Annotated in this window: 54 protein-coding genes and 1 pseudogene; 18 read left to right on the top strand and 37 right to left on the bottom strand. The window is 71.3% G+C overall.

All coding sequences use genetic code 11. The features are described 5' to 3' along the window. Positions 1-251: 251 nt before the first annotated feature. From ACWGIH_RS40655 to ACWGIH_RS40645, 3 genes are all read right to left on the bottom strand, one after another. On the bottom strand, positions 252-896 hold the full coding sequence (locus tag ACWGIH_RS40655) for a LysE family translocator (RefSeq protein WP_453446606.1): 645 nt from the start codon (positions 894-896) through the stop codon (positions 252-254). 125 nt (positions 897-1,021) lie between these two features. Continuing rightward, positions 1,022-1,867, bottom strand: a complete 846-nt coding sequence (locus tag ACWGIH_RS40650; RefSeq protein WP_453446604.1) for a chitosanase — start codon at positions 1,865-1,867, stop codon at positions 1,022-1,024. A gap of 148 nt (positions 1,868-2,015) precedes the next feature. Continuing rightward, positions 2,016-4,193, bottom strand: coding sequence for an alpha-N-acetylglucosaminidase (locus tag ACWGIH_RS40645; protein WP_453446603.1), 2,178 nt, complete (start codon positions 4,191-4,193; stop codon positions 2,016-2,018). A 171-nt stretch (positions 4,194-4,364) separates the two neighbouring features. On the opposite strand from ACWGIH_RS40645, the gene ACWGIH_RS40640 reads away from it, so the two are divergent. Beyond that, entirely contained in the window at positions 4,365-4,733 is a 369-nt protein-coding gene (locus ACWGIH_RS40640; RefSeq protein WP_453446602.1) for a winged helix-turn-helix transcriptional regulator, read from the top strand. On the opposite strand, the gene ACWGIH_RS40635 is transcribed toward ACWGIH_RS40640, so the two are convergent. Next, on the bottom strand, positions 4,687-5,073 hold the full coding sequence (locus tag ACWGIH_RS40635) for a hypothetical protein (RefSeq protein ID WP_453446600.1): 387 nt from the start codon (positions 5,071-5,073) through the stop codon (positions 4,687-4,689). The two genes, ACWGIH_RS40640 and ACWGIH_RS40635, sit on opposite strands and share 47 nt — an antisense overlap. Positions 5,074-5,418: 345 nt before the next feature. On the opposite strand from ACWGIH_RS40635, the gene ACWGIH_RS40630 reads away from it, so the two are divergent. Continuing rightward, positions 5,419-7,317, top strand: coding sequence for an alpha-L-fucosidase (locus ACWGIH_RS40630; protein ID WP_453446598.1), 1,899 nt, complete (start codon positions 5,419-5,421; stop codon positions 7,315-7,317). Between the two features lie 226 nt (positions 7,318-7,543). Next, complete coding sequence (proP, locus tag ACWGIH_RS40625; protein WP_453446597.1) at positions 7,544-9,016, top strand: glycine betaine/L-proline transporter ProP; 1,473 nt, start codon at positions 7,544-7,546, stop codon at positions 9,014-9,016. Between the two features lie 13 nt (positions 9,017-9,029). Here proP and ACWGIH_RS40620 read toward each other — a convergent pair whose 3' ends face one another. The 13 genes from ACWGIH_RS40620 to ACWGIH_RS40560 form a co-directional block, all read right to left on the bottom strand. Next, positions 9,030-9,155 (bottom strand): hypothetical protein, encoded by a 126-nt coding sequence (locus ACWGIH_RS40620; RefSeq protein ID WP_453446595.1) that lies wholly within the window; start codon positions 9,153-9,155, stop codon positions 9,030-9,032. A gap of 75 nt (positions 9,156-9,230) precedes the next feature. Beyond that, positions 9,231-10,169: a hypothetical protein gene (locus tag ACWGIH_RS40615; protein WP_453446593.1), complete on the bottom strand. Its 939-nt coding sequence runs from the start codon at positions 10,167-10,169 to the stop codon at positions 9,231-9,233. A 190-nt stretch (positions 10,170-10,359) separates the two neighbouring features. Then, positions 10,360-11,172 (bottom strand): SAM-dependent methyltransferase, encoded by an 813-nt coding sequence (locus tag ACWGIH_RS40610; RefSeq protein WP_453446592.1) that lies wholly within the window; start codon positions 11,170-11,172, stop codon positions 10,360-10,362. Between the two features lie 112 nt (positions 11,173-11,284). Continuing rightward, positions 11,285-11,707, bottom strand: coding sequence for an acyl-CoA thioesterase (locus ACWGIH_RS40605; protein WP_453446590.1), 423 nt, complete (start codon positions 11,705-11,707; stop codon positions 11,285-11,287). A gap of 53 nt (positions 11,708-11,760) precedes the next feature. Then, positions 11,761-12,417 carry a hypothetical protein gene (locus tag ACWGIH_RS40600; RefSeq protein WP_453446588.1) on the bottom strand — a complete coding sequence of 219 codons (657 nt, stop codon included), beginning with the start codon at positions 12,415-12,417 and terminating at the stop codon, positions 11,761-11,763. 97 nt (positions 12,418-12,514) lie between these two features. After that, positions 12,515-13,420, bottom strand: a complete 906-nt coding sequence (locus tag ACWGIH_RS40595; protein WP_453446587.1) for a TIGR03619 family F420-dependent LLM class oxidoreductase — start codon at positions 13,418-13,420, stop codon at positions 12,515-12,517. Between the two features lie 120 nt (positions 13,421-13,540). Then, positions 13,541-14,125 carry a TerD family protein gene (locus ACWGIH_RS40590; RefSeq protein WP_453446585.1) on the bottom strand — a complete coding sequence of 195 codons (585 nt, stop codon included), beginning with the start codon at positions 14,123-14,125 and terminating at the stop codon, positions 13,541-13,543. A gap of 53 nt (positions 14,126-14,178) precedes the next feature. After that, positions 14,179-14,772: a histidine phosphatase family protein gene (locus tag ACWGIH_RS40585; RefSeq protein WP_453446583.1), complete on the bottom strand. Its 594-nt coding sequence runs from the start codon at positions 14,770-14,772 to the stop codon at positions 14,179-14,181. Positions 14,773-14,871: 99 nt separating this feature from the next. Beyond that, on the bottom strand, positions 14,872-15,666 hold the full coding sequence (locus ACWGIH_RS40580; protein ID WP_453446581.1) for a hypothetical protein: 795 nt from the start codon (positions 15,664-15,666) through the stop codon (positions 14,872-14,874). Then, positions 15,666-16,985, bottom strand: a complete 1,320-nt coding sequence (locus tag ACWGIH_RS40575; protein ID WP_453446579.1) for a VWA domain-containing protein — start codon at positions 16,983-16,985, stop codon at positions 15,666-15,668. Before ACWGIH_RS40575 ends, ACWGIH_RS40580 begins: the two co-directional genes overlap by 1 nt. An 81-nt stretch (positions 16,986-17,066) precedes the next feature. Then, entirely contained in the window at positions 17,067-18,293 is a 1,227-nt protein-coding gene (locus tag ACWGIH_RS40570) for an FAD-dependent monooxygenase (RefSeq protein ID WP_453446706.1), read from the bottom strand. Between the two features lie 35 nt (positions 18,294-18,328). Then, positions 18,329-18,937 (bottom strand): C39 family peptidase, encoded by a 609-nt coding sequence (locus ACWGIH_RS40565; RefSeq protein WP_453446577.1) that lies wholly within the window; start codon positions 18,935-18,937, stop codon positions 18,329-18,331. Positions 18,938-18,968: 31 nt separating this feature from the next. Further along, on the bottom strand, positions 18,969-20,180 hold the full coding sequence (locus ACWGIH_RS40560; RefSeq protein ID WP_453446576.1) for a pyridoxal phosphate-dependent aminotransferase: 1,212 nt from the start codon (positions 20,178-20,180) through the stop codon (positions 18,969-18,971). 84 nt (positions 20,181-20,264) lie between these two features. Between ACWGIH_RS40560 and ACWGIH_RS40555 the strand changes: the two genes are divergently transcribed. Then, positions 20,265-20,909, top strand: coding sequence for a winged helix-turn-helix transcriptional regulator (locus ACWGIH_RS40555; protein WP_453446574.1), 645 nt, complete (start codon positions 20,265-20,267; stop codon positions 20,907-20,909). A gap of 52 nt (positions 20,910-20,961) precedes the next feature. Further along, positions 20,962-21,867, top strand: a complete 906-nt coding sequence (locus ACWGIH_RS40550) for a HipA family kinase (protein ID WP_453446572.1) — start codon at positions 20,962-20,964, stop codon at positions 21,865-21,867. A 109-nt stretch (positions 21,868-21,976) separates the two neighbouring features. Here the strand turns inward: ACWGIH_RS40550 and aceB are convergent, their stop codons facing one another. Beyond that, on the bottom strand, positions 21,977-23,596 hold the full coding sequence (gene aceB / locus ACWGIH_RS40545) for a malate synthase A (protein ID WP_453446570.1): 1,620 nt from the start codon (positions 23,594-23,596) through the stop codon (positions 21,977-21,979). 226 nt (positions 23,597-23,822) lie between these two features. Further along, a complete protein-coding gene (locus ACWGIH_RS40540) occupies positions 23,823-24,416 on the bottom strand; it encodes a nucleotidyltransferase family protein (protein ID WP_453446568.1) in 594 nt (197 codons plus the stop codon). A gap of 246 nt (positions 24,417-24,662) precedes the next feature. Between ACWGIH_RS40540 and ACWGIH_RS40535 the strand changes: the two genes are divergently transcribed. Continuing rightward, the gene (locus ACWGIH_RS40535; protein WP_453446704.1) at positions 24,663-24,950 is read left to right on the top strand and encodes a DUF5955 family protein; all 288 of its coding nucleotides are present in this window, start codon (positions 24,663-24,665) and stop codon (positions 24,948-24,950) included. Positions 24,951-24,979: 29 nt separating this feature from the next. Here the strand turns inward: ACWGIH_RS40535 and ACWGIH_RS40530 are convergent, their stop codons facing one another. Both ACWGIH_RS40530 and ACWGIH_RS40525 read right to left on the bottom strand, forming a co-directional pair. Then, positions 24,980-25,684 (bottom strand): ABC transporter ATP-binding protein, encoded by a 705-nt coding sequence (locus ACWGIH_RS40530; RefSeq protein WP_453446566.1) that lies wholly within the window; start codon positions 25,682-25,684, stop codon positions 24,980-24,982. Continuing rightward, positions 25,681-26,766 carry an ABC transporter permease gene (locus ACWGIH_RS40525; protein ID WP_453446564.1) on the bottom strand — a complete coding sequence of 362 codons (1,086 nt, stop codon included), beginning with the start codon at positions 26,764-26,766 and terminating at the stop codon, positions 25,681-25,683. Before ACWGIH_RS40525 ends, ACWGIH_RS40530 begins: the two co-directional genes overlap by 4 nt. Positions 26,767-26,931: 165 nt before the next feature. On the opposite strand from ACWGIH_RS40525, the gene ACWGIH_RS40520 reads away from it, so the two are divergent. Then, positions 26,932-28,134 carry a sensor histidine kinase gene (locus tag ACWGIH_RS40520; RefSeq protein WP_453446703.1) on the top strand — a complete coding sequence of 401 codons (1,203 nt, stop codon included), beginning with the start codon at positions 26,932-26,934 and terminating at the stop codon, positions 28,132-28,134. Next, complete coding sequence (locus ACWGIH_RS40515; protein WP_453446562.1) at positions 28,131-28,784, top strand: response regulator; 654 nt, start codon at positions 28,131-28,133, stop codon at positions 28,782-28,784. Before ACWGIH_RS40520 ends, ACWGIH_RS40515 begins: the two co-directional genes overlap by 4 nt. On the opposite strand, the gene ACWGIH_RS40510 is transcribed toward ACWGIH_RS40515, so the two are convergent. After that, entirely contained in the window at positions 28,781-30,061 is a 1,281-nt protein-coding gene (locus ACWGIH_RS40510; RefSeq protein WP_453446560.1) for a low temperature requirement protein A, read from the bottom strand. The two genes, ACWGIH_RS40515 and ACWGIH_RS40510, sit on opposite strands and share 4 nt — an antisense overlap. 90 nt (positions 30,062-30,151) lie before the next feature. Next, on the bottom strand, positions 30,152-30,967 hold the full coding sequence (locus ACWGIH_RS40505; protein WP_363209632.1) for an IclR family transcriptional regulator: 816 nt from the start codon (positions 30,965-30,967) through the stop codon (positions 30,152-30,154). A 395-nt stretch (positions 30,968-31,362) separates the two neighbouring features. On the opposite strand from ACWGIH_RS40505, the gene allB reads away from it, so the two are divergent. After that, positions 31,363-32,697, top strand: coding sequence for an allantoinase AllB (allB, locus tag ACWGIH_RS40500; protein ID WP_453446558.1), 1,335 nt, complete (start codon positions 31,363-31,365; stop codon positions 32,695-32,697). Positions 32,698-32,702: 5 nt separating this feature from the next. Beyond that, positions 32,703-33,821: an allantoicase gene (gene alc / locus ACWGIH_RS40495; RefSeq protein WP_453446556.1), complete on the top strand. Its 1,119-nt coding sequence runs from the start codon at positions 32,703-32,705 to the stop codon at positions 33,819-33,821. Positions 33,822-33,925: 104 nt separating this feature from the next. Here alc and ACWGIH_RS40490 read toward each other — a convergent pair whose 3' ends face one another. Next, positions 33,926-34,666 (bottom strand): SDR family NAD(P)-dependent oxidoreductase, encoded by a 741-nt coding sequence (locus ACWGIH_RS40490; RefSeq protein ID WP_453446554.1) that lies wholly within the window; start codon positions 34,664-34,666, stop codon positions 33,926-33,928. A gap of 191 nt (positions 34,667-34,857) precedes the next feature. Here ACWGIH_RS40490 and ACWGIH_RS40485 point away from each other — a divergent pair, with 191 nt between their 5' ends. The 3 genes from ACWGIH_RS40485 to ACWGIH_RS40475 all read left to right on the top strand — a co-directional run bounded on the left by ACWGIH_RS40485 (position 34,858) and on the right by ACWGIH_RS40475 (position 36,733). After that, positions 34,858-35,775: a DMT family transporter gene (locus tag ACWGIH_RS40485; protein WP_453446701.1), complete on the top strand. Its 918-nt coding sequence runs from the start codon at positions 34,858-34,860 to the stop codon at positions 35,773-35,775. A 32-nt stretch (positions 35,776-35,807) separates the two neighbouring features. Then, positions 35,808-36,221, top strand: a complete 414-nt coding sequence (locus ACWGIH_RS40480; protein ID WP_453446553.1) for a hypothetical protein — start codon at positions 35,808-35,810, stop codon at positions 36,219-36,221. A 92-nt stretch (positions 36,222-36,313) separates the two neighbouring features. Then, entirely contained in the window at positions 36,314-36,733 is a 420-nt protein-coding gene (locus tag ACWGIH_RS40475; RefSeq protein ID WP_453446551.1) for a ribonuclease domain-containing protein, read from the top strand. 24 nt (positions 36,734-36,757) lie between these two features. Here the strand turns inward: ACWGIH_RS40475 and ACWGIH_RS40470 are convergent, their stop codons facing one another. Next, positions 36,758-36,967, bottom strand: a complete 210-nt coding sequence (locus ACWGIH_RS40470; RefSeq protein WP_453446549.1) for a hypothetical protein — start codon at positions 36,965-36,967, stop codon at positions 36,758-36,760. Between the two features lie 158 nt (positions 36,968-37,125). Here ACWGIH_RS40470 and ACWGIH_RS40465 point away from each other — a divergent pair, with 158 nt between their 5' ends. Next, entirely contained in the window at positions 37,126-38,415 is a 1,290-nt protein-coding gene (locus ACWGIH_RS40465) for a sensor histidine kinase (RefSeq protein ID WP_453446547.1), read from the top strand. Here the strand turns inward: ACWGIH_RS40465 and ACWGIH_RS40460 are convergent. From ACWGIH_RS40460 to ACWGIH_RS40415, 10 genes and pseudogenes are all read right to left on the bottom strand, one after another. Further along, positions 38,386-39,177 carry a thioesterase II family protein gene (locus ACWGIH_RS40460; RefSeq protein ID WP_453446545.1) on the bottom strand — a complete coding sequence of 264 codons (792 nt, stop codon included), beginning with the start codon at positions 39,175-39,177 and terminating at the stop codon, positions 38,386-38,388. The two genes, ACWGIH_RS40465 and ACWGIH_RS40460, sit on opposite strands and share 30 nt — an antisense overlap. After that, positions 39,174-39,800, bottom strand: a complete 627-nt coding sequence (locus ACWGIH_RS40455; protein ID WP_453446544.1) for a hypothetical protein — start codon at positions 39,798-39,800, stop codon at positions 39,174-39,176. Before ACWGIH_RS40455 ends, ACWGIH_RS40460 begins: the two co-directional genes overlap by 4 nt. A gap of 74 nt (positions 39,801-39,874) precedes the next feature. Further along, complete coding sequence (locus ACWGIH_RS40450; RefSeq protein WP_453446543.1) at positions 39,875-41,857, bottom strand: ABC transporter ATP-binding protein; 1,983 nt, start codon at positions 41,855-41,857, stop codon at positions 39,875-39,877. A gap of 38 nt (positions 41,858-41,895) precedes the next feature. Further along, on the bottom strand, positions 41,896-42,900 hold the full coding sequence (locus ACWGIH_RS40445; RefSeq protein WP_453446541.1) for an NAD-dependent epimerase/dehydratase family protein: 1,005 nt from the start codon (positions 42,898-42,900) through the stop codon (positions 41,896-41,898). Continuing rightward, the gene (locus ACWGIH_RS40440; protein ID WP_453446539.1) at positions 42,897-43,892 is read right to left on the bottom strand and encodes a phytanoyl-CoA dioxygenase family protein; all 996 of its coding nucleotides are present in this window, start codon (positions 43,890-43,892) and stop codon (positions 42,897-42,899) included. The genes ACWGIH_RS40445 and ACWGIH_RS40440 overlap by 4 nt, the downstream gene beginning before the upstream one ends. A gap of 17 nt (positions 43,893-43,909) precedes the next feature. After that, a complete protein-coding gene (locus tag ACWGIH_RS40435) occupies positions 43,910-44,827 on the bottom strand; it encodes a phytanoyl-CoA dioxygenase family protein (RefSeq protein ID WP_453446537.1) in 918 nt (305 codons plus the stop codon). Continuing rightward, positions 44,824-45,927 (bottom strand): thiopeptide-type bacteriocin biosynthesis protein, encoded by a 1,104-nt coding sequence (locus ACWGIH_RS40430; protein WP_453446700.1) that lies wholly within the window; start codon positions 45,925-45,927, stop codon positions 44,824-44,826. Before ACWGIH_RS40430 ends, ACWGIH_RS40435 begins: the two co-directional genes overlap by 4 nt. A gap of 42 nt (positions 45,928-45,969) precedes the next feature. Beyond that, positions 45,970-48,128: pseudogene (locus ACWGIH_RS40425) on the bottom strand (lantibiotic dehydratase family protein); the annotation flags it as partial. 55 nt (positions 48,129-48,183) lie between these two features. Beyond that, positions 48,184-49,581 (bottom strand): lanthionine synthetase C family protein, encoded by a 1,398-nt coding sequence (locus ACWGIH_RS40420; protein WP_453446535.1) that lies wholly within the window; start codon positions 49,579-49,581, stop codon positions 48,184-48,186. A 130-nt stretch (positions 49,582-49,711) separates the two neighbouring features. Further along, positions 49,712-49,903 (bottom strand): FDLD family class I lanthipeptide, encoded by a 192-nt coding sequence (locus ACWGIH_RS40415; protein ID WP_365818900.1) that lies wholly within the window; start codon positions 49,901-49,903, stop codon positions 49,712-49,714. A gap of 158 nt (positions 49,904-50,061) precedes the next feature. Between ACWGIH_RS40415 and ACWGIH_RS40410 the strand changes: the two genes are divergently transcribed. Together ACWGIH_RS40410 and ACWGIH_RS40405 are read left to right on the top strand one after the other, a co-directional pair. Next, positions 50,062-50,988 carry an LLM class F420-dependent oxidoreductase gene (locus ACWGIH_RS40410; protein WP_453446533.1) on the top strand — a complete coding sequence of 309 codons (927 nt, stop codon included), beginning with the start codon at positions 50,062-50,064 and terminating at the stop codon, positions 50,986-50,988. A gap of 179 nt (positions 50,989-51,167) precedes the next feature. Continuing rightward, positions 51,168-51,620: a hypothetical protein gene (locus ACWGIH_RS40405; protein WP_453446532.1), complete on the top strand. Its 453-nt coding sequence runs from the start codon at positions 51,168-51,170 to the stop codon at positions 51,618-51,620. Positions 51,621-51,716: 96 nt separating this feature from the next. Here the strand turns inward: ACWGIH_RS40405 and ACWGIH_RS40400 are convergent, their stop codons facing one another. Beyond that, positions 51,717-52,451 carry a class I SAM-dependent methyltransferase gene (locus ACWGIH_RS40400; RefSeq protein ID WP_453446530.1) on the bottom strand — a complete coding sequence of 245 codons (735 nt, stop codon included), beginning with the start codon at positions 52,449-52,451 and terminating at the stop codon, positions 51,717-51,719. A gap of 194 nt (positions 52,452-52,645) precedes the next feature. On the opposite strand from ACWGIH_RS40400, the gene ACWGIH_RS40395 reads away from it, so the two are divergent. Further along, entirely contained in the window at positions 52,646-53,317 is a 672-nt protein-coding gene (locus ACWGIH_RS40395) for a response regulator (protein WP_453446528.1), read from the top strand. Positions 53,318-53,348: 31 nt separating this feature from the next. On the opposite strand, the gene ACWGIH_RS40390 is transcribed toward ACWGIH_RS40395, so the two are convergent. Further along, positions 53,349-54,368 (bottom strand): Gfo/Idh/MocA family protein, encoded by a 1,020-nt coding sequence (locus tag ACWGIH_RS40390; RefSeq protein ID WP_453446527.1) that lies wholly within the window; start codon positions 54,366-54,368, stop codon positions 53,349-53,351. A gap of 127 nt (positions 54,369-54,495) precedes the next feature. On the opposite strand from ACWGIH_RS40390, the gene ACWGIH_RS40385 reads away from it, so the two are divergent. Continuing rightward, positions 54,496-55,245: a GntR family transcriptional regulator gene (locus ACWGIH_RS40385; protein WP_453446698.1), complete on the top strand. Its 750-nt coding sequence runs from the start codon at positions 54,496-54,498 to the stop codon at positions 55,243-55,245. Positions 55,246-55,286: the final 41 nt, after the last annotated feature.

The following is a 55,286-nucleotide window of genomic DNA, read 5'->3' as shown; positions in this document are numbered from 1 at the left end:
GGCCGCACCCGGCAGCGAAAGGACGATGGCCCCACGGTCGTGGTCGAGAGTCCCGCCCCTCGGGCCGTCCGGTCGTCTTCCCTCGCGCGGTGGAGGGACGGGTGTCAAGGGTGGAGCGCAGCGGAATCGGCGTAGCCGACGCGACGCAGGAGCGCCCTTTACACCCGGCCCGCAACCGCCAACCTCGGGACAACCGGGCGGCCCCGGCAACAAGTCAAAGCCACCGGACCGGCAAAGCCCCCCCTTGCTCCTCACGCCGCCGCGGCCGGCGCCCGGTCCGTGGCCAGCTTGATCGCCAGGGCGCCGAGCACCGTACCCATCACGTACCGCTGGACCCGCAGCCAGGTCGGCCGGCGGGCCAGGAACACCGCGATGGTGCCCGCCGCCATGACTATGGCCAGGTTCACGATCAGGCTGACGGAGATCTGGATGCCGCCGAGCACGAAGCCCTGCGCGAGGGTGTGGCCCGCCGTCGGGTCGATGAACTGGGGGATGAGCGAGAGGTACATGATGGCGACCTTCGGGTTCAGGAGGTTCGTCAGCACTCCCATGGTGAAGAGGCGCCGGGGGGAGTCCGGGGGCAGCTCCTGGTGGGCGAAGACAGACATGCCGCCCGGCTTGAGTGCCTTCCAGGCCAGCCATGCCAAGTACGCCGCTCCGGCGAGTTTCACGGCCACGTACAGCTGGGGGACGGCCAGGAAGACCAGGGACAGGCCCAGGTTGGCTGCCGTCAGGTAGACGAGGAAGCCCACGGCCACCCCGGCCAGGGAGATCGCTCCAGCCCGTCTGCCCTGGGTGATGGTTCGCGAGACGAGGTACATCATGTTCGGTCCCGGCGTGAGCACCATGCCGAGAGAGACCACCGTGACGCCGAGTACCGCGTTCATTCCGATCATTCAGCAAGGATCGGACCACGGCACCGTCAAGCACCAGCGAAGAATTCTTCACGTATCGCGTAAGCGTTGCTACATCGGCGCGGGGCGTGGAGCCCCGCGCCGACGCCGACGCTGACGCGAACGGCTCAGCCGATGCGGTACGGGTCCCCGTACACCTTCCACTCCAGTGGCGTGTTCAGGTTCAGGTTGCCCTTGTTCAGGAACACCCGCTGGGCCGTGTCGACGCGGCTGGTGTCCTCGTGTGCCTCCTCCTGCCTCATCGCCCAGACGCGTGCGTCGAGGAACGCGTGGAGGTAGGCCGTCTCGTCGCCGCCCCGGGCCGGCGGCTCGGCCGACCGGAGGGCGCGCTCGCGGATGTTGCGGAAACTGGTGTGGTCGCCGCCGTTCCCGTGCATGACGATCGCGTCGTAGTACGCGAACTGTCCGAGGATGCCGATGCCGTCCGCCTTGCCCTGTCCGACCGCCGGGTCGAAGTAGACGCGGTCGCGCTCGTCGTTCTGCGCCCTCTGGAAGGCGGGGTCCTCGGCCGCCCGCTCCCAGTCGCCCTTGTACGTGGGGTCGAGGCCCTCGTGGGAGTCGGTGCCGTCCACCTCGCGCAGGGCGGGGAGGTACTTGGCGAGGATGTTGCCCGGCTTGCGCCGGGTGTAGAGCTCCACGAGGTCGAGCATGTCGCCGGTGCCCGAGCAGAAGCCGATGATCCCGGCGGTGTAGCCGCGGCCGTCACCGATGTCCTCGCAGTAGCGGTAGTGCTCCTTCCAGTTGAGGCTCGAGTTCTCCGCGCTGCACACGATCTTCATGGCGATCTCCTTCTTCGCCGGGTCGTCGAGTCCGCCCGCTGTGGCGGTGGGGGTGGCGCCTGCCGTCCGGGAGGCGATCACGGGGCCTGCGACGAGCGAGGCGCCGAGGGCCGCGAGCAGGGTGCGGCGCGAGGTGTGTATGCGGGGCGCCGGGGCGCGGTGGGGGGTGGGCACGGGACCTCCAAGGTGGGGGAGTTCGTCGATCCGACGGTTCTTGGCTCTTCCGCGTACTGTTAGGAAGGTTTACTACCAGAGAACGAGGGTGACGTATACCCGTCAAGGAGAGGTGAGTTGGTGATCTTGTGCCGGGCGCGGTGCTCGGTCAGCGGGCCCGGGTCAGGCGGGAGTGCACCTGAACAGCGACTTCGTACGTGTCGCCGGTGGGGCGGGTGGCCAGGCGCCCGGGGTCGCGGATCCAGCCGTCCTCGATGGCGAACCAGTCGACGGCTTTGGGGTCGCGGTCTTCGGCGAGTGCGGTGCGCAGCTCCTTGAAGTACGTCTCCCAGCGCAGGCGGTAGAGGCCGCCGACCAGGCCGGCCCACTCCCGGTTGGCGTAGTCGCGCAGGCCCGCGTCCGCCCCGGACCGCGTGCCCCAGACGGTGAGGAGTGACAGCTGGTCGTAGGCGAGGTGCTCTCGCTCCGTCGCGTCCGCGCCCCACGAGCGGGCGTCGGCGACCCAGCGGCCCAGGAGGTGGCGGGAGTCAGTGGCCATCAGTCTGTCAAGGAGGGTCATGAGGTCGAGCCAGGTCCGGGTCAGGCTGTCGAAGAGGGGCCTGTCCTTGCCGTCGTACGCCTGCTTGATCTGGGGGAGGAGCACCCGGCTGCGGTTGGAGAGCGCCTGGCGTGCCACGTCCAGGATGTCCTGGCGGTAGGCGGAAGAGGTCCGCAACTCCCTTCGTACCGCGAGGAGTTCGGTGAGCGCGGGTTCGAGGTCCGCCGGGTCGTAGCGCATGGCCTTGGGTGACCAGGCCGCCGCCGACCTCGCGGTCAGGGTGGGGCGGGCGCCGAAGAGGCCGTCCGCGCCCTCGGCCCACTCGTCGGCGCGGGTCGTGCCGTACGCGGTGCGGCGCAGGATGTCCCAGGCGGCTGCCGCGTGCGGGTCGGCGGCGCCGTAGCGGGACACCGACCAGTCGGCGAACCAGGTGGTGAGGTCCAGGTCGCCCGTGCGCCAGGCCAGTTCCGAGAAGAGCTCGAAGGCTGCCGGGTTGTTGTCCGCCGCCTCCGGCATCAGGGAGATGCCGCGCAGGGTGCTGCCCTTCCTGGTGCGCCATTTCTCGTAGAGGGCGGCCCAGTCGGGGGTGTTGGCGCCGAGTGTGGTGTGGCCGCCGAAGTTCCAGATCGAGCCGAAGGTGTAGGGGGTGTCGTTCCAGTCGGACTCGCGGTCGGTGATCTTCGAGAAGCGGTCGGAGAGACCGTCGACCACCAGCATGAGCGACTTGTCCACGGCGTCGACGATGGCCTTGGGCGGGTTGTTCTGCCAGCCGAGAATCACCCAGGTGGCGCCGGGGTGAGCGGCCTGGAGTGCCTTCTCGACGGCCTTCGCCGCGGCCGGGACCGGGACGTCGCCCGGCTTTCCGCCCTCGTGGAGGAGGTCCATCTTGTACATCGTCGACGCGCCGAACAGCTCGTCCTGTGCGCGGTAGAAGGCCGCGGCCACCCGGGCGAAGTGCTCGGTGCGCGGGTCGAGCCAGTCAGGTCGCGTGAAGCCGACCCAGTCGCCCTGGGGCACGGTGCGCGCGCCGGGATTCTTCGCGGTGAAGCCGGGCGGGACCGTCCCGAAGTAACCGGGGAACACCGGGGTCATGCCGAGCTCACGCAGCCGGTCGGCGATGCGGCGGCCCAATGCGGCGCGTCGGGCGAGGAGTTGGCCCGAGACGGGGTGCGGGAACGACGACATGTTCTGGAGCAGCCACCACGGCTGGTGGGCGGGGGCCGGGATCCACTCGCGCAGCTCCTGGTCGGAGTAGCCGAACTCCTGGAACACGCGGTGGTAGAGCGCGTCGGCGCCGACGTACACGAGAACCTCGTTGTAGCCGTGCAGTGCGAGCACGTCGATCTCGCGCTCCCAGTACGACCAGTCGTGGTACGCCCCCGTGTAGCCGTCGTTCGTGTCGTTCAGGACGAAGCGATGAGAGGTGTTGGCGCTGCCCGTCATGGGCTTGGCGAGCCCGGGGAGGCGGTCGGGCAGGTTCAGCTGATTGCCCGCCCAGGTGATGTTCGCGTGAGTCTTGTGCTTCAAGTAGTGCTGCAGGCCTTTGAGTTGGACCGCGGGGGTCGAGCCTGAGACGGTGATCCGGCCGTCTTCTCCTGATACGCGGAAGGTGTCGGCGGGGCCCGCGGTCACGAACGTCAGCTGCTTCCAGTGTCCGGGCAGCAGCCGCCGGGCGGCCTTGAGCGCGGGGGACTCGGAGGGCGGGGCGCCGTCGGCGGTGGAGCAGGCGACGGCGGCGCCGGTCGTTCCGGCGAGGGCGGTGAGGAAGGTGCGGCGGGCCAGGGGCATGACGTAGGGATACCCTCCCGGGATCGGCGGTGCTCGGCATCAGCGGGGCGTGTCGACGGCGCACCACGATGAACCGGCCGCGAATCATGGTCAAGGACGCGCAAGAGCCTCGCCCGTGCCGGGCTCAAGGACTCCGCTTCGATAGTCGAAACCCGGTGTTACCGTCGGCGGATGACCGCACCGCTGCCCGGCCGGCCCACCCCCGCCTCCACCACCGGCCGCCCCCTGATGGCCGCGCTCGACCTGTTCGGGCGGCGCTGGAGCCTGCGGGTCGTGTGGGAGCTGCGGGCCGGGCCGATGGGGTTCCGCGCGCTGCGGCAGCAGTGCGACGCCATGTCGTCCAGCGTGCTCCGTCAGCGTCTGACCGAGCTTCTCGAAGCCCGGCTAGTGCATCAACTGCCGGATGCCTCCTATGCGTTGACCGCGCTTGGGCGAGAGGCCCATCAGGCGTTGCTGCCCCTGGACGGCTGGGCCCGGCGCTGGGCGGAAGAGGTCAGCGTGAACTCGGCAGCGGATCAGCCTCAAGGGCCTCACGCATGAGTGACACGGCGATCCGCAGCGTGCTGAGCGGGCGGATCAGCAAGGTGGCCTCCGTGAGCCGGCCCTGTTCGTCGACCTCCTGCACGAACGCGCCGTAGACGGTCTCGTCCCGGACGCTGCCGTGGAACGTCGTCACGCTGTGCCGTCCGCCGTCCTCGGTGAACTCCTGGACCGGGTCGATCCCGCTCAGGCACTGCCCGAGCTTCGGGAACAGGTGCGCCACGTCGTCCCGGCCGCTGTAGTCGGCGACCGGGCTGTGGAACACGACGTCCGGCGCGAGCGGGAGGCCCGCCTTGTCCGGGGTGCCGGGTGCGAGCAGATCACGTACGTCGAGACTCATCGGTGTCGCTCCTCCTGAGCTGAGCTGAGCGGTGCGTGGGCGCGCGGACGGTGGGGTGCGTCGTGGCCGCGTGCTTCGATTTCCGAATCGTACGGGCGTGTGGCCGTCACGGGAAGTCCATGAGGCCGCCCCCGGAAGTCCAGGTGCGCGCAACTCGCCCTGCGCGCGCTCGACTTTGTGGAGGCGTGGCGTAGGGACCGCCAAGAGCGCCATGCGTCAGTCATCGGAGCGATCGCGCCTGATCGCGCCAACATCTGCCATATCAGGGTCTGTTGGGCGCATTGACATCCGATGTATTCGACCCTACGTTCCCGAGCGACCCGTCAACCTCAGGGAGCCGCCCCCATGCGCACACAGCTCAGCCGCACCCGGCGAAGAGTCGCCGGGACCGCCCTGTTCCTCGCCACGGCCCTCGCCGCGACCGCCGTACCCACGGCGGTCGCCGCCCCGACGGAACCCCCCACCGCGACGTCCCCCACGGCCGAGCGGCCCGCGGCCGAGCGGCCCGCGCCCGAGCGGCCTGCGGCCATCGGCCCCGGAACCGACCACGCCACCGACGACCCCTTCACCGCCGACCGCACCAACTGGTGGCGGCAGGACCGCTTCGGCATGTTCATCCACTTCGGCGCCTACTCCAACCTGGAGGGCGAGTACAAGAAGGCCGACGGCTCCGTGTGCCGTGACGCCGAATGGATCCAGCGCCAGTGCGACATCCCGAAGGCGGAGTACGAGCAGCAGGCCGCGACCTTCGACCCCGCCGACTTCGACGCCAAGGCCGTGGTCAAGGCGGCCAAGGACGCCGGAATGCGCTACATCGTCATCACCTCGAAGCACCACGACGGATACGCGATGTGGCCCACGAAGGTCAACGACTGGAACCTGCGCGACCACTCGTCCTTCGACAGGAACCGCGACATCCTCGCGGAGCTGAAGAAGGCCTCCGACGACGCGGGCATCAAGCTCGGCTTCTACTACTCGATCTGGGACTGGCACGACCCCGACTTCCCGGACCCGGCGACCTTCCCCGCGTACGAGAAGCGGATGCGCGCCCAGCTCAAGGAACTGGTCGACACCTACGACCCCGCCCTGCTCTGGTTCGACGGCGAGTGGGACACCGACAAGCCCCACAACCCCTGGACCGCGAAGAACGGCGAGAAGCTGGAGGCCTATCTCCGTGACCTCGACCCGGACCTGATCATCAACAACCGCGTCGGCAAGCGCCGCGTCGTCGACGGCGACTACGGCACCCCCGAGCAGGAGATCCCCGGTGCCCCGGTCGACGGCCAGCTCTGGGAATCCTGCATGACCCTCAACAACCACTGGGGCTTCGCGCGCCACGACACCGACTGGAAGTCGTCCGCGACCCTGGTCAAGAACCTCCTCTCCACGACGTCCCGCAGCGGCAACTACCTCCTGAACGTCGGCCCCGACGCCCGCGGCCGCGTCCCGCAGCCCTCCGTCGACCGCCTGAAGCAGATGGGCGACTGGCTGCGGACGGCGGGCCAGGGCAACGCGGTGTTCGGCGCGCGCTTCGGCGGTCTCGTCGAGGAGCCGTCCTGGGGCTCGGTCAGCCGCAAGGGCGACAAGCTGTACGCGGCGGTCACCCAGTGGCCCGCGTCCGGCGCCGCCCTGCACCTGAAGGCGCGTACGGACTTCGAGGTCACATCGGCGCGGGTGCTCGGCAGCGACCAGAAGGTGACGGTCGCGAGATCCGGTGACGGCTTCGACCTGACGCCGTCCGGCGCCGCGACCAACGACACCGCCACGGTCATCGAGCTGAAGGTGGACCCGGGCCCGACCGCCCGCCCCGGCAAGGGCAAGGGCCTGAAGCAGGAGATCTTCGACAACGCCGAGCTGAGCGGCGCCCCGAAGATCACCCGCACCGACCGCTCGATCAACCACGCCTGGAAGTACGAGGGCTCACCGGCGGCGAGCATTCCCTCCGACAAGTTCGGTGTCCGCTGGACCGGCACGCTGGAGCCGCGCCGCTCGGAGACGTACACGCTGACCACCGTCTCGGACGACATGGCGCGGGTGTGGGTCGACGGCAAGCTCGTCATCGACGCGTGGACGCCGCACGAGCCGAAGATCGACAAGGCGCAGGTCGCCCTCACCGCCGGCAAACGGCACTCGATCAAGGTCGAGTACGCGGAACAGACCGGCGAGGCCCACATGAAGCTGCTGTGGTCCAGCCCCGGACAGGAACAGCAGATCGTGCCGACGGCGCAGCTGTACGCGCACTGAGCCCCCCCACGGGTGCTCGGCTCCCCGCCGAGCGAGCCGGGCCCCAAGTCCCGCGGAGTCAGGACTTGGGGCCCGCAGCCCGAGGACCAACGACAGGCACCTTCCGCTCTCCGAAATAGGCAGTGTGGATCGACGCCCGACTGGGCAGACGACCGTTCGTCGATCTCTGACCTCCCAGGTCAGGCGGTCGATGACAGCCATTGCCGAACAAGAGAGTGACTGCACCGTGAGCGCGCCCGAAGCCCCCGAAATACCGGCACCGCCCGCTCCGGAGGCCCTAGCCCGGCACCGCGCGCTCTTCCGCGCGATCCACCGCCGCAAGAACCCGCGGCTGCGTCAGTCGGACATCACGGTCACCGAAGAGGCCCAGGTCAGGCGGGCGGTGAAGGCCACCGCGCTCGGCAACGCCATGGAGTGGTACGACTTCGGCGTCTACGCCTATCTCGCGGTGATCATCGGAAAGGAGTTCTTCCCCTCCGGCAACGACACCGCGCAGACCCTCTCCTCCCTGGCCACGTTCGCCGCCGCCTTCCTGGTGCGCCCGATCGGCGGCATGGTGTTCGGACCGCTGGGCGACCGCGTGGGCCGCAAGAAGATCCTCGCGCTGACCATGATCATGATGTCGACGGCCACCCTGGCGATCGGCCTGATCCCGTCCTACGCCACCATCGGCGTCTGGGCTCCGGTCCTGCTCGTCCTGTGCCGCATGGTGCAGGGCTTCTCCACGGGCGGCGAGTACGGCGGCGCCGCGACCTTCATCGCCGAGTACGCGCCGGACAAGCGCCGCGGATTCTGGGGCTCCTTCCTGGAGTTCGGCACCCTGATCGGCTACACGGTCGCGGCGGTCCTGGTGACCGCCCTGACCATGGGGCTCAGCGACGACACCATGCAGTCCTGGGGCTGGCGCATCCCGTTCCTGGTGGCGGCGCCCCTCGGGCTCATCGGCCTCTACCTGCGGCTGAAGCTCGACGAGTCGCCCGCCTTCCAGAAGATGGCGGAGGCGGAGAGCGGGCCGGCCGCCGAGCGCCAGAAGAAGTCCCTCAAGGACTCCTTCTTCGGCCAGTGGAGGGCCATGCTGCTCTGCATCGCGCTGGTGGCCGCGTTCAACATCACCGACTACATGCTGCTCTCGTACATGCCGACCTATCTGACGCAGCTCGGCTTCGGCGAGACCGGCGGCCTCATGTCCATCGTGATCGTCATGCTGATCCTGATGGCGCTCATCAACTCCGTGGGCCGCCTCTCCGACCGCATCGGCCGCAAGCCGGTCCTGATGGCGGGCTCGGTGGGCTTCTTCGTCCTTGCCCTGCCGGCCTTCCTCCTCATCAAGCAGGGCGGCACGGTCGCCGTCTTCACGGGCCTGCTCATCCTCGGCCTGGCGCTCGTCTGCTACCTGGGCGCCATGTCTTCCTCGCTCCCGGCCCTGTTCCCGACGGATGTGCGCTACGGCTCTCTCTCCATCGGCTTCAACATCTCGGTCTCGCTCTTCGGCGGTACGACCCCGCTGGTGGTCGCGGCACTGATCGGCGCGACCGGCAACGACCTGATGCCCGCCTTCTACACGATGCTGGCGGGCCTGGTCGGCATCATCGCGGTGGCCGCGATGAAGGAAACGGCCCGCAAGCCCCTGGAGGGCTCCCCGCCGTCGGTCGCGACGGCCGAGGAAGCGCGGGAACTCGTGGCGGCCCAGCGCCTCTGACCGTCACGCACCCTCATCGGCGCCCGTCCTCCAGGGCGCCGATGGCCTCGGTCAGCCACTTCTTCTCCTCCGTGCCGGTGGCGCGCGCGATCCGGAGCATCCCCTGCCGGAAGAGGTCGGGTGTCTCCTCCGCCGCCACCGGCTTTCCGTCTTGCGGGGCTTACGGCTTCACGACGTCCCGTACGACGCGAGCCTCGGTCGGGTGGCGCCGCGGTCAGTCGCAGAGGCGGCGCATGGTGAGGGAGCCGCCCGCGTTCTCGTCGTCCGTGCCGAGGGCCGCGAGGCCGGAGCCGGGGGCGCACTGCAGCGCCTCGATCTTGTGGCCCTCGAACGTGTCCAGGAGCTCGGGCGACTCGGAGACCGACAGCCTCACCTGTCCCGCGGAGGTGACGGTCAGCCTGCCCGCGTCGCTCACGGCGGAGTCGAACGGACCGTCGTCACCGGCGTCGGACGCCGAACTGACGAGAAGACGCCCCGACTTGGTCACCTCGATGTCCGAGGCGTGGCGCACGTCCCCCTTCGGGTACGGCGCACGGAGCGTCGCCTTCTGCACCTCGCCGAACTCCGACGCACCGGTGGAGCTGATCGAGAACGGGGCCGCGTACAGCGTCGCGGGGCGGTCCGCGCCCTCACCCCGGTCCGCCCAGACCGCTGCCATCTTCCCGTTCCGCGCGGTCAGGGTGAAGCTCTCGAAATTGTCGCCCGCGCCGATCGAGGGCAGCGGTGTGATGTCGAGGACCTTCGCGGCCTCCCCGGCATCGGTCAGTTTGACGTGGTAGGCGATCCCGCGGCTGGCGACGGCCACGAACTCGTCGTTCGTGCCCGGCACCGCGTCGACCGCCTCCAGGTCCACGGGCTCGATGCCGTCCTGCCAGGTGATCGCCGCGACCTCGGCGGGGCGACCGATGCGGTGGGTCACCTCCGCGATGCGGTTCTCGCCGGGCCGCTTGTTGTCGCGTACGACGAGGGCGCGAAGATGATCACCCGAATGGTAGGTGACGCTGAGGCCGCTGATGCCGGACTTCACGTCGTCCCCGACCTGGTGCCACCGCCCCGCCTCCACCTCCGGCTGCGCCGCGGAGAGACCGGTGCCGAACACCATGGCAACTCCCGCGCCCAGTGCGGTCATTGCGGTCAGAAGGGTCTTACGCATGGTCAGGGACCTCTCGCTCGGTGTGCGACGCGCGTAGATTTTCACGGCTGGCCGGACCGTAATGGCCCGGCCGACCGGGAGGCAAGGGAAGTACCTGGATCGGTCTAACAGCCCGTGGGCGCACACCGCCGTGGGCTCGCGGAGCACGTCCGCCCCCATGCACACGCATTCTCGACGGCCGCGGGTGAGGCTACGGCTTGCGGCCCACCGCGCCGTACGCGTCGACCGGGGTCGGGTCATCGGACTCCGGGCGCCACCGGGTGACCTGCGAGACTCCGGGGTCCACCAGCTCCAGGCCGTCGAAGAAGCCGGCGATCTCCTCGACACCGCGGACGTGGTAGGGGATCGCGCCGCTCCTGTTGTACGCGTTCGACGCCGCGATCATGCCGTCGCTGGTGGCGGTGCTGTCGCTGATGACCAGATAGCTGCCGGACGGCAGACCCGCCATGAGCCGGGACACCAGCTCGCGCGCCTGCGCGTGATCACCTACATGGCCAAGGGTGTTGAGGATCATCAGGGCGACCGGCCGGGAGAGGTCGAGGGTCGCGCTCGCGCTCTCCAGGATGGCCTCGGGGGCGTACAGGTCGGCGTCGATGTACGCGGTATCGCCCTCGGGCGTGCTGGTGAGCAGCGCGCGGGCGTGGGCCAGGACGAGCGGGTCGTTGTCCACGTACACGATCCGCGAGTCGGGGGCCACGCGCTGGGCGACCTCGTGCGTGTTGTCGGCGGTCGGCAGACCCGTGCCAATGTCGAGGAACTGCCGGATGCCCCGCTCCGCCGCCAGATGCCGGACCACGCGGCCGAGGAAGAGCCTGCTCAGGCGCGCCACGTCGACGAGGCCCGGGTGGATCTGCTTGATGTGGTCGCCCAGTTCGCGGTCCTTCTCGTAGTTGTCCTTGCCACCCACGAAGTAGTTCCAGAAGCGCGCGGAGTGCGGCGTGCTGGTGTCGATGCGCGCGCGTATGTCCGCGGCGGCGTCGGCTTGGGGGTCGCGATCCGACACAGGGGCCTCCGGTAAGTGATCGGGCCAGGTTGGTACTTGAAAGAACGATCACCCGCCAATCTAGTTCCCGGCGCCCGTGTGTGCCCTCAACTCCGCTGCTGCCGGGGGACGGTCAGAGGCCGAGCACGCTCGGATCGTCCGCCAGCGCCCTGAAGTACTCGCGCGGGTCGGCCACCATCCGCCGTTCGTTCAGGTCCAGGAGGCCTCCGACGGACTGCACCTCGGCGGCCTCGCTGCCGTCCGCCTTGCGGACATGCTGCTCGATGCGGAACGTCTTGCGCTCACCCCAGATGAACTCACAGGTCACCTCCACCTCGTCGCCCGCGCGCAGCTCGCCGAAGTAACGGATGGTGTTCTCCAGGGCGACGGGCCCCACCCCCTTGGCGAGCAGATCGGCCTGCTCGATCCCGGCCGCGCGCAGCACGGACCAGCGGGCGTGCTCGGCGTACTGCAGGAAAACGGCTTGGTTCAGGTGGCCCTGCGCGTCCGTCTCGTACCCACGGACGCTGATGCTCACCGAAAACGGCTCCGACACGACATTCCCTTCAACGGTTCTTCGGTACTTCGCGGATCAACGGTTTTTCACGGTCACTTCGCTGCCTGGATTCTGCGGGGCGAGGCGAGGAGGTAGCGCGCGCCACCGGCCCGCTCCGCATGCTCGCTGACCTGCCAGCCCGCCGCCTCCAGCGCGCTCGCACAGGTCCGCAGGCCCTCCGGCGACGCCTCGCGCACGGCGACGGCCTCGGGCTGCGGAGTGGCGTCCACCCGATAGCCGCCGGGCCCGGGGCGACAGCCCGCCGCCTCCAGGGCCAGCGCGGCGGCCTGCACCAGATGCGTCCGCTCCCAGGCGCAGGGGCGGTCCCGCGCGCCGTCCGGGTTGGTCATGCGGCGCATCTCCAGGAGGCCTTCCCAGGCGCTGCGTACGTCGCGTGCGCGGGCCGCCGGTCTTTCCGCATCCGGCGGCGGCGCGGGCTCGGCGCCGGTGCGGGCGGCGAAGAGACCGGACGGAGCGGGGGCCTGCGGGGGAGGGCCGGGGGCCTCGGCGACGGCGGAGGCCTGTTCGCCTTCCCGCAGGCGATGGCCCGCGGGCGTCAGGAAACAGGCGTGCGGAGGACGGGGGTGCCGGAAGGCGAGGCGCTGCCGCACGAGCCCCGCCAGCTGTGCCTCGCTCCCGGTCAGCCGTCCCGTCGCCGGGTCGGCGGCCTCGATGATGCGCCGCTGAGCGGCTGTCGGAGGCCTCGTCATGCGCCCACCTCTTCCCCAGGTCCTGCTGCCTGGTTCCGATAGTGCCTCGCGCCACTGACAACGGCCGCCGGACACCGGATGTCCGCGGCATGCCGACTCAGCGAAGGGTGCCCGTGGCGAGGTCGACCACCTTCTCGGCGACCAGTTCGAGCGTGCGCCGGTCGTCGTCGGCGCTGCCGCGCTCGCCGGGCGTGCCCGGATACGTGTCGAGCAGCACGTCCGTGGCGCCGAGTTCCGCCAGCGTCTCCAGGTCGGCCCGGAGCTGGTCGAGGCTGCCGTGCCCGAGGGGGCGGTCGGCGGTGTCCGGCTGCGGGGTGAGCTTGAGCTGGAGGCGGGGCACGAGGTCGGGCGTGGGGCGCCCGGCGGCCTCGGCCTCCGCCGCGATGCGGGGCAGCGCCGTCCGCAGGACTTCGAGGCTCGGCATGAACGGGTGCCAGCCCTCGCCGAGGCGGGCCGCGCGGCGCTGGGCGGCGGGGGAGTTGCCGCCGACCCACACGGGCAGGTGTGCCGCCGGGGCAGGGGCGTTGCGGATGTCCTCGTAGGAGACGTACCGGCCCTGGAAGGAGGACGTCTCCTCGGCCCATGCGGCGCGTATCGCGGTGAGGTACTCGTCGGTGATGGCGCCGCGCTCCTCGAAGGGGACGCCAAGAGCCTCGTACTCGGCGCGGGACCAGCCGACACCGGCGCCCAGGATGAAGCCGGCGTCGTTGAGCTGGTCGATGTTGGCGGCGAGGCGGGCGGTCTGCAGCGGGTGGCGGTAGGGGATGACGGTGATCGTCGTGCCGAGCCGCAGCCCCGGTACGCGGCCCGCGAGATGCGCGGCGAGCACGAACTGGTCGTAGAAGGGGGCCGGATAGACCGCGTGCACGTCGGGGGTGACCGTGATGTGGTCGGAGATCATCGCAAGGCCGAACCCGAGGTCACGGGCGTCGGTCGCCTGGCGGACCAGGGAGTCGGGGGTGGTGCCGGAGCCGAAGTTGAGGAGATTCACGCCGTATCGCATGGCGGCAAGTCTTGATGATCTTCGGGGTGTGTGTCGAACCGGGTCACGGACCCGTCCGGGCCGGCCGGGGAAACCGGCCGGCCCGGAACCGCTGTTGCTCCGCTGGACCTGCCGCTCCCGCTACTTGCTCATGGCGAAGCGCATCAGGGCCTGCTCGTCGCCCTGCTTGATCTTGCCGGTCTCGTTGATGACCTGGAGCTTCCAGGCGCCGGCCTCCCGGACCGCCTTGGCCACGGCGCAGCCGTTGTCGTTCGTGAGCAGGCTCGGCCAGATGTCGGCGACCTGCTGGGTGCTGCCGCCCGTGGCGTCGTACACCTTGAAGCTGATGTTGCGCGCGTTCTGGAAGGCGCTGCGCTTCTTGTACGCGGCGGCGACGAACACGATGGACGTGATGTTGTCCGGCACGCGCTCGAACTCGACGGTCACCGTCTCGTCGTCGCCGTCACCCTTGCCGGTCTGGTTGTCGCCGCTGTGCACCAGCGAGCCGTTGCCCAGCGGGTCCAGCGAGTCGAGGCCCGCGAGCCGCACCGGGTCCGCCCCCGCCATCGCGATGGCGATCAGGTCGAGGTCGGTGCCGGCCTTCTGCCGCAGCTTCCCAAGGACCCCACCGCTGCTGCCGACGGTGGGGTCCCACGACACACCTATGGACAGACGGGTCACGCCGCCCAGATCCGCCGGTCCGTCTTCCTTCTTGAGCGTGATCATTCGCGATCCTTCTTGGTGGTGAGTGAGCTATATGGGACAGAGTGTGCCTGGTTTTACGGACGAATGTTCCAGCTCGCCACCACTGGGCGGCCGTGCTCCGTGCTGAGACGGCAGACCGTCCCCGTCGCCAACTGGAACAACGCCCCGCCCGACACCGGCAGTCCGAGGCGCCGTGCCGTCAGTACGCGCAGGAAGTGGGAGTGCGCGAAAAGGACCACGCTGCTCTCGTAGTTGGCCAGCGCCGCGTCGACCTTCGCCAGCATCCGGTCGGCCCGCTCGCCGATCTGCTCCGGGGTCTCACCGGGATGCTCGGCCGGGCCCGGGGCCACTCCGTCCGTGAACAGGTACCAGTCGGGGCGGGTGCGGTGGATCTCCACCGTCGTGACCCCCTCGTACGCCCCGTAGTCCCACTCGCCCAGGTCGGGGTCCACCCGGGCGTCCGGGAACCCGGCCAGCTCCGCCGTCTCCCTGGCCCGCTTCCTGGGACTCGTGAACGCCGCCCCGATCCGGAACCGCCCCACCAGCGGTGCGAGCCCGCGCGCCTGTTCCCTGCCGTTCTCGGTGAGCGGGATGTCCGTCCAACTGGTGTGCCGGCCGTTCATCGACCACTCGGTCTCGCCGTGCCGGACGAGGAGCAGGTCACCCATGGTGCGGAACTTCCTGTCTGTCGGGGTCTGTCAGGGGTCTGTCAGGGTCTGCGGGGGGTGGCCGGTCCGGCGAAAGGCCCGGTCCGGCCACCCCCGAGACTAGATCCCCGCGGGCACCCGCGCCGGGCGGCCCGAGCCGCGCGTCAGGCAGTAACCCCCGACGCCCGCGAGGGCGCCGAGCACGCCACCGCCCGCGGTCCACAGCCAGCGGGACGACCACCAGGCCGACGCCCAGCCGTCCTCCGGCTCACCGGACTCCGCCGCCGTCCCCGTGCTGATCCCCGGCACCAAGGGCTTCGCCAGCGAGCCGTCCACCGCCTGCGCACCGCCCGCGTCGGTCGACGTCACCTTCGTCGCGGCCCGCATCGGAAGACCCAGGTCGTCCGCCTTGAGACCGGTGACGGTCAGGCGCGCGTAGTACGTGCCGGGCAGCGGATCATTGGCCCACGGCTCGGCCGACGCGCGCACGGTGCGCAGCGTGCAGGACAGCTCGACCGTGGCGGCCTCCTGCGCGACCGTCTTCGTCTGCGCGCCGAACCGGCACGCCTGGCGGCGCCGCAGCCCGTCGTACACGTCGACCCGCCAGGTGGAGTCACCGTTCCTGGCGGCGTCCTCGGGCAGCTTCACCGTGGCTTGCACGGTGGGGCGCTGTCCGATGTCAGCGGGGAACGACCAGTACAGGTAGTCGCCGGTGGACGCCTCCGCCGTCGCCTCCTGGTCCACCTGGACCGGTGTCGCCGTACGGAAGGACGTACCGGCCTCGGTGGGCGCGGCGGACTTGTCGTCTCCGCCGTCGGAACCTGCGGCGAACGCCGCACCGGCCGCCCCGGCCAGGGCGATGAGGGCGGCACCGGCCAGTACGCCGGCCCGGCTCACCACACGTGTCGTACGCATCAGTTGGTCCTCCAGACCGCGAAGCGCCAGCGCGAGAGCCAGCCCCAGACCAGACCGGCGACGAAGCCGGTGAGGATCAGCACGCCGAGCAGCCACCAGCCGTTGCCCAGGCCGAAGGACGCCACGTCCGTCGCCTCGTCGGGCCCGTCCACCAGATCGACGGCGAGCTCGACGGGCAGGCCCGGGGTCGTCTTCACCGAGGACGGCGCCGAGTAGGAGTTGCTGACCTGGAGACACACGGTCTCGGCGGCGGGCCCGCTCTTCCCGTCGGTCGCCTCGTCGGCGTCGTCGGCGCTCTCCGGCTTCGGATAGCGCAGGCCGGTCGAGATCACGTCCGTACGCCCGTCGCCCGCCTCGGAGCCCCGCACGATCTCGCGACCGTGCACGGTCGAGGCCCGAAGCAGCACCCCGTAGTCCCTGTTCACCGCGCGGTCGGCGCCGACGCTGACGGAGGCACGCAGCTCCTGGCCGGGCTCGACGTCGACGCGGTACCAGCGGTGCTCGCCGAACTTCTCGCGGTCGGTGTAGACGCCCGCCTTCAGCTGCGGGGCGTCGGTGCACCGGTCGGTGCCCTCCGTGGCCACCGGGGTGGCGACGGGGTCCGCCGCGCGGTCCACCAACTGCTTCACACGGCCCGAGAGTTCATCGGTGTGCCGCACCGAGGTGTACGTCCCGCCGGTGGCCTCCGCGATGCAGCTCAGCTGGTCGCGGGTCTTGGCGTCCGGCACCAGTCCGAGCGTATCGACCGTGAGATGGATGCCCTCGGCGGAGATCTTGCGGGCCACCTCGCACGGGTCGAGGGGCTGACAGGTGTCCTCGCCGTCGGAGATGAGGACGATGCGGCGGCTGCGCTCCTTGTTGTCGTCCTTGAGGTCGTCGGCGGCCTTCAGGAGCGTGGGGCCGATCGGCGTCCAGCCGGTGGGCGCGAGCGTGGCCACCGCGGTCTTCGCGTCGGTGCGTCCGGCGCGGTCGAGCTCCGCCACCGGGTAGAGGAGCTCGGTGTCCTTGCACCCCGTCTTGCGGTCGTCGCCGTGGTAGTTGGCCCCCAACGTCCGTATGCCGAGCTGCACTTCGTCCGGGGTGGCGTCGAGCACCTCGTTGAACGCCTGCTTCGCCGCCGCCATCCGGGACTTGCCGTCGATGTCGCGGGCGCGCATCGAACCGCTGACGTCGAGGACGAGTTCGACCTTGGGCGAGGGGTGTGCGGGTTCGTCGTCACCGGCGGAGGAGGCCGCGGCGGGCCCCGCCGCGCCGAGCCCGGCGGTCAAGGCGGCGAGCAGGGCGAAGGCCCCGGCCGCCGACCGATGTCTTGTGATCATCGCCGGATCTTATTGATCTTGGCCTGCATACCCAAACCGGCGGATGGGTATGACCCTTCACCGCCTCGGCCAGGCCTCGGTTCACCGCCTCAGCTCACGGCCCCCGAACGCCCCGCCCCCGTCGGCCTGCTTCCACCACGTCTCCAGGGCCGTCTGGTCCATCGTGTGCCACGGCGGTGTCTCCTCGACGAGCGCGCGGCCGAGGCGCCGCCCCAGATCGACCATCGCGGCACCGGCGACGCCGCGGTCGGTGTCGTACGTGTCGAGCGCGTCCGCCCAGGTCGTGGCCGTGGCGAAGGCGGACTCCAGGACCGTCGCGTCCTGCAGCGCCTTGACGGCGCCCGCCCCCGTGTGCGGCCGGGCGACGGTGGCCGCGTCGCCCGCAAGCAGCACGCGGCCCATGGTGTAGCGGGGCGCCGTGTAGTCGTACATCGGCTGGAGGAAGAGCTCGTCGGGGGCGGTCGTACGGATGAGATCGCCCCAGTAGGGAGGCAGCAACGCGTCGCACACGTACGTGAGATGCGAGGCGAGGGCCTCCGTGAGCCCGCCGGGCGGCAGGCTGGTGGGGGCGGTGAGCCGCAGGTCGAGGCCGAGCCCCAGGTCGAGGCCCGGCGGCGGTGCCGTGTAGAGGACCCAGTTGACCCGGTGCCCGCCGACTCCGTCGGGGATGCGGTAGACGATGACATGGCCGCCGGGGAAGACGACGTACGCGCAGTCCTCCTGAGCCCACAGCCCCGGGTCCGGCAGCCGGTCGGCCGGGAAGGCGCCGCGCCAGGCGAGGTAGCCGGCGTACGCGGGACGTACCCCGGCGAACGCCCCCGCACGGACCACGGAGCGGTAGCCGTCGGCGCCGATCACGAGGTCGAAGCGCTCGGTGCCGTCGGCGGTGACCACCTCGGCGCCGTCCTTGCCCGGCCGCACCTCGTCCACCGCCACGCCCGGACGGTAGGCCACGGACTCGGGCACGCGGCCGCGCAACTCACGCCATAGCGGGCCCCAGTTATACGTACGGAAGGCGAACGGCATCGCCCCGATCTCGTGCCCGAGCGGCCCGGCCGCCGATCCGTCCCGCACGTACCAGCGGCGCCGCTCCAACTGCACCCACGGCATGTCCGCGTCCAGATATCCGGCGGAATCAAGCTCCGCGTACCGCGAGTTGTGCACCGCGAGCCCGACCCCGCGGTCCGCCAGCCGCTCCGCCGCCCGTTCGTACACGGTGATCTCCGCGGCGCCACCGCGGTACGCGGCGAGTGCGGCGGCGCATCCGGCGATGCTCCCGCCCACGACGGCGACCCTGCCTCCACGCATCATCGCGCCATCCTGGCAGCAAGGGTGACCGGGTGTCAGTGCAGGGACACCCCGCGTCCGGCGAAGAACGGTTCGAAGTCCGAAAGTGACATGTCAGCCGTCCGCGTCCCGGCGTCGATCCCGGACGGGTTGTGCAGATGCAGACCGCCGTCCGCGGAACGCCCCGTGACGAGCACCAGGTGACCGCCCCGGCCGGGCGAGGGCCGGTGCGGGCGGCGGATCTCGTAGTGCACCGAGACCATGACCGAGCGACCCTCGTCGAGCAGGCCGGTGATCTCCTCCACCGTGAGGTGCCGGTGGACCGTGGCGTCGACGCCGTGCACGTCGCGTACGTACTCCGCGAACGGCGCGTAGATCAGCCCCCGGATCGTGCCGTCGGCATCCTCGGTGTACGCGCCGTACTTCAGCGCGCCGTCCCGCAGCTCGAACAGCGACGGCGCGGACGGGCCGAGCGCCATCCGCAGGCAAGTCAGGCCGCACAGATGGCCGCACCAGCGCGCGTAGTCGTCGAGGGTGGCGGCGCCCGACTCCGCCCAGGCGGGGTCGGCCGCGCGGTCGAACGCGCCGTACACGATGGGTCCGACGAGGTCGGGCGATGCGAACTGTGTCAGGGAAGGGACCCGGCAGGCTGGACAGAGAAACACACGACCCCCGTCGTCTGGTGGCGGCACCGCGTCACTGGCGGTAGCCGCTGAGGAAGCGGCCGATGCGGCTGATGGCCGCGTCGAGGTCGTCAGCGTAAGGGAGCGTCAGGATGCGGAAGTGGTCGGGGCGCGGCCAGTTGAAGCCCGTGCCCTGGACGACCTGGATCTTCTCCTGGAGCAGCAGGTCGAGGACGAACTTCTCGTCGTCGTGGATGGGGTGGATCTTGGGGTCGAGGCGCGCGAAGGCGTAAAGGGCGCCCTTGGGCTTCACGCACGAGACACCGGGGATCTCGTTCAGTTTCCGCCATGCCATGTCACGCTGCTCGTACAGCCTGCCGCCCGGCACGGTGAGCTCGCGGATGGACTGCCGGCCGCCGAGCGCGGCCTGGATGGCGTACTGGGCGGGGGCGTTCGGGCACAGGCGCATGGAGGCGAGCATCGTCAGGCCCTCCAGGTAGCTCTTCGCGTGCTGCTGCGGACCCGTGACGACCAGCCAGCCGGACCGGAAGCCCGCGACGCGGTACGTCTTCGACAGACCGCAGAAGGTCAGGACGACGAGGTCGGGGGCGAGCGCGGCGACGCTGTGGTGCACGGCGTCGTCGTACAGGATCTGGTCGTAGATCTCGTCGGCGAAGACCATCAGGCCGTGGCGGCGCGCGAGATCGAGGATTCCTTCCAGGATCTCCTTGGGATAGACGGCGCCCGTGGGGTTGTTCGGGTTGATGATCACGACGGCCTTGGTCCGGTCGGTGATCTTCGACGCCATGTCGTCCAGGTCCGGGTACCAGTCCGCGGACTCGTCGCACGTGTAGTGGACGGCCTTGCCCCCGGAGAGGGTCGTCACGGCGGTCCACAGCGGGAAGTCCGGGGCCGGGATGAGGACTTCGTCGCCGTCCTCCAGGAGAGCCTGGACGGCCATCGTGACCAGCTCGGAGACGCCGTTGCCGAGGAAGACGTCGTCCACGGAGACCTCGTCGAGGCCGAGCGCCTGGTAGCGCTGGGCGACGGCCCGGCGGGCCGAGAGGATGCCGCGCGAGTCCGTGTAGCCGTGCGCCTGGGGGAGCATCCGGATCATGTCCTGGACGATCTCCTCGGGCGCCTCGAAGCCGAAGAGCGCCGGGTTGCCGGTGTTCAGGCGCAGGACGCTGTGGCCCGCCTCCTCCAGGGCGTTGGCGTGCTCGATGACAGGCCCCCGGATCTCGTAACAGACCTCGCTGAGCTTGCTGGACTGCCTGAACTCCATGCGCTGTGCCTCCCGTGACGTGAGTTACTTGGTTTTACCAAGCTGGAGCTTGGAAAGTCCAACAACTTGCTTAGACTGAGTCGCATGCCACCTGCCCCCAGGACTCGCCGAAGCTATGACCAGTACTGCGCGGCCGCCCGTGCCCTCGACGCCGTGGGTGACCGCTGGACCCTGCTGATCGTCCGGGAGCTCCTGGTCGGCCCCCGCCGCTACACCGACCTGCACGCCGATCTGCCGGGCGTGAGCACGGACGTCCTGGCGTCCCGGCTCAAGGACATGGAGCGCGAGGGCCTGACGACGCGCCACCGCCTGCCCCCGCCCTCGGCGGCGTACGTCTATGAACTGACCGAGCGGGGCCGTGAGTTGCTGCCTGTCCTGCAAGCCCTCGCCACCTGGGGCACGCCCGCCCTCCAGGAGCGCGCGCCGACGGACGCCGTCCGCGCCCACTGGTTCGCGCTGCCGCTGCTCCGGGTCCTGGCGGGGCTCGGGGTGGAAGGGGTCGTCCAGGTCCGCCTGGACGAGGGGGAGTTCCACGTACGGGTGGGAGGTGCCGCCGAGTCGTACGGCGACGGGCCCGCCCCCGAAGCCCCCGACGCCCTCCTCACCCTTGACGCGGAGACCTGCGTCGCGGTGGGCCGGGGCGCGCTGACGGTCGCCGAAGGGGTGAAGGCGGGCCGCATCGAGGTGACCGGCGAGGGCGTCCTCGCGAAGGCCCTGCGCGCGTCCTGACCCGGCGAAACCGGATCGTGGTCGGAGCGGCCCCCCGCATACAGTTGCCGGTGTGCTGCGTGAAGTGACTGCTGTCCGGTATGTGAACCCGCTGCGGACCGGGGGCTCCGTGCCCGGCGTCGTCGAGACCGACGACCTGGGGACGTACGTCGTGAAGTTCACCGGGTCGGCGCAGGGCCGCAAGGCGCTGGTCGCCGAGATCATCGTCGGTGAGCTGGCCCGCCGACTCGGCCTGCGCTTCCCCGAGCTCGTCCTGGTCCACTTCGACCCGGCGGTCGCGGCGGACGAGCCGCACCAGGAGGTGCAGGACCTGCTGCACGCCAGCGCGGGGCTCAACCTGGGCATGGACCTGCTGCCGGGCGCCGTGGACTTCACCCCCGAGGCGCTGGACGTGGACCCGCTGGAGGCGGGCAAGGTGGTGTGGCTCGACGCCCTCACCGCGAACGTCGACCGCACGGTGCACAGCTCGAACCTGATGATCTGGCCCACGTTCGGTCTACAGCGGCCAAGGCTGTGGCTCATCGACCACGGGGCCGCCCTGGTCTTCCACCACCGGTGGGGCGCGACGGCGCCGGACAAGGCGTACGACTTCCGCCATCACGCCCTCGGCGGGTACGGGCCGGACACGCGGGCCGCCGACGCGGAGCTTGCGCCGCTGGTCACGGAGTCCGCGCTCCGGGAGATCGTCTCCCTGGTCCCCGACGCCTGGCTGGCCGAGGAACCGGGGTTCTCGTCCCCGGACGAGCTGCGGGAGGCGTACGTCGGTTACCTGCTGGCGCGGGCGAGGGCCTCTGCGGTCTGGCTGCCGACGGATTTCCCCTCCCGTGACGAGCTGGCGGCCGCTGACGCGAGGCGTGCCGCCGCCACGGAGAAAGGGCGCCCGGCGTGGCTGAAGCGGGTCCCTGACCTGCACGGGGAGCCCGCGGCTGAGCAGGATTGGTCGCGGCATATCGGTTGACTGCGGACCGGTTGTGGCTGGGCGCGCAGTTCCCCGCGCCCCTACGGGCACGACTGAGCCCCCGGCGCTGTGCGGTGCCGGGGGCTTGGTCATGCTCTGCGCACGGAGATCAGCGCAGCTGCTCGTACGCCGGGAGGGTGAGGAAGTCCGCGTAGTCCGCGTCCAGGGAGACCTGGAGGAGGAGGTCGTGGGCCTGCTGCCACTTGCCCGCCGTGAAGGCCTCCTCGCCGATCTCGGCGCGGATCGCGGCCAGTTCGGCGGCGGCGACCTCGCGGGCCAGGTCGGCGGTGGCGGTCTTGCCGTTCTCGAAGACGACGCCCGCGTTGATCCACTGCCAGATCTGCGAACGCGAGATCTCGGCGGTGGCCGCGTCCTCCATGAGGTTGAAGATGGCGACGGCGCCGAGGCCCCGCAGCCACGCCTCGATGTAGCGGATGCCGACCTGGACGGCGTTGACCAGGCCGTCGTACGTGGGCTTCGCGTCGAGCGAGTCGATGGCGATCAGATCGCCGGGGGCGACCTTGACGTCCTCGCGCAGGCGGTCCTTCTGGTTGGGCTTGTCGCCCAGCACCGCGTCGAACGACTTCATCGCGATCGGGACCAGGTCCGGGTGCGCGACCCAGGAGCCGTCGAAGCCGTCGCCGGCCTCGCGGTCCTTGTCGTTCTTGACCTTCTCGAACGCGACCTTGTTCACCTCGGCGTCCTTGCGGGACGGGATGAACGCGGCCATGCCGCCGATCGCGTGCGCGCCGCGCTTGTGGCAGGTGCGGACGAGGAGTTCGGTGTACGCCCGCATGAAGGGGGCGGTCATCGTCACGAGGTTGCGGTCCGGCAGGACGAACTTCGAGCCGCCGTCACGGAAGTTCTTGACGATGGAGAAGAGGTAGTCCCAGCGGCCTGCGTTCAGGCCCGACGCGTGGTCGCGGAGCTCGTAGAGGATCTCCTCCATCTCGTACGCGGCCGTGATCGTTTCGATGAGGACCGTGGCGCGGACGGTGCCCTGCGGGACGCCGACGTAGTCCTGGGCGAAGACGAAGATGTCGTTCCAGAGGCGGGCCTCCAGGTACGACTCCGTCTTCGGGAGGTAGAAGTACGGGCCCTTGCCGAGCTCGATGAGGCGCTTGGCGTTGTGGAAGAAGTACAGGCCGAAGTCGACGAGCGCGCCGGGGATCGGGGTGCCCTCGAACTGCAGGTGGCGCTCGTCCAGGTGCCAGCCGCGCGGGCGCATGACGACGGTGGCGAGCTCTCCGGCGTCCTTGAGGGAGTACGACTTGCCGCTGCGGTCGTCGGTGAAGTCGATGCGGCGCTCGTAGGCGTCGGTGAGGTTGAGCTGGCCCAGGATCACGTTCTCCCAGGTGGGCGCCGAGGCGTCCTCGAAGTCCGCGAGCCAGACCTTGGCGCCCGAGTTCAGGGCGTTGATGGTCATCTTGCGGTCGGTCGGCCCGGTGATCTCGACGCGGCGGTCGTTCAGGGCGTCCGGAGCCGGGGCCACCTTCCAGGAGTCGTCCGCGCGGATGGCGGCCGTCTCGGGGAGGAAGTCGAGCGTGGAGGTGCGGGCGATCTCGGCGCGGCGCTCGGAGCGGCGGGTGAGGAGCTCGTCACGGCGGGGCGTGAAGAGCCGGTGCAGCTCGGCCACAAAGGCGAGGGCCGCGTCGGTGAGGACCTCCTCCTGCCGCGGCAGAGGCTCCGCGTCGACGATGGCCAGCGGGGACTGCGCTGGTGCGGACATGAGCTGTCACTTCCTTCAGCGAGCTTCACAGGTGGTGCCGCGGCGGCCGCCGGGCCTTCGCAGTGACACTCAGTGCCACAGGAGCCGAGATACGGCCGTGGACCCCACATGAGGGAACGGGTGCTTCTGAACAGTGGATACTAGTTTCCTCATAGTGGAAGTTCAATCGTCTGTTGACGTCGAGATTCTCTTCATCGACAGAACGTGTCGCTGAGTGCCATGCCGGTCACTCAAGGTGGATCAGGTCGGCGGGTGTGTCGATGTCGTACGCGCGGGCCACGTCCGCGCACTCGACGTGGGTGATTTCTCCCGCGTGTTCCTTCAGATAGGCGCGAGCCCCGCGGTCACCGACCGCGCTCGACGCGATGCCCGCCCAGTGGTCCGAGCCGAAGAGCACCGGGTGCCCGCGCTCGCCGTCGTACGCGGCGGCGGCGAGGGTGGCGGGCGAGCGGTAGGCGGCGTACACGCGGGCCACCGCGGCGGGGCCGATGCCCGGCTGGTCGACGAGGGAGACGAGGGCGGCGTCGGACCCGCTGTCGCGGAGGGAGGCGATCCCGGCCCGCAGGGACGAACCCATCCCCTCCCCCCAGTCGGGGTTGTCGATCAGCACACAGCCGGGGAGCGAGGCTTTCGCGCGTACGACATCGGCGTCCGCGCCGAGCACCACGTGCACGCGCGTGCAGCCGCCCTCGCGCAGCACGCGGACCGCGTGCTCCACGAGGGGCCGCCCCTGGTGGTCGAGAAGCGCTTTCGGCCGGCCGCCGAGGCGTCGCCCGCCACCCGCGGCGAGGAGAAGTCCGGTGATCATCGGATTCGTCATGGCTCCTGCATACCGCACGCCGTCCGCACAGTCCCGGCAGCCGGGGGGCCTCACACGGCCTCCCGAGGCCGGATGCGGTGTGTTCCGGCCATAAAGTGGCGCGTCCTGCTTCTCGTGGCGTTTACTTGCCCGCGGTCCCCTGGCGTCTGACCAACGCCGTTCGGGGCCGGCAAGTGGCGAACGAGTACGTACGCACGACAGCGTGCGAGGGGGAGAGCTGTGTTGCGGAGCATGGGGCAGAGGCGAGTGACCGGCAGCGATGAGGATCCGCGAGTCGCGGAGTTGGACACGGCGGTGTCGCGACTGCGCCGTGAGCTCGCCGCGCATCCGGCCGAGTTCCCCGACCGGGGCATCGCCGAGGACGAGCTCGCGGCGCTGGCCGCGATGGCCCGGAGCGGACGGCCGGAGGTGCCGAGACTGCGACGCTCGCTGCTCCTCATCGCGGGCGCGATCGGCTCGGTCAGCGCGCTGACCTCGGGGCTCGCCGCGGTCAGGGGAGCGGTCGAGCTCTTCGGGGACCCGGGCCCCCGCTAGCGCTTCCTCCGCGGTCGGGCGGGCGGGCGTCAGCGAGCATCGGCTCGGCTGAGTTCGTCCTCAAGCCCCTGCACCCTGCCGTCCACCAGCTCCACCACCCGGTCGGCGACGGTCAGGCGTGCTCGGTCGTGGGTGACCAGGATCGTCGCCGTCCTCCACTCGCGCGTGAGGCGTCCGAGGAGGTCCAGGACCGCCGCTCCCCGCTCGTGGTCCAGCGCGCTCGTCGGCTCGTCCACCAGGAGCACCGCGGGCGCGTTCATCAGCGCCCTCGCGATGCCGACCCGTTGGCGCTGCCCGCCCGACAACTGGTGCGGGCGGCGATGCGCGAGGTCCCCCAGGCCGACGGTGTCCAGAAGCTCCCGGGCCCGCTCGCGGACTTCGCGTGAACGTCCGTGCCCGTCCAGGCGCGCCATCAGCTCCACCTGCTCCAGCGCCGTCAGCGACGCCAGGAGGTTCGGCTGCTGGAAGACGATCCCCATCCTCCGCCGCCGCAACTCCGCGCGCTCGGCTGCCGACAGGGACCCCGTCGCCGTACCGTCGACCACCACCCGCCCCCGATCGGGAGTGACCAGCGTCGCCGCGACCGCCAGCAGGCTGGACTTCCCGGAGCCCGACGGGCCGACGACCGCCGTCAGCGTCCCGGCGGGGACGTCGAGGCCGACGCCGTCGAGCGCCGTGAGGCGTCCCTCGCCGTCCGGGTACGTCAGCGTGATGTCTTCGAGGAACAGACTCATCGGGCACTCCCCAGCGCGGTCAGCGGGTCCACGGCGGTGATCCGCCGGACGGACAGGCCCGCGCCCAGAGCCCCGAGGGCGATCATCACGGCGGCGGGCCACAGCACGGTCGGCGGATCGAGCACGAACGGGACGTCCCCGCCACTGATCGCGGAACCGACCACCGCCGCGATCCCCGTCCCCAGGGCCGTCCCGGCGGCCAGCATCAGCACGGCCTGCCCGAGCGCGTCCCTGAGCAGATACGGCGTCGAAGCGCCCAGCGCCTTCAACACCGCGATGTCACCCGCGCGTTGGATGGTCCACACGGTGAAGAACGCTCCTATGACGAGCGCGGAGATGACGAAGAGGAAGCCGCGCATGAGCTGCAGCGAACCGTTCTCCGCCTGATAGGAGCCGATGGCCGTGAGCGCGCCTTCGAGCGACCTCGTCTCCGTGCCCGCCGCCTTGTCCCCGGCCGCGAGATCGACCCCGCCGCCGGTCCGCAGCGCGATGACCGTGGCCTGCTCGTGCGGCGACGTACCCCGGTGGCCGAGCCCCTGCCAGTCGTCGAGCGCGGTCCATACGACAGGGGTGTGGCTGTACGAGGCGTCCGACGCGACCCGCGCGACCCGCTCCTCGACCCGGCTCGCGCCCAGCCGCACCCTGTCCCCGGCGCCGACGCCGAGATCCGCCGCGGCCTTCTCCGAGAGCACGGCCTCGCCCGGCGCGACGCCGGCCGGCGCGATCCCGGAGTCCGGCTCGACGCCGAACGCGGACACGGCGGCCGAGCGGTCGCCCGCGGTGGCGTTGAGGGTGCTGATGCCGATCGGCCGCGCGGACCGTACGCCTGGTTGCGCCGCCCACCTCTCCCAGGCCTGCTGTTCCAGTTGGGAACCGGTGAAGGAGGCGGACTGGCCGGATGGTGGCGCGGCGAACGCGAGGTGGTCGGCCGGGAGGCCGGTGATCGCGGAGGTGTTCTCCCTGGCGAGCCCGGCGGTGAGGCCGGAAAGGAGCCCCACGAGCAGAGTGATGAGTACGACGACGGCTCCCATCAGGGCGAACCGCCCCTTGGCGAACCGAAGGTCTCTCCATGCGACGAACATGCCCCCACCCTGCTTCCGCGCACCCGCCCGGGGCATCGCGCCACAGCACGCTTCACCCGAATCGAAGGGGGGAGCCCACGATCAACCTTTTGGTTGAGGGGCCTCGGGGCGGCTCCGCATACGCTGGAAGGTCCGATGAACACCTCCGAAGCGCCGAAGCCCCCCGTGGGGCCACGCAGGCCCACCCCCGTCGCCCTCGTCCTGCGCATCTGCCTGCACGCGCTGCTCGCGGGACTGCTCGCGCTCGCCGCCGTGCGGGCCCTGGCCGACGGCGCGCCGGACACCGGGGCTGTCGTGGCGGCCGTGGTCGGCATGGGCTGCGTCTACGCGGCGGGCACGCTCAGCCCGGCCGTGGCCCGGTCGCAGCGGGCGGCGGCGGTGTGGCTCGGCGCGCTCGGCCTGAGCTGGGTGGCGCTGCTCGTCCTGTCGCCGGACGGGCTGTGGACGGCCTTCCCCCTGTACTTCCTGCAACTGCACCTGCTGCCCGTGCGCTGGGCCCTGCCCGCCGTCGCACTGACCGCCGCCGCCGCCATCGTCGGCTTCGTGGCGCACGGCTCACCGCTGTCGCCCGGCAGCTTCATCGGACCGCTGCTCGGCGCGGCCATGGCGGTCGCCACCGTCCTCGGGTACGAGGCGCTGTACCGGGAGAGCGAGCGGCGCCGCCGGCTGATCGACGAGCTCGTGGCCACGCGGGCGGAGCTCGCCGCCGCCGAGCGGACCGCGGGCACCCTCGCCGAGCGCGAGCGCCTCGCCCGCGAGATCCACGACACGCTCGCGCAGGGCCTCTCCTCCATCCAGCTCCTGCTGCGGGCCGCCCAACGCGCGCTGCCCGCGGGGTCACCCGCCGCGCCGCACATCGAACAGGCCCGCGCCGCCGCACAGGACAACCTCGCGGAGGCGCGGCGCTTCGTGCGCGCCCTCAGCCCGCCCGACCTGGACCACGGCTCCCTGGCCGGAGCCCTCGAACGGCTTTCCGCGTCCGCGTCGCCCGGCTCCGACGTGCACGTCCAGTTCACGGTGAGCGGCACGCCCACCGAGCTGCCGACCCCGTACGAGGTGGCCCTGCTCCGCACCGCACAGTCCGCCCTCGCGAACACCGTCCGGCACGCGGGCGCGGACCGCGCCGAGATCACGCTCAGCTTCATGGACACCTCGGTGTCCCTCGACGTCGTCGACGACGGACGGGGCTTCGATCCGGCGTCCACACACCGGCAGAGCGGGACGGGCGGGGACGACGGGGGCTTCGGGCTGCCCGCGATGCGGGCGCGCGCCCGGTCCCTCGGCGGGACGCTGAGCGTGGAGTCGGCGCCGGGCCAGGGGACGGCCGTCGCGGTCACCCTGCCGCTTCCGACGGGGGCCGCACGGTGAGCGCCGGGGCGCCGGAGCCCATCCGGCTGCTGCTCGCGGACGATCACCCCGTCGTCCGCGCCGGACTGCGTGCCGTGCTCGACACCGAGCCCGATTTCACCGTCGCGGGGGAGACGGCGACGGCCGAGGCGGCGGTGACGCTCGCCGCCACCGGCGGGTTCGACGTCGTCCTGATGGACCTTCAGTTCGGGACGGGTCTGCACGGGGCGCGGGCCACGGCCGCGATCACCGCCGAGCCCGGGGCGCCGCGGGTGCTCGTCCTGACGACGTACGACACGGACGCCGACATCCTCGCCGCGGTCGAGGCGGGGGCCGCCGGATACCTCCTGAAGGACGCGCCGCCCGAGGAACTGGCCGCGGCGGTACGGACCGCGGCCGCGGGGCAGTCCGCGCTCGCTCCCGCCATCGCCCATCGGCTGATGGACCGGATGCGGGCGCCCGGGGAGGCGCTGACCGGGCGCGAGTTGGAGGTGCTCAGGCTGGTGCGGGAGGGGTTGTCCAACCTGCAGATCAGCAAGCGTCTCTTCTTGAGTCAGGCCACCGTGAAGTCCCATCTGGTGCACATCTACGGGAAGTTGGGCGTCGACTCGCGCACCGCTGCGGTCGCGGTGGCGACGGGGCGTGGGCTGATCCGGGGCGGCACGGCCTAGGTGCCCGAGATGTTCTCCAGCATGTGCCGCTGGTGCCGGTGGCCGACCGTCTCGTAGCCGAGCACGGTGACGAAGGGGGCGAGCATGACGACGAGCAGGCACACCGCGATCGCGACACCGGCCGCCGACAGCAGTACCGCCACGGCGAGCACGGCGAGCGTGAGGCCGATGAGCAGCAGGTGGAAGCGGTCCACGGAGGAGAGCAGCAGGGTGTGCAGGAGATAGACCATCAGCAGGTAGAGGCCGACGGGGAGGGCCAGGGACAGGACCACGGCGGCGTCGCTGATCTTCGTGTGGTGTTCCAGGTGCAGCCCTGCCACGTGGAGTCCCGCCCCCGCTCCGGCGATGCCGATGTAGAGGGGGATGTGTCCGTAGCCGAAGAGGTATCCGCGGTTGCGGCGGTGGGTGAGGATGTCGCCGAAGGGGGTGGCGAAGTACACCCACCACATGCCGAAGGTCAGGCCGACTCCGGCGACGACGACGGCGACGGCGTTCGCGCCCCACTGTGTTCCGTCCGCGCCGCCCAGGAGTTCGCCCGACGAGGCGATGGTGCCGACGACTCCTTCGCCGAGGGTGATGATGGCGAACAGGCCGTAGCGTTCGGCGACATGGTGGGGGTGCCAGGGGGTACCTCCCGCGCGGCCCTGGGTGAGGAGCGGCAGCGCGAGTTCCAGCACCCCGAGCACGACGAACGCGGCCAGCACGGCGGCGAGCGGCAGCTCGGTGAAGCCGACGACGATCCACCCGGCCTGGGCGATCATGGTCCAGCGGATGTTGGCCGTCCCGACCTTGTGGAAGGAAGGGGAGTCCCGGCTCGCCCGCCACCACTGTGCCACCATCGCGATCCGCATCACGACGTAGCCGATCACCATGGCCCGCAGTTCGAGGTGGTCGCCCGCGTCGAGGGAGTGGAACATCGCGGGGAGCCCGAGGGAGAACACCACGACGCCGATCATCTGCAGCATCGTCAGGGCGCGGTAGAGCCAGTCGTCGGTGGCGAAGGCGGAGGCGAACCAGCTGAAGCTGATCCAGGCGACGCAGATGGCGAACATCGCGAGCAGGAACGCGAGGATCGCCCGGGTGGCGTGGCCCTCGGCGAGCATCTCGGCGAACTGGGATGCCGCGGTGCCGACGGCGACCACGAAGGTCAGGTCGAACAGCAGCTCAAGGGGTGAGGCGACCCGGCCGTGTTCCTCCGGGTCACGGCCGGTCATCGGTACCAGGCGGTGCGCGAGACCGCTCCGGCCGGCGGCGCTGGGTGCTGCGGAGTCACTCATGCGCGGCATGATGCCCGACCCGGTATCGCGGGCAGGCGGACGCCGCGCGGAAGCATCCAGGAGCTGCCCGGTGGGGGTTGTCCGGCCGGGCTAGGCAGCCGGACCCGAGCTGGCCAGCGCGGCGGACAGCTCCACCGCCACCTCCTGCAGCACCGGAACGATCTTCTCCACCGCGGCCTCGGTCACGCGGCCCGCCGGGCCGGAGATCGAGATGGCGGCCGCCGTGGGGGAGTTGGGGACCGACACCGCCAGGCAGCGCACCCCGATCTCCTGTTCGTTGTCGTCGACCGCGTAGCCCGCGCCGCGGACCACCTCGAGCGCGTCGAGGAAGCCTTCCGGGGTGGTGATCGTCTTCTCGGTGGCGGCGGGCATCCCGGTGCGGGCGAGGAGCGCGCGCACCTCGTCCGGCGGGGTGTGGGCGAGGAGGGCCTTGCCGACGCCCGTGGAGTGGGGCAGGACCCGGCGGCCCACCTCGGTGAACATGCGCATGGAGTGCTTGGACGGCACTTGGGCGACGTACACGATCTCGTCGCCGTCGAGCAGCGCCATGTTCGCGGTCTCGCCGGTCTCCTCGACCAGGCGCGCGAGATAGGGGCGCGCCCAGGTGCCGAGGAGGCGGGACGCCGACTCGCCGAGGCGGATCAGACGTGGGCCGAGGGAGTAGCGGCGGTTGGGCTGCTGGCGTACGTAGCCGCAGGCCACCAGTGTGCGCATTAGGCGGTGGATGGTGGGCAGCGGGAGGCCGCTGCTCGCGGAGAGCTCGCTCAGACCGACCTCGCCACCGGCGTCCGCCATCCGTTCGAGGAGGTCGAAGGCGCGCTCGAGGGACTGGACACCACCGCTGGCAGCGGGCGGCTTGGAGGCGGCGACTTCGGTGGAGGCGTCGCTGGCGCTTGACGTCGGCACGGCGCAGTCCTTTCGGGGCTGACGGGCAAGGCAGCAGCCTACCGGGCGGTTCTTCGCGAGGTCCCTCTGCGGCCCTGGCGTCATCGCCGGTCAGGGCCGTCCAGGGACCGGTCGGGGAGCCTTTGTCCGCTTCTCCGCTGTCACGCCCGGTGATCGTTTGACGGGCCGGTTGTGCGTAGCTACGTTCTGTCCTGCGGAATTCTAATTCCACTTTGTGGAAACGTCCAGTGTGCTCTGGATGGCCTCTTGACGGTTCGGGGTCGGCCGTGAAGACTCATTCAACAGAACGTTGAATTCCGTTTAGCGGAAACGAATGGTCTGTGTAGCGGAAAAGAACGAACAGAAGAACGAACAGACAAGCAACAGCAGAGAAGCGAAGAGAGGGCGTTGAGGACGTGGACGTAGAACTGGTGCTGCGCTCGACCCGCGTGATCACCCCGCAGGGAACCCGCGCCGCGTCGGTCACGGTCTCCGGGGGGAAGATCGCGGCCGTGCTCGCACACGACGCCGAGGTACCGGCGGGGGCCAGGGTCGAGGACTTCGGGGACGACGTCCTGCTGCCCGGACTCGTCGACACGCACGTCCATGTGAACGACCCGGGCCGCACGGAGTGGGAGGGCTTCTGGACCGCCACCCGTGCCGCGGCCGCCGGTGGCATCACCACCCTCGTCGACATGCCGCTCAACTCCCTGCCGCCGACCACCACCGTCGGCAACCTGCGCACCAAGCAGGACGTGGCCCGCACCAAGGCGCACATCGACGTCGGCTTCTGGGGCGGCGCGCTGCCCGACAACGTCGGCGACCTCAAGCCCCTGCACGACGCCGGTGTCTACGGCTTCAAGTGCTTCCTCTCGCCGTCCGGCGTGGACGAGTTCCCGCACCTGGACCAGGACCGCCTCGCCACCTCCATGGCGGAGATCGCCGGGTTCGGCGGGCTGCTGATCGTGCACGCCGAGGACCCCCACGAGCTGGACGCCGCCCCGCACAAGAGCGGCCCCAAGTACACGGACTACCTCCAGACCCGGCCGCGCGTCTCCGAGGACGTCGCGATCGAGGGCCTCATCGGGCTCGCCAAGCGGCTCGGCGCGCGGGTCCACGTACTGCACCTGTCGTCGTCGGACGCGCTGCCCCTGATCGCCGCCGCCAAGCGCGAGGGCGTCAAGCTCACCGTCGAGACGTGCCCGCACTACCTCACGCTCACCGCGGAGGAAGTCCCGGACGGCGCGAGCGAGTTCAAGTGCTGCCCGCCCATTCGCGAGGCCGCCAACCAGGACCTGCTCTGGGACGCGCTCGCCGACGGCACCATCGACTGCATCGTGACGGACCACTCGCCGTCCACCGCCGACCTCAAGACCGACGACTTCGCGACCGCGTGGGGCGGCATCTCCGGGCTCCAGCTGAGCCTCCCCGCCATCTGGACCGAGGCCCGCAAGCGCGGCCACAGCCTCGAGGACGTGGTGCGCTGGATGTCGACGCGCACCTCCGAACTGGTCGGACTCGACCAGAAGGGCGCCATCGAGGCCGGCCGCGACGCCGACTTCGCGGTCCTCGCGCCCGACGAGACCTTCACCGTGGACCCCGCGGAGCTGCAGCACCGGAACCGAGTCACGGCGTACGCGGGCAAGACCCTCAGCGGCGTCGTGAAGTCCACCTGGCTGCGCGGCGAACGCATCCTGCACGGCGGCGAGTTCAGCGAACCCGCAGGCCGACTTCTGGAAAGGAAGAACTGATCACTGTGACGACGGCGATACCCACCTTCACCGGCGACGCGAGCCCCTACGGCGGCGGCGACCCCTACGCGGACTACCGCACCGCGGACTTCCCCTTCACGCAGTACGCCAACCTTGCCGACCGGCAGCTCGGCGCCGGTGTGATCGCCGCCAACGACGAGTTCTTCGCGATGCGCGAGAACCTCCTCCTCGCCCACCCCGCCGTGTTCGACCCCGAGCACTTCGGCCACAAGGGCAAGGTCATGGACGGCTGGGAGACCCGTCGCCGCCGCGGTGTCTCCGGTGAGCACCCGTGGCCCACCGCCGACGACCACGACTGGGCGCTCGTACGCCTCGGTGCCCCCGGCGTCGTACGCGGCATCGTCATCGACACCGCCCACTTCCGCGGCAACTACCCGCAGGCCGTGTCCGTCGAGGGCACGAGTGTCGACGGCTCGCCGACCCCCGAGGAGCTCCTCTCGGACGACGTGAAGTGGACGACTCTCGTGCCTCGTACGGCAGTCGGCGGCCACGCGGCCAACGGCTTCGCCGTCGACCTGGAGCAGCGCTTCACGCACCTGCGCGTCAACCAGCACCCGGACGGCGGCGTCGCCCGCCTCCGCGTCTACGGAGAGGTCGTCGCCGACCCCAAGTGGCTCGCGGCGCTCGGCACGTTCGACGTCGTGGCCCTGGAGAACGGCGGCCAGGTCGAGGACGCGTCCGACCGCTTCTACTCCCCGGCCACCAACACCATCCAGCCGGGCCGCTCCCGCAAGATGGACGACGGCTGGGAGACCCGCCGTCGCCGCGACAACGGCAACGACTGGATCCGCTACCAGCTGGTGGGTCAGTCCGAGATCCGTTCGATCGAGATCGACACGGCCTACCTCAAGGGCAACTCGGCGGGCTGGGCTGCCCTTTCGGTCCGTGACGGTGAGGAAGGCGAGTGGGTCGAGGCGCTGCCCCGCACCCGCCTGCAGCCCGACACCAACCACCGCTTCGTGCTGGACACCCCGGTCGTCGGCACGCACGTGCGCATCGACATCTTCCCGGACGGCGGCATCTCGCGGCTGCACCTCTTCGGTTCGCTGACCGAGGCGGGACAGAGCCGTCTGACGGCGCGTCACCAGGAGCTCGGCGGCTGAAGCAGGCCCACTGAGGCCCGCTGAGCCCACTGAGGCCCGCTGAAGAACGTGGGGCGCACCGGGTGGAAAGCCCCGGTGCGCCCCATCACCATGCCCGCGCGCGCCTACGCGGTGTACCCGCCGTCGACCACGAGTTCCGAACCCGTGATGAACGCGGCGTCCTCGCCGGCGAGATAGGCGACGAGCGAGGCCACCTCGTCGGCGGAACCGAAGCGGGCCAGGGCGGTCCCCGCCTTCTGCGGCTCGGCGAACGGCCCGTCGGCCGGGTTCATGTCGGTGTCGATCGCTCCCGGGTGGACCACGTTCACGGTGATCCCGCGCCCGGCGAGCTCGCGCGCCAGGGGCTTCGTCATGCCGGTGAGCGCCGCCTTGCTCATCGCGTAGAGCGTGCCGCCGCCCCCGCCGGAGTACTGGGTCAGCGCCGAACCGGTGGAGATGATCCGGCCCCCGTCGGCCAGCCTGGCGGCCGCCGCCTGCGAGGCCAGGAAGACCGCGCGCACGTTGATGTCGAGCACCCGGTCGACGTCGGAGAGCGCCAGGTCCCCGATGGGGCCGAGCACTCCGATGCCCGCGTTGTTCACCAGGATGTCCAGGCGGCCCAGGTCGTCGGCCGCGCGGTCCACCGCTCCCGCGGCGTCCCCGGGGTTCGCGGCGTCGGCCTTGACGGCGAATCCGCGCCGTCCCGTCGACTCGATCTTGGCGACGACGTCGAGAGCGGCGGCCTCTTCCTTGACGTACGTGATGGCGACGTCGGCTCCCTCCTGGGCGAGCCGCAGCGCGATCGCCGCGCCCATGCCGCGGCTGCCGCCGGTCACCAGGGCCGTCTTGCCGGTCAGAGAAGACATTTCGAGACCTCATTCATGTGGGTATCTGCCGCAATGGGGTGAGAAGTGCTTGTGGGTTCAATGAAAGCGGGCGGCGTCCGCCGTCGCTGGCGGGAAATGGACACCGATTTTTCGCCGGAGGGGATACGGTGATCGACCGCGTGAGAGCCGCCGAAGTCTCCACACCGCCGCATCCGTTGGAGACCGCGCCCGTGTCGACGCTCACCGTTCCCGCCGCGCCGCCCGCCGCGCGCCGCGCCTGGCTCACCGATCTGCCCGTCCTGCTCGTGGCCGTGGTCTGGGGCGCCAGCTACCTCGCGGCGAAGGGCATCACGACGACGCACACGGTCGTCGCCGTCCTGGTGCTGCGGTTCGCCGTCGTGCTGCCCGCGCTCGTGGTGACCGGATGGCGAGGCCTGCGCGCGCTGACGGCACCGCAGTGGCGCGGGGCCGGGGCGCTCGGCCTCGTCCTGAGCGGGATCTTCCTCCTGGAGACGTACGGCGTCGTCCACACCTCGGCGACCAACGCGGGCCTCATCATCAGCCTCACCATGATCTTCACACCGCTCGCCGAGGCAGCGGTGACGCGGAAGAGGCCCCCGCGGGCCTTCCTCGCGGCGGCCGGGCTCTCCGTGCTCGGCGTGGTTCTGCTGACCCAGGGCGGCGGCTTCACCCGGCCCTCGGTGGGCGACGGCCTGATCTTCCTGGCGGCCCTCGCGCGCACGGTGCACGTCCTGGCGATGTCCCGGATCAAGGCGCTCAGGGACGCCGACGAGACCGCGTCGCTCTCGCTCACCACCGTTCAACTGGGCTGCGCGGTAGGTGTGTTCGCGGTGCTCGCCGCCGCGGGGACTGGCGCGTCGCCCTGGGCCGTGGCGGCGGACTTCGGTGCGCGCGAGTGGGCCGGGCTGCTCTTCCTCTCCCTGTTCTGCACGTTCTTCGCCTTCTTCGTGCAGATGTGGGCGGTGCGCAGGACGTCTCCCTCACGGGTGAGCCTGCTGCTCGGCACGGAGCCGCTGTGGGCGGCCGCGGTGGGGATCGCGCTGGGCGGGGAGCGGCTGGGTGTGGTGGGTCTGGTGGGGGGTGTGCTGGTTCTGGTGGGGACCAGTTGGGGCCGCGGGGTGCGGTGATACCTTCCGGGGTCGATCACCCAGGGGAGCCCATGAACGAGTACTTCGAGCAGGAATTCGCCGCGAGCGCGGAGAAGCGCCGTATCTGGGGCGGGGTGCTGTTCCTCGCCGCGGCGGTCATCTGGGCGGTGCTCGCCTGGCAGTTGATGGTGCCGTTCAGCGACGGGGACGACGACTCCTCCAGCAGTCGCACGTGCCAATCGGTGCTCTTCTACGAGGGGGACGCCCCGACCTGGCAGGACTCCACGTGGGAGGACTGCCGCGCGCAGCGCCGGTGGCCCGAGATGCTGGGATGGCTGGGGCTCTCGGTGCCGCTCTCGGTGGTGGGCGCGGTGCTCTACAGCAGCGGGTCCACCAGTCTGCGGATGCGTGAGTACATGGCGGAGCACCGCATAGCCGCCGCCGCGAAGAACTCCGCACCGAAGGCCGCCGCCAAGAAGGACTGAGGGCGGCGCGTCGGCCCCGCTCGGTTAACTCCCGGAAAATTCACCGTACTTGGCGTTGACACCCCAACCTCTACGCGCGTCACACTGGTCGCATGCGAATCCCCCCACGAATCGTGAGTATCACCGCCCTCGCCGCCGCGCTGCTCGTCGGCGGCCCCGTCGCCGCCTCCGCGAGCGCGGTCCCGGACCACCACGCGCCCGCCTCGACGGCGTACTCCATCACCGCCGTCGGCGACATCTGCTACTCCGCGCTGCCCGCCCAGGCGCACGACACCCTGGACCTGATCGAGACGGGCGGCCCCTACCCGTATCCGCAGGACGGCACCGTCTTCCAGAACAGGGAAGGCATCCTGCCCTCCCAGGGCTCCGGCTACTACCACGAGTACACGGTGGTCACGCCGGGCTCACCGGACCGCGGCGCCCGCCGCGTCGTGACCGGTGAGAAGAACCAGGAGGACTACTACACCGCCGACCACTACGAGTCGTTCGACCTGGTCGACCACTCCTGCTGAGCCCGCCCCGACCCGGCACGGTACTCACCGACGGGCCTTTCGGCTCTCCGCGACCGCGAACAGCGCGAGCGCAAGGACGATCAGCGTGACGCCCGCGTAGATCTCGTATCCGTCGAGGAACCCGATCCGCCGCACGAGCCCCCAGCCGCGCAGCTTGCCGGACAGCTCGTGCACCAGGGCGACCGTGCCCTGGATCAGGAGAAGGACGCCGAAGACCTCAAGTACCTGCTTCATGCCGAAGAGCCTCGCCCCGTGGGCCCCCCACGCACATCGGCCACGGGGCGAGGCCTCTTCCCCCGGCACCCTCCCAAAGTCTGCGCGTACGCGACTTTGGTAGACGATCACGTCCGGAGGGCGTCCCGCGCCCCCGGCAGTGCGTAGATTTGTCGACCATGAGCGGCAATCAGCCTCCGTCGGACCCCTCGGCCTCCTTGGCGAGACGTCCATGGGCGCTGCCCTCGGCCGTCGCCGCCGAGTTCGACCCGGACCAGACGGCGCACAAGGGCAAGCGCAGGCCCCGGCGCACCGCGCGGGACTGGCTTGTCGACTTCGCCTGCTTCGCCGTGGCCGTCGTCATCGGCATGGTGGGCGCGGACGCGGTCAGCAGCAACCCGAACGTCTCGCACGGCGCGGCCGAGATCGACCAGCTGATCGGCGCCCTGGCCTGTGCCGCCGTCTGGCTGCGCAGACGCTGGCCGGTCGGCCTCGCCGCCGCCCTGGTCCTGGTCAGCCTGGTCTCGGACACCGCGGGCGGCGCGGGCGCCGTGGCGCTGTTCAGCCTCGCCGTGCACCGGCCCTTCCGGTACGTCGGCTGGATCGGCGGGGTCTCGATCTGCCTGATGCCGTTCATCTACTGGATGCGGCCCGACGCCGACCTGCCCTGGTTGGTCGCCGTCCTCATCGGCATGCTGATCAACGCCTCCGTCATCGGCTGGGGCATGTTCGTGCGCTCCCGCCGGCAACTCCTGCTGAGCCTGCGCGACCGCGCGACCCGCGCCGAGAACGAGGCCGCGCTCCGCGCCGAACAGGCCCAGCGCCTCGCCCGTGAGTCCATCGCCCGCGAGATGCACGACGTGCTGGCCCACCGCCTCACCCTGCTCAGCGTGCACGCGGGCGCCCTGGAGTTCCGCCCGGACGCGCCACGCGAGGAGATCGTCCGCGCCGCCGGTGTCATCCGGGAGAGCTCGCACGAGGCGCTGCAGGATCTGCGCGAGGTGATCGGCGTCCTGCGCGGCGGCAGCGACGGCGAGGCATCGGGCCGGCCGCAGCCCACCCTCACCGCCCTGGAGACCCTGGTCGCCGAGTCACGCGACGCGGGCATGAAGGTCGCACTCGACCACCGCGTCACCGACCCGGCCGCCGTGCCCGCCGCCGTGGGCCGCACCGCCTACCGCATCGCCCAGGAGGGCCTGACCAACGCCCGCAAGCACGCCCCCGGCGCCGAGGTGACCGTCTCGGTGTCCGGCGCCCCCGGCGAAGGCCTCACCCTGTCGGTACGCAACCCGCCGCCGCCCGGCGACGTGCCCAGCGTTCCCGGTTCCGGCCAGGGGCTGATCGGCCTCACGGAACGGGCCACGCTGGCGGGCGGCCGCATCGAGCACGGGTCCGCGGGGGACGGCGGCTTCCGCGTCGACGCCTGGCTGCCGTGGGACTCACCCGCCGGCCGCGGCGGCGAGCTGTGAGCGCAGCAGTGCGGCCACGGCCGCCGTCTCGCCGTTGAGATAGAAGTGGCCGCCGGGGAACACCTCCAGGTCGAACCCCTGGGTGGTGTGCTCGCCCCAGGCCCGTACGTCGTCGAGCGGTGCCTTCGGGTCGTCCGCGCCGGCCAGCGCGAGCACCGGACAGTCGAGGCGCTTGCCACCGGTGTGCCGGTAGGTCTCGATGGCGCGGTAGTCGGCGCGCAGCGACGGCAGGATCATCCGGCGCACGTCGGGGTCGGCCAGGAGCGCGCTGTCGGTGCCCGCGAGGCTGGCCACCTCCCGCAGCAAGGCGTCGTCGTCCCGCAGGTGCACGTTCTCCTCGCGGAAGCGCGAAGGTGCCCGGCGCCCCGAAGGGAAGAGCCGCAGCGGGACGGTGCCGTCGGCCGCGAGCCGGAGCGCCACCTCGAAGGCCACGATCGCGCCCATGCTGTGGCCGAAGAGCGCCAACGGCTTGCCGGTCCACGGCTTCAGCGCCTCGTACGCCTGGTCGGCGAGGTCGGTGACGCTCTCCAGGGACGGCTCCGCGCTGCGGTCCTGGCGGCCGGGGTACTGCACCGACAGGACGTCCACGTCGGGGGCCAGGCGTTGCGTCAGGCCGTGGAAGTAGCTGGCCGAACCGCCCGCGTGCGGGAAGCAGACCAGCCGGCAGGGCGCCTGCTCCGCCGGCTTGAAACGCCGTATCCAGTCGCTTCGGTCGGTTCGAGTGCTCCGGTCGTTCCGGTCGTTCCCCGGTACCTCGTTCACAGCACACCGTCCTTTCCGGTCAGCGGGACTTCCCGCAGGTCGCTCAGGACGACCAGTTGTGTCTCGGCCAGCATCCCGGCGAGGGCCGCCGGCGCCGTGCCCTCGTAACCGCACCCCGTCCAGCGTGCCTCTGCGCCGCCGGGCGGATGGTGCAGCCCGGCCACGCCCCACCGCGCGACCTGCCCGGCCTCCAGGGCCGTGGCGCCCGCCTCGCGCAGATGCGGGCAGTGCTCGGCGGCGAGCGCCCAGCAGGGGCGGCAGGTGGGGGGAGTCCCGGTGGTGTGCAGGCGCTTGGGGCGGCTGCCGTACTCGCCCGCGGGCAGCAGCCACGGCAGGCGGCCGTCCCGTGGAGCGATCGGCTCGCCGCAGACCTGGCAGAGCATGCGGCGCATGCACTCCCGTTGGCGGCGGGCGTGCGTCTGGGAGAAGAGCGGGCGGCCCTCGCCGCGTGGACCGAGGTGGCGCATCCACAGGACGCCGTGCTCGTCGCGGTCCTCGGGCTCCTCGTGCTCGTAGCGGACGGCGCCGCTGACCGGATCGACGCGCACCGGTTCCAGCCGGGACTCGCCCTCCCAGAGGGCGACCCAGGGCACCAGGGCGGCCGGGCTTGTCGGCCTTGTCATGACGGGATCGGTCTCCTGTGGCTAGACGACGGGCTGGACGATGGGGGCTGGACGATGGGGGCTGGGCGATGTGGCTAACGGGCGGGGCTGGTGGAGCGCGGCAGGGCGAGTGCCTGGCCATTCGGCTGGTCCGTGCGGTAGGCCTCGGCCTGCAGGTTGTAGAGGTCCGCGTACAGGCCCTCGGCCGCCATCAGCTCCTCGTGCGTGCCGCTCGCCGTCACCCGGCCGTCGGCGAGCACGTAAATGCGGTCCGCGTACCGCACGTTGGCCAGACGATGGGTGATCAGAACGACCGTGCGGTCCTCGGCATGACCGCCGATCGCCCGGAACAGCTCGTGCTCGGCCCGCGCGTCGAGAGCCGCGCTCGGCTCGTCACAGATCAGCAGCCGTGCGTCGCGGTAGAAGCCGCGCGCGGCGGCCAGGCGCTGCCACTGCCCGCCGGAGAGCTCGCGGCCGTTCTCGAACCGCTTGTCCAGGAGCGTGTCGTAGGCCTGCGGGAGCCGGTCGATGAACTGGTCGGCGCCCGACTCGGCCGCCGCGCCGCGCATCCGGCGCTCCTCGCCGCCGTCGCCCATCGAGATGTTCTCGCGGGCCGTGAGCGGCCAGTTGGTGGGGTTCTGCGCCACGACCGCGATGTGTTCCCACAGTTGGGAGCGGTCGGCTTCGGCGAGTGACGTGTCGTCCCAGAGCACGGCCCCGCTGTCCGGTGTGTAGAGACCCGCGAGCATCTTGGCCAGCGTGGTCTTGCCGGAGCCGTTCTCCCCCACGAGAGCGATGACCTCACCCCTGGCGATCTCGATGGACGTGTGCGAGAGGGCGGGGGTCGAGGCGCCGGGATAGCTGAACGTCACGTCCCGCACGCTGATCCGCTCGAACGTCGAGGGTGCCGTGCGCTTCTCGGACAGGGTGAGGACCCGCTCGGCCTCGGTGCAGAAGTCCAGGTAGTCGCAGAAATAAAGACCCTCGGTGTAAAGCCTGTTCATCTCCTGCACCAGCAGGTGCAGGGACTCCTTGCCGCTGCGGATGGCCAGCACCGCCGCGCCCGCGACCTCCAGCGGGATCGCCCCCGCACCGAGCAGCAGCCCGAGCGCCACATAGGTCGCCCCGGTGGCGACCCCGCTCATGGCGTCCCCGGCCAGGCGCACCCCGGTCTCCTTGCGCGCGAGGTCGATCTGCACGTCGCGCTCGACCGTGGCCACCCGGTCGTACTGCCGCAACAGGAAGTCCCGCATCGTGAAGGACCGCACGTCGGCGGCCGACCTGCGGTCCGTCATCAGCTCGAACATGATCCACTTGCGGCGGCGGCTCGCGATCAGGTCCCACAGCGCGCGATAGCGCATCCGCGCCGAGCGCACCGCCGCCCACCAGTCGGGCGCGGCGGTGACGAGCAGCAGCGGCAGCAGCACCGGGTGCAGCACGCCCAGCGTCACGGCCACCGCGGCGAGGCCCACCAGATTGCTGAACACCTCAAGGGTCGCGCGGGCGGTGACGGGCGCGTTGGCCGTCCCGCGCTCGCGGGCCCGCTGCAGGCTGTCGTGGAACCTCGCGTCGTCGTACGACGCCAGGTCCACCTCCGTGGTCAGTTCGATGAGCCGCAGCTCGACCGCCCGCTCGATACGGGGGATGAGGCGCGCCTGCGCCCACGCGGCCGCCGCCTGGAACCCGGACCGCAGCGCGAGGGCGAGCGCCACGAGCAGCAGCGAGGGGAGCGCGTCGCGCACCCGGTCCGGGGTGGGGCCCTCGGTGAACAGGGACTGCATCACCGAGGTGGTGGCGAGGAGGCCGAGCGAGAGGAAGCCGCCCGACACGGCGTTGAGGACGATGGCCGCCGACGTGTCGAACCGGCTGGTCCGCCAGGCGAGCCGCAGGACGTGCCCGATCAGCGCGGGCAGGCCGCTTGCCATGGCCCAGAACCCCGCGGAGAAGAGGTTCGCCTCGTTCATCTCCCAGGGTTCCTTGGCGAGTTCCGGGGTGCTGGGCGCGGCGGCGTCCGGCGTGCCCCGCTGTCCGGTGTTCCGTCCGCTCCGGTCGGAGCGGCGCGACGGCCTGATCCGCATGCTTCTCCCTTCCTGCCGTGGTGGGGGAATCCCGCTGTCTACGGCGCTGTCGCGTGCCGGCCGAGCCAGTCGTCGATGAGTGCGCTCTCCCGTTCGGCGGAGAAGGCGCCGCTCTCCGCCTCGCCCGCCGGTGCGTCGCGCAGTTCGGCCCAGGTGTCGTCGACCGTCTCGCCGAGTGGCCGGCACGAAAGGCCCGCGGCGTACGCGGCGGCGGCGTCCACCGTCCACAGATGCTCGTAGCCAGGGGTGTCGTGCGGCGTCCACAGCGGCAGGTCGAGCCAGGGGCGCACCCCGGCGGCGGTCAGGAAGCGGTCGTCGGCCCACACTGGTTCGGCGCCGGCCCCGGTGGCGGCGACGACGGCGTCCATGAGGCCGCCCCGCGTCGTACGCCCCAGCGGGCCCGCCGCGTTGAGGCTGCCGGTCCTGCCGTCCCGCGCGCAGGCGAGCAGCCAGGACGCCACATCGCGGCAGTCCAGGAGCTGGACCGGATCGCCGGGGCCGCCGCCCACGAGGAACCGGCCGCCGCGGGCGGCCCGCAGCAGCCAGCCGCGCACCGGCCCCGCGTCGTCGCGCGGTCCGGTGATGATGCCGGGGCGCACGATCAGGGCCCGGTCGCCGAACGCCGCGCGGACCGCCCGCTCGCAGCCCGCCTTCAGCGTCCCGTATCCCGTGTCCTCCGGGTCAGCGTCCAACGGGCAGTCGCGAGGCGCCAGTTCGTCGGACGCGGGCTTCGAGGGCCAGGGCAGCGCGGCGAGCGACGAGACGTACAGATACGTGCCCGCCCGGTCGGCGAGGAGACGCGCCGACCGGGAGACCGAGGCGGGGACATGACCGCTGGTGTCGATCACGGCGTCCCAGCGGCCGGACGCGAGCGCGGTCAGGCCGCCCTCGGCCTCCCGGTCGCCGCGCAGCGCCTCGGCCGCCGGGTGGTCGGCTCCGGTCAGACCCCGGTTGAACGTGGTGACGTGCCAGCCGCCGAGCACGGCGCGCTCGACGATGTGGCGGCCGAGGAAACCCGTGCCGCCGAGCACCAGGAGCCTCACGCGGGGTCCTGCGGGACGCTCGCCCCTGACACCGGGCCGCCGGAGACCCCATGCATGTCGTCGTCGGGGCTGCCGATCATGGCGAGCTCCCGCATCCTCGCGATGACCGGCGCCATCTTCGGGTCGCGTACGGCCCTCTCCACCCACCGTTCGTCGTAGCGGGGGTAGGCCGTCGTGTCGTAGGCGGCGTCCGGGTCGACCGAGCCCGCGCTGTGGAAGAAGCGACTGAAGGCGGTCTCCTCCTCGTCGGTCGTCGGCTCGTTGGCGTAACTTACCGACCACTGCAGGCGGTCGACGCCGTTGATGCTGGCGTGCCACACCTGCCAGTCGAAGACGATGACGTCGCCGCGCCGGGTCTCGGCCACGTCGAGCGGCAGCTCCGACACCTGCTTGCGGACGGCCTTCTCGCCCCACTCGTCCGCCCAGATGCCGTACGTCTTCTTCCACGCGTCGGAGGCGGCGGAGAAGTCGGCGTGGTGCGAGCCCGGCAGGAAGCGCAGGGCGCCGGTGTCGGCGGTGAGCGGCTCCAGGTAGACGGCGAAGGTGACCCCGTGCATGCCCGGCATGCAGTCGCGGTGCAGCGGCGTCTGCGTGAACAGCAGGATGCTCTCGGCGAAGGTGGGCAGCGCGCGGGCACCGACCAGATCGTTGGCGACGCCGTAGAACCGCCTGTCCTCCATGAGTTCGAGGCTCAGCGGGGTGCGTTCCGTGCTCATCATCGGCAGCAGGTACGAGGGCAGGCCCTGGCCCTCGGGCCGTGCGCCCGCCAGATAGCCGAAGGCGTCGGCGTGACACCGCTCGACCTCGTCGGCGAGCCGGGTCATCTCGTCCTCGTCGAGGAGCTGCGGCAGGACGAGATAGCCGAACGTGTGGAAGAAGTCGATCTGTTCCTTCGTCAGATACCGTGCCTCATCCGCTACTTGCCGGTCGGCCGTCGCCGTTTTCGACGTCGGCTCGTTCGGCGTCGTCGTGTGTGTCGTTTCGTTCGTCATGACGGGAACCTCCTTCATTACGAGAACCTCTTTCGTGCCTGTGCCACCCGGGCACGTGCTTCGGTGCATTCGTCCGCGTGCTCCTCGTCGGCACGCCGCCACGCCTCCCACGCCGTCCGCTCGGGGAAGGTGAAGCCCGCGTTCTGCCGGCGGTCGAACATCTCGTCCTCGCCGAAGAGGCGCAGCGTCCGCCGGTCCCGGGTCCTGCGCGCCGTCGCGACGATCGCCCGGACATTGGGCCCGGCGTAGGACTCGTCGTGGCGCATGGCCGAGGTGTTGTAGCCGATGCCGAGGAACTGCCGCCGCCCCTCGCTCACGCTGTGCGTGCCGGAGTGCAGCAGGTTGTGGTGGATGAGGACGACGTCCCCCGGCGTGGTGTGCAGCAGCACCTCGTCCTCGTGCGGCTCCTCGAGGCGGTCCTCGGGGATGCTCACGGGGGTGCGGTGGGAACCCGGGATGACCCGCAGCGGGCCGTACTCGATGGTCATCTCCTGGAGGTACGCGAAGCAGATGACGAGCAGCGGCTTCATGTACGAGCCGTTCGGGAAGTACCCGAACCGGTCCCGGTGCCAGTGCACCGGCCGCCCCTTCGCCTCCGGGTCCTCGGCGTCGGCGCTGAAAAGGACAGTGCTGTCCAGCTGCACGGCCGGCCCCATCACGGCCTCCGCCAGATCCAGGAGCGCGGGGCGGGTGACCGCTCCGAGTGCCACCCGTGGGCTGCGTTCGACGAGATGCCCGACGATCAGCGGGGGGTCCTCGCGGCCGTGCACGAACTGCCAGTCGTCCGCGCCCTCGTCGTAGAGGCGCCGGAAAGCGGCGACCTCGTCGTGGCCGAAGACCCCGGGCAGGACCACATAGCCGTCCTCGCGGAACGCCGCTACGCGGTCGGCCAGTTGATGTGCCTCGGTCGGTTCGGTTGCTTCGGTCTCGCTCATGGTGATGTCACCTCTGTGCGGTCGGGACGCTGTTCCAGCGCGTCCAGCGCCTTGCGCCAGAACGCGTAGATCTTCCGCTCGCGGCTCGGACCGATGCCGCAGACCCGGTTGACGTGCATGTGGACGAGACTGGCGAGGATCTCCCGCGGGTCCTGCCAGAGCGAGCCCTCGCCGTGCAGCTCGTTCAAGTCCCGGACTGTGTCACCGAGTTGGGCGTAGGGCTCGGTCATGGCGAGCAGGAGACGGCGCCCTGGGTCGTCGGCAGGCCGCCGCCAGGGGCGCAGGAGTTCGCAGAGTTCGGTGCGGTGCGGTTTGAAGGCGTCGCTGAACTCGTCCTTGTCGGACCGGGCCCGGATGAAGGCGAGCCGTTCCCCGAAGTCGAGCCCCCACGCCTCGGCGATGCGGTCCAGGCAGAACGCGGTCGTCACGGCGGGGTCGAGGCGCAGCGCCCCGGCCTGCCGCGCGGCGAGCACGGCCTGGCCGACCTCGCTGTCGGTGCCGAAGGCCCGCTCCACCGCGGTCATGGCCACGGGGCCGCCGTACCGCCACACCTCGGGGAAGTAGGTGTCGAAGCCGAACTTCCAGGCGAGTCCGGAGCGCACCACGTCGCCCGCCCATGCCGCGGTCCGCGCCAGGAGTTCGCCGCCGCGCCGCGCGTCCGAGGCCAACAGCCTTACGCGCAGGTGCGGTTCGGGGTCGGCGAAGCGCATGAAGAACCAGTCGGCGAGCAGCCCGTCGGCGCGCAGCGATGCCACGAACGGCGCGAGCGGGCCCGCGACGGCCTCGTCCTGGCGCTTGGCCGAGGTGTAGAGCTTGAGGTACACCCAGCCGTCAGCGGGCAGCACGCGCAGCTCGTCGGCGGCCGGCGGACGCTCCGGGTACCGCGCGAGCCGTACCGGCAGCGGCTCGTCCGTGCCGGGCTTCGGCGGTGGCTCGGCGTGCGCGCGCCGCGTCACCGGCACCACGACCTCCGACGTGTACGTCCTGCCCTCGGTGTCCCGCAGCCAGTGCTTGTCGTGCGCGGGCAGCGCCTCCTGCACGGCGATGCGGCCGGGAGCCGTGGACTTCCGCAGCGCGGTGAGCAGTTCGGCCACGCACATGGGGTGCCGCAGATCGAGCAGCAGCCGGTTGTCGAACTCGACCAGGTGGACCCAGCGCGGCACCCGCCAGCGCGCACGCCACTCCTGGACACCCCGGTACCAGCGCGTGCCGTCGTCCCCGGCACCCGTGGGAGCCACCGACCCGTGCTGGAGGATCCACTGCGCCGGGCTGATGACGACCTTGCCCCGCACCAGGCGCGGCAGGAACGGGGCACTCTTATACGGACCCCAGTGGAAGGCCGCGAGCAACGGGTGGCGGTCCTGGCCGACCTCCAGGAGGAAGCGGCATACGTTGGGCGCCTGGAGGTCGGTCAGGAGATGGTCTGCCCGACCACGACCTCCTTGCCCAGGCGCTGGGAGCACACGTAGAAGTGGCCGTCGTGCACGCCCACCATCAGGTCGGAGAGCGAGATCGTGCGGTCGTCGGGGACGGAGGCGGAAGCGTTGACGACGATCTCGTGGTCGCGCAGTTCGGGGTGGACGACGACGTTGGCGGCCCGCCGCACCAGCGGCAGATAGCTCAGCTCGGCGAATACGGCGTCCGGCCGCGCGGTCTCCTCGCGGCGCGCGCAGTGCCGCAGTGCCCCGGTCACCTCGGGCGGCAGCACATCGGTGAACCTGCCGAACGTACGGCCGCCGTCCGCGAGGGGCGTCGGACACAGCACCGCCCGCCAGTCGTCACCTTCCAGGGCGGCGGCGTCGGATGCCTGTAACTGCAGGTATACGTCGAGGACTTCGGGCGCCCGGGGTCCGGTCTCCGGCCGCCAGTTGGAGAGTGTGTCCAGGAGGGCGTCGGTGAGCTCGACCTCTTGCACGGCGCTGCGCAGCGCCTCGGACACCAGGCCGCACAGGGCAACATCACGATGCGGGTTCAGGGGAGCGGGCGGGGCCTGGCGGGGCGGGTCGGGCAGTGGTTCGGTGTAGGTCGCGGGTGGCCCGAGGCCCGACTCGGCGTCGAGGAGTTCGAGCAGCGGCACCTGCGCGTCCTCGCCGTAGCGCTGGGCGAACTCGTCGTGGTAGCCGCGCAGATGCTGGAAACCGGAGGGAAAGAGGCCGAGGCGCAGGAGCACGTCGGCGGCGTCCGCCGCGGCGTCACCGACGCCCCGCGGGAGACGCTCGCCCACGGTGTTCAGGGCCATGTCGACCTGGAAGGGCGGCGCGCTCGACTCGTGGATGCCCGTCTGGTGACGGTGCAGCTCGGCGAAGAGCCGCTCACGGTCCGCGGGTTCAGCCGCCTGGGTGCGCCCCGCGAGGTCGAGGGCCGTGTCGAGCGCGGCACGCAGCGGCGCCGTACGCGGCCCGTCCGGCAGCCGGGCCGCGAAGGTCTCGGCGGCCCGGGAGTCACTCAGCGCGGGCCGCAGGTCGCTCATCAGGAACCGGTTGGCCCACAACTTCCCCAGCAGCGCGTCGATCTGCTGCTCGCTGGCCTGCGGCAGATCGCGGACCAGACCGGCACGGAGATCGGCGTACGGGAGCGGGCGTCCGGCCCGGCGCAGCACCTCAAGGACGACCGAGGTGGCGCGCAGGGTGATGGAGCGGGTGTCGCGCGTGCCGTAGATGTCGGCGACCGGCAGCACGAGGCGATCCCCGGCGACGTGGGCCGTCGGGTTGGCGACGACGCCGAGATGGTCCGGCGCGTCCGCGTCGCGCTCGACCTGCTCCACGAGCGCCATCAGCCAGTTCATGTCGGGCCTTGTGCGCACGGCCCCGGTCACGGGCAGACCCAGACGCAGCGTGTTCCCGCCCGCGTCGGCCCCTCCAGGCGCGGGGTCCGTGAAGCGTCCGGCGGCGACGCCCGCGAACAGGCCGAAGGGAGTGGCGCGCGTGCTCATGCGGGTCAGATAGCGCAGCAGGCTGCGGTAGGTGCGCTCGGTGCGCCGCTCCGAAGTGCCGCCCGCTTCAAGGCAGTCGACCGCGGCGAGCAGCGGCGGGCTGGCGACCGCGAGCGCCTGCCTGACCTCGGCGTCGGCCGCGCACTTGCGCAGCAGCTCCCGGGTCCGGTCGCCCGCGCCGCGCAGGGCGGACTCCAGCTCCGCGCCGTGCGGCCCCTCGGGTACGTCGTCGGCGGGGGACGTGAGCCGGTGGAAGGCGCCCAAGGGCAGGGCGGGCGCGCGCAGCAGGAAGAAGCCCGCGGGTTCATAGGTGGCGTCGGGCCCGGAGGCGGACGGGGGAGGAGGTGTGCCCTTGTCGTGCCGGCTCATGGGTACGTGATTCCTGCCTTTCGGTCTACGTGGGTCCACCGCGCCGCACGCCCGGTCACGACATCAGCAGCGCCCGGTCCCAGGACGGCGCGACCGGGGTGGCCGCGGCGAGCAGGGCGAGCGCCACGCCTGCCGCGCCGGTGAGGAACCCCGGGTCGTCGACGAACACGCCGGGCTGTTCCTCGTCGCGGAAGCACAGCGGCGCCTCGGGGTCGAAGAGGTCGATGATCTGCTCGGTCAGGGCGGGAATGTGGTCCTGGAAAGGGGAGTTGGGGTCGTCCTGGGCCAGGCGCAGGCACACCATCAGAAGGCCCGCCACGCCGTGGCAGAGGGAGGGTGAGGGGATGTGCCGCTCGGCCATCGGTCGGCGCAGCGCGCTGTGTACGGCCTCCACCGCGAGCTCCCTCAACTCCGGTGCGTCCAGGGCGTGTCCCGCGTGCCACAACGCCATCGCGATGCCCGGCGCGCCGTAACACCACCCCGCGCGGGACGGCGGACGGTCGGTGGCCGCGCCCCGCCCCGGCGGATCGTGACGGCCCACGTGGTTGGGCCAGTTGACGCCCCAGGGATCCTGCACGCGGTGCTCCACGACCCAGTCCGCGAGCGCCCGCACGCCCTGGAGCTGACCGGGGGCCCGATGGCCCGCCCGGCAGGCGAGCGAGAGCGCGGCCAGCGGCCCCGCGGCCCCGTGAGCCGTCCCGAGGTCGAAGTAGCCCTGCGGGCACTCATCGAGGAGCGCCGGGTCGACGGAGTCGGCGGGGGAGAGCAGCCGCCCGCCGCCGTCCCCGTCGGCGACACCACTCAGGTACCGGATCAGGAGCCCGGCGGCCTCTTGACCCTCCGCGTTGTCGACGCCGGTGGCCAGGAGCGCGGCAAGGACCCCGGAGGCCCCGGTGACGACGTCGTACAGGTGGTCCTTCGTGTACGTCCCGGGCGCCTCGGACGACTTCGACTGCCAAGGCCCGGCGGCCACTTGACCCAGCAGCGCACTCTGCACCTTGAGCGCCGTCGGCGCGTACCGTGGCTCCGTCTCGGCCGCCCCGGCGAGCACCAGGGCCAGGCCGCCCGTGCCGCCGTACAGCCCCGGGCCATGCAGTGGGCTCTGCGCGGTCGAGCGCGCGGAGAGCCCGAGGGCGGTGTGCAGACGCTGCTCCCAGCCCTCGCCGGGCAGTGCACGGGTGAGGTGCAGGAGCGCCAGGGCGATGCTCGGGAAGCCGCAGGCCAGGGAGGGCCCCGCGAACTCGAACCGGTGGGAGCCGCGCGCGGCGTCGGCCGCGGTGGCGAGCACCCGCTCCGGGTCGGCGAGCCGCAGGCCGACGGCCCTCGCGCACGCCACGGCCCCCTCCTGGAGGGCGCCGGACAGTGCGGGGCGCCACGCGGGCCCGGCGGGCGCGCCGGTGACATCGGTGCTCTGCTGGTCCGTAGGGGCGGGTGCGCGCGGCGGCGATGGCATGGGCGTCCTTACGTGCGGTCGGTGCCAGAGCTGGGACGAGCCACTGATGGACCGCGGCACGTCCCAGCCGCCGGCCTCCGTCAGGCGGAGTCATGTCGGCGGGAGCAAGCGGTCGCTCCCGGCGCCGCTGCTAGTTCCAGTACTCGGTGGGCATGTTCTGCATGAGCTCACCGGAGCAGCACTTGGTCCAGCGGCAGCTGTAGCGGTGGGTGCACCACCAGGCCATCGGGTCGGTGTCCTCCGTTCCGGCCTCCGGGACGTCGACCCGGATATCCAGATCGAATTCGTCCAGAGGTATGTCGATCAATTGCTGGGTTGTCATCGGTTGAGCCTCCAAGTCGATTGAGGCAGGACGATCAGTGACGCTAGAGACCCCGCCCACAGGCCGAAACCCCTATGTTGAACAAGGGGGATGCCCCTATCGGGAAGGGGCGTCGACTGGGGTAGCCAGGGTGGTTCCGCCCTGCCAGCCTCGACGCCATGCGCGGATTCCGGTTTTCCTTCAACATCTGCCAAGCGGATTCCCGAGAAGCCTTCGCCCAGAAGTGCCGGGAGAGTGAGGAGTACGGATATGACGTAGTTCTGGCGGCCGATCACCTGGGAATGCTGGCGCCTTTTCCCGCACTGGTCGCCGCGGCGGACGCCACCGAACGGATGCGTGTCGGCACGCTGGTCCTGAACACCTCGTTCTGGAATCCGGCGCTGCTCTCCCGCGAGATTCTCAGCACCGACCTCCTCACCGGCGGCCGCCTCGAAGTGGGGCTCGGCGCGAGTCACATGCGCTGGCAGTTCGACGAGGCCGGCATCCCCTGGGACCCGATCGGCGTCCGTGCCGAGCGCCTGGAGACCACCGTCACCGAGCTGGAACGGCACTTCACCACGGAGGTCGGCGCCCCGCCCGAGGCGCGCGGTGAGTCACGGGCCGTGCAGCGGCGCGGATTCCACCGCACGGGGCCCCCGCTGCTCATCGGCGGGGTCGGCGACCGGGTGCTGCGCATCGCCGCCGAACACGCCGACATCGTCAGCATTTCCGGTGTCCATCAGATGCCGGGCAAGCCCGCGGGAGCCTGCCGCCTGGGCTCGGCCGCCGAGGCCGCCGACCGGGTGCGCTTCGTCAGGGACCACGCGGGAGACCGGCTCCCCGACCTGGAGTGGCACATGCTGGCGCACGCCGTCGAGGTGACCAACGACCGGCGGGCCACGGCGGAGAAGCTGCTGACGCAGCTCGGCATGGGCATCAGCGTCGAGGACGCCCTGGAGACGCCGTACCTGCTCATCGGCACCGTGGACGAGATCGCCGAACAGCTGGTGACCAACCGCGAGAAGTACGGCTTCTCGTACATCACGGTCCACCAGCCCTACATCGAGACGTTCGCGCCCATCATCGAGAAACTGCGGGGCAGTTGACCGGCCGTACCCCCCCGCGGCCGGCGTGCCGAAGGCGCCTTCCGTCCGGTTCCCTCCCACCGGACGGAAGGCGCCGCTCCATGCCCGGCGCACCGCGTCCGGACAGCCCTCAGGCGTGAATCCGCCGATGGTACTGTCGCGGTGCAAATGCCCCTCTTGAGTGTGGAAAGGGGACGTACATGACCGAGCAGCGGCAGCCCTGGCTGAAGCGGCCGTCCTCCCTGGTCCTGCTGATCGGCGCGGCCCTGCTCGCCGCCTGGATGGGGACGGTCATCGTCTCCATCGTGAACGAAGAGCCGGAAGGGGAAGCCTCGTTGGACGGCCTGCGCTCCGCCGTGCAACAGGCGCTGACCGACCGGGACGACGGCGAGTTCGGCCGACTCGTCGACCCCGACAGCGCGGGCGAGGACTACGCCACGAACTACGTGGCCCGTCTCGACGACGCGGGCCCGCGACGGATCCGCGCCACCGTCGCCGAGGGCCGCGGCGACCCGGTGGTCACCGTCACCGCCGACGCGGGGGCCAAGGGCACGGTGTGCACCGCGTGGTCCGCCGTGCGCAGCGACGACCGCTGGGTCCTTGACGCGGCGCCGCCCGTGGGGCGCGAGAAGGGATGCGGCGCGCAGGGCTGAGCGCCGGAGCGGTGCCAGGCCTGAGTGCCGGAGCGGTGCCAGGCCGCTCCTTGAGGCGGTGGTACGCCGCCCTCGCCATCCGCAGGACTGCGACGCTCACACGCGGCGGGCCCGCGCCCACCACGCCGGGCTGTGCACCACTCCATAGGCGTCGGCGCCGCCGTCGGGGCTGAAGCGGCTGAGGTAGATCTCCCGCAGTTCCTCGGACGGCACGCACCCGAGCAGCGTGCCGCGGCGCAGCTCACAGCTCTCCCAGCCCTCCGCCTTCAGGGAGCCGCGCAGCTCCCGGGCGGAGATGCGGAAGAGGTCGGGGTTCCCGCGCGGCAGCGCGTCCGAGAAGCACAGCAGGTGCAGATGGGCGCCGGGCGCGGTGGCCCGGTGCAGCGCTCGCAGATAGCGGGGCCGCTCCTCCAGGTCCAGGCAGTGGAACAGGGCGCTGTCGACGACGGTGTCGAACCGGCCGTCGTAGCCGCTGAGTCCGGTGAGGTCGTCGACGGTGAACGTGACGCCTTGACCGAGCCCGCGCACGTGGTCCCGCGCCCTGCCGATGGCCTCGGACGAGGAGTCGATGCCGGTGACCCTGTGCCCCCGCGCGGCGAGGAACGCGGCGTTCTGGCCCGAACCGCAGCCCGCGTCGAGCACTTCACCGCGGATGGTGCCCTCGCGGTCCCACTCGACGACGGCGGGCTGCACCTCGCCGATGTCCCACGGGGGGCGTTCGCCGTCGCTTTCCGTTGGTGCGCACAGGAGCTCACCCTGCCGGAAGGAGTCGCCGCCCGGCGCGGCCCGCGGTGGCCGCACGCGTGCGGAGAGCTGCTTGCTGTCGACCATGGCGCCTACCTCCATGCCTCGGGCCGCTCGGCCGAACCGGCCTGCGTCCGCCGCGAGCCTAGGCGTTCGCACCGGCGGCTCTCCAGGCATACGGGCGCTTCTAGGGGGTGCTGTTCCGGCCCCCTACCGTGGCCCGGCCCGACCCCGTACGGCGGGCGTGATCGGCGGCCCGGAGATCTCGTTACTGTGGGCCCATGAACCCGATCCGCGTGCTTCTCGTCGACGACGACCCGCTGGTCCGCGCCGGTCTGTCCTTCATGATGGGCGGCGCGGACGACATCGAGATCGTCGGCGAGGCCGCCGACGGTTCACAGGTGGCCCCGCTGGTCGGCGAGCTGCGCCCCGACGTCGTCCTGATGGACATCCGCATGCCCACGATGGACGGCCTCGCGGCGACGGAGGCCCTCCGCAAGCGCCCGGACGCACCCGAGGTCATCGTCCTCACCACCTTCCATGCCGACGAACAGGTGCTGCGGGCCCTGCGGGCGGGAGCTGCCGGGTTCGTCCTCAAGGACACCCCGCCCGCCGAGATCGTCGCGGCGGTACGGGCGGTCGCGGCGGGGGAGCCGGTCCTTTCCCCCACGGTGACGCAGCAGCTGATCACCCGGGTGACGGGGGTGGACCCCCAACAGGGCCGCCGCGAGCGGGCGTTGGGCCGCCTCGCACTCCTCGGGGAGCGGGAGAGGGAGGTGGCGGTCGCGGTGGGCCGGGGCGCGTCGAACGCGGACATCGCGGCGGAACTCTTCCTGAGCGTGGCCACGGTCAAGGCCCACGTCTCCCGCATCCTGACGAAGCTGGACCTCAACAACCGCGTGCAGATCGCACTGTTGGCGCATGACGCAGGCTTGCTGGACGGCGTGGAATAGCACCCGCGCCGCCCCGGAGGCAGGCGGGCGGTCAGAACCCGTCGATCTCCGTCATCCGCACCAACCGCCCTTCCTTCCGCGACAGTTCGCACGCTTCGGCGACGCGCAGTGCCTCCAGTGCCTCGCGTCCGTCGCACGGGTTGGTCCGTTCGCCGCGGACCACGTCGACGAACGCCGCGAGTTCCGCCTCGTACGCGGGCGTGAAGCGTTCGAGGAAGCCGGGCCACGGCTTCTCGGGGGGCGGCGGGCCCGCGGGTTCCACGGACGACAGGGGAGTGCGGTCGTCGAAGCCGACCGCGATCTGGTCCTCCTCCCCGGCCAGTTCCATCCGTACGTCATAGCCCGCGCCGTTGCACCGCGTGGCCGTCGCCGTGGCGAGCGTGCCGTCGTCCAGGGTGAGGACCGCCGCCGCCGTGTCGACGTCGCCCGCGTCACGGAACATCGAGGGACCGGCGTCCGACCCGGTCGCGTACACCTGGGTCACCTCGCGGCCCGTGACCCACCGCAGCATGTCGAAGTCATGGACCAGGCAGTCGCGGTAGAGCCCGCCGGAGAGCGGGAGATACGCGGCCGGCGGCGGCGCCGGATCGGAGGTCATCGCCCGGACGGTGTGCAGCCGTCCGAGCCGCCCCGACCGCACGGCCTCACGCGCCGCCGCGTACCCCGCGTCGAACCGCCGCTGGAAACCCAGCTGGAGCACCGTACCCGCGGCCTCGACCTCCCGCAGCGCGGCGAGCGTGCCGGGCAGATCGAGGGCGATGGGCTTCTCGCAGAAGACCGGGAGCCCCGCACGCGCCGCCTTGCCGATCAGCTCGGCGTGCGCGGCGGTCGCCGCGGTGATCACCACCGCGTCCACGGCACCCGTCCGGCTGCTGCCCGTGAAGACGTCGTCCACCGAAGGCACGGAGGCCGCGCCGATTCGCGCGGCGAGTCCGGCAGCGCGCCCGGCGTCGGCGTCGGCGACGACCAGTGCCTCCACCTCCGGATGCCGCTGCAGAGCCGCAGAGTGAAATGTGCCGATACGGCCCGTTCCGATCAATCCGATGCGCATGGACCAACCCTCGCGACGCCCCGCGGTCCTGTCAATCCTTTGTCCGGACAACAGAACTTCAGAACTTCCCGTCATCATTCCCTGCGACTACGCTCGCCACGTGCCCAAATCTGCCGACAAACCAGCCGTGGACCCGACCGTCTCGCTCCAGCTCGGCGTCGACCGCAGCAGCCCGGTCCCGCTGTACTTCCAGCTGTCCCAGCAGTTGGAGGCGGCGATCGAGCGCGGCGCCCTGACCCCGGGCACCCTGCTCGGCAACGAGATAGAACTGGCCGGACGCCTCGGGCTCTCCCGGCCGACCGTCCGTCAGGCCATCCAGTCCCTCGTCGACAAAGGGCTTCTCGTACGCCGCAGGGGCGTAGGCACCCAGGTGGTGCACAGCCAGGTCAAGCGGCCTCTGGAACTCAGCAGCCTCTACGACGACCTGGAGGCGGCGGGCCAGCGTCCCGAGACCCGCGTCCTGCGCAACACCGTCGAGCCCGCCTCCGCCGAGGTCGCCGCCAGGCTCGGCATCGCGGAGGGCGACGATGTCCACCTCGTCGAGCGGCTCCGCCTGGCCCACGGCGAGCCCATGGCGTGCCTGCGCAACCACATTCCGTCCGGGCTGCTTGCCCTGGACACCGCACACCTGGAGGCGACCGGCCTCTACCGCCTGATGCGGGCCGCGGGCATCACCCTGCACAGCGCCCGCCAGTCCGTGGGTGCCCGCGCGGCCACCGCCGACGAGGGTGAGCGGCTCGCCGAACCCGCGGGGGCCCCGCTGCTCACGATGCAGCGCACGACCTTCGACGACACCGGCCGCGCGGTCGAGTTCGGCTCGCACTTCTACCGGGCCGCGCGCTACTCCTTCGAGTTCCAGCTCCTCGTACGCCCGTAGGGCGCCGGACACAGGTCGGCGGGGCCGCGGTGCACGAGCAC

The sequence above is a fragment of the Streptomyces sp. NPDC054872 genome, assembly GCF_053610705.1.
This window is presented reverse-complemented; position numbering and strand designations above follow the sequence as displayed.

Excerpts from the sequence above, each read along its gene's own strand:
- ACWGIH_RS40655 (WP_453446606.1), bottom strand. The coding sequence starts at position 896 with ATGATCGGAATGAACGCGGTACTCGGCGTCACGGTGGTCTCTCTCGGC.
- ACWGIH_RS40645 (WP_453446603.1), bottom strand. The coding sequence starts at position 4,193 with ATGCCCCTGGCCCGCCGCACCTTCCTCACCGCCCTCGCCGGAACGACC.
- ACWGIH_RS40640 (WP_453446602.1), top strand. The coding sequence starts at position 4,365 with ATGACCGCACCGCTGCCCGGCCGGCCCACCCCCGCCTCCACCACCGGC.
- ACWGIH_RS40635 (WP_453446600.1), bottom strand. The coding sequence starts at position 5,073 with ATGAGTCTCGACGTACGTGATCTGCTCGCACCCGGCACCCCGGACAAG.
- ACWGIH_RS40630 (WP_453446598.1), top strand. The coding sequence starts at position 5,419 with ATGCGCACACAGCTCAGCCGCACCCGGCGAAGAGTCGCCGGGACCGCC.
- ACWGIH_RS40615 (WP_453446593.1), bottom strand. The coding sequence starts at position 10,169 with ATGCGTAAGACCCTTCTGACCGCAATGACCGCACTGGGCGCGGGAGTT.
- ACWGIH_RS40600 (WP_453446588.1), bottom strand. The coding sequence starts at position 12,417 with ATGACGAGGCCTCCGACAGCCGCTCAGCGGCGCATCATCGAGGCCGCC.
- ACWGIH_RS40595 (WP_453446587.1), bottom strand. The coding sequence starts at position 13,420 with ATGCGATACGGCGTGAATCTCCTCAACTTCGGCTCCGGCACCACCCCC.
- ACWGIH_RS40590 (WP_453446585.1), bottom strand. The coding sequence starts at position 14,125 with ATGATCACGCTCAAGAAGGAAGACGGACCGGCGGATCTGGGCGGCGTG.
- ACWGIH_RS40585 (WP_453446583.1), bottom strand. The coding sequence starts at position 14,772 with ATGGGTGACCTGCTCCTCGTCCGGCACGGCGAGACCGAGTGGTCGATG.
- ACWGIH_RS40580 (WP_453446581.1), bottom strand. The coding sequence starts at position 15,666 with ATGCGTACGACACGTGTGGTGAGCCGGGCCGGCGTACTGGCCGGTGCC.
- ACWGIH_RS40575 (WP_453446579.1), bottom strand. The coding sequence starts at position 16,985 with ATGATCACAAGACATCGGTCGGCGGCCGGGGCCTTCGCCCTGCTCGCC.
- ACWGIH_RS40570 (WP_453446706.1), bottom strand. The coding sequence starts at position 18,293 with ATGCGTGGAGGCAGGGTCGCCGTCGTGGGCGGGAGCATCGCCGGATGC.
- ACWGIH_RS40560 (WP_453446576.1), bottom strand. The coding sequence starts at position 20,180 with ATGGAGTTCAGGCAGTCCAGCAAGCTCAGCGAGGTCTGTTACGAGATC.
- ACWGIH_RS40555 (WP_453446574.1), top strand. The coding sequence starts at position 20,265 with ATGCCACCTGCCCCCAGGACTCGCCGAAGCTATGACCAGTACTGCGCG.
- aceB (WP_453446570.1), bottom strand. The coding sequence starts at position 23,596 with ATGTCCGCACCAGCGCAGTCCCCGCTGGCCATCGTCGACGCGGAGCCT.
- ACWGIH_RS40540 (WP_453446568.1), bottom strand. The coding sequence starts at position 24,416 with ATGACGAATCCGATGATCACCGGACTTCTCCTCGCCGCGGGTGGCGGG.
- ACWGIH_RS40530 (WP_453446566.1), bottom strand. The coding sequence starts at position 25,684 with ATGAGTCTGTTCCTCGAAGACATCACGCTGACGTACCCGGACGGCGAG.
- ACWGIH_RS40525 (WP_453446564.1), bottom strand. The coding sequence starts at position 26,766 with ATGTTCGTCGCATGGAGAGACCTTCGGTTCGCCAAGGGGCGGTTCGCC.
- ACWGIH_RS40510 (WP_453446560.1), bottom strand. The coding sequence starts at position 30,061 with ATGAGTGACTCCGCAGCACCCAGCGCCGCCGGCCGGAGCGGTCTCGCG.
- ACWGIH_RS40490 (WP_453446554.1), bottom strand. The coding sequence starts at position 34,666 with ATGTCTTCTCTGACCGGCAAGACGGCCCTGGTGACCGGCGGCAGCCGC.
- ACWGIH_RS40480 (WP_453446553.1), top strand. The coding sequence starts at position 35,808 with ATGAACGAGTACTTCGAGCAGGAATTCGCCGCGAGCGCGGAGAAGCGC.
- ACWGIH_RS40475 (WP_453446551.1), top strand. The coding sequence starts at position 36,314 with ATGCGAATCCCCCCACGAATCGTGAGTATCACCGCCCTCGCCGCCGCG.
- ACWGIH_RS40470 (WP_453446549.1), bottom strand. The coding sequence starts at position 36,967 with ATGAAGCAGGTACTTGAGGTCTTCGGCGTCCTTCTCCTGATCCAGGGC.
- ACWGIH_RS40465 (WP_453446547.1), top strand. The coding sequence starts at position 37,126 with ATGAGCGGCAATCAGCCTCCGTCGGACCCCTCGGCCTCCTTGGCGAGA.
- ACWGIH_RS40455 (WP_453446544.1), bottom strand. The coding sequence starts at position 39,800 with ATGACAAGGCCGACAAGCCCGGCCGCCCTGGTGCCCTGGGTCGCCCTC.
- ACWGIH_RS40450 (WP_453446543.1), bottom strand. The coding sequence starts at position 41,857 with ATGCGGATCAGGCCGTCGCGCCGCTCCGACCGGAGCGGACGGAACACC.
- ACWGIH_RS40440 (WP_453446539.1), bottom strand. The coding sequence starts at position 43,892 with ATGACGAACGAAACGACACACACGACGACGCCGAACGAGCCGACGTCG.
- ACWGIH_RS40435 (WP_453446537.1), bottom strand. The coding sequence starts at position 44,827 with ATGAGCGAGACCGAAGCAACCGAACCGACCGAGGCACATCAACTGGCC.
- ACWGIH_RS40430 (WP_453446700.1), bottom strand. The coding sequence starts at position 45,927 with ATGTGCGTGGCCGAACTGCTCACCGCGCTGCGGAAGTCCACGGCTCCC.
- ACWGIH_RS40420 (WP_453446535.1), bottom strand. The coding sequence starts at position 49,581 with ATGCCATCGCCGCCGCGCGCACCCGCCCCTACGGACCAGCAGAGCACC.
- ACWGIH_RS40415 (WP_365818900.1), bottom strand. The coding sequence starts at position 49,903 with ATGACAACCCAGCAATTGATCGACATACCTCTGGACGAATTCGATCTG.
- ACWGIH_RS40410 (WP_453446533.1), top strand. The coding sequence starts at position 50,062 with ATGCGCGGATTCCGGTTTTCCTTCAACATCTGCCAAGCGGATTCCCGA.
- ACWGIH_RS40405 (WP_453446532.1), top strand. The coding sequence starts at position 51,168 with ATGACCGAGCAGCGGCAGCCCTGGCTGAAGCGGCCGTCCTCCCTGGTC.
- ACWGIH_RS40400 (WP_453446530.1), bottom strand. The coding sequence starts at position 52,451 with ATGGTCGACAGCAAGCAGCTCTCCGCACGCGTGCGGCCACCGCGGGCC.
- ACWGIH_RS40395 (WP_453446528.1), top strand. The coding sequence starts at position 52,646 with ATGAACCCGATCCGCGTGCTTCTCGTCGACGACGACCCGCTGGTCCGC.
- ACWGIH_RS40390 (WP_453446527.1), bottom strand. The coding sequence starts at position 54,368 with ATGCGCATCGGATTGATCGGAACGGGCCGTATCGGCACATTTCACTCT.